The organism is Enterovibrio makurazakiensis (genome assembly GCF_050336585.1).
Classification (GTDB): domain Bacteria; phylum Pseudomonadota; class Gammaproteobacteria; order Enterobacterales; family Vibrionaceae; genus Enterovibrio; species Enterovibrio gelatinilyticus.
This window is the reverse complement of the sequence record NZ_JAKJSE010000024.1, coordinates 1-57671: the sequence shown is the minus strand read 5'-3', so window position 1 is coordinate 57671 and position 57671 is coordinate 1. Positions and strand designations below refer to the sequence as shown.

The 57671-nt window shown below is 47.1% G+C and carries 50 protein-coding genes, 2 tRNA genes, 1 pseudogene and 1 other annotated feature (1 of these 54 running past the window's edge); of the genes and pseudogenes, 26 read left to right on the top strand and 27 right to left on the bottom strand.

Going from position 1 to position 57671, the window contains the following annotated elements:
* A protein-coding gene (locus tag L4D06_RS18330) for a bile acid:sodium symporter family protein (RefSeq protein ID WP_429740651.1) crosses the window boundary here: on the top strand, positions 1-2 show a 2-nt sliver of it. The gene continues 862 nt to the left of window position 1, outside the view; only 2 of the gene's 864 nt are visible here; the start codon falls outside the window, past its left edge; the stop codon is cut by the window's left edge — 2 of its three bases fall inside, at positions 1-2.
* A gap of 44 nt (positions 3-46) precedes the next feature.
* On the opposite strand, the gene L4D06_RS18325 is transcribed toward L4D06_RS18330, so the two are convergent.
* Entirely contained in the window at positions 47-1513 is a 1467-nt protein-coding gene (locus L4D06_RS18325) for a sensor histidine kinase (RefSeq protein ID WP_429740650.1), read from the bottom strand.
* On the bottom strand, positions 1491-2171 hold the full coding sequence (locus L4D06_RS18320; RefSeq protein WP_429740649.1) for a response regulator: 681 nt from the start codon (positions 2169-2171) through the stop codon (positions 1491-1493). The genes L4D06_RS18325 and L4D06_RS18320 overlap by 23 nt, the downstream gene beginning before the upstream one ends.
* Before the next feature lie 154 nt (positions 2172-2325).
* Here L4D06_RS18320 and L4D06_RS18315 point away from each other — a divergent pair, with 154 nt between their 5' ends.
* Positions 2326-2823: a GlcG/HbpS family heme-binding protein gene (locus L4D06_RS18315; RefSeq protein WP_429740648.1), complete on the top strand. Its 498-nt coding sequence runs from the start codon at positions 2326-2328 to the stop codon at positions 2821-2823.
* A gap of 99 nt (positions 2824-2922) precedes the next feature.
* Here the strand turns inward: L4D06_RS18315 and dbpA are convergent, their stop codons facing one another.
* Both dbpA and L4D06_RS18305 read right to left on the bottom strand, forming a co-directional pair.
* Complete coding sequence (dbpA, locus tag L4D06_RS18310; RefSeq protein WP_274166143.1) at positions 2923-4308, bottom strand: ATP-dependent RNA helicase DbpA; 1386 nt, start codon at positions 4306-4308, stop codon at positions 2923-2925.
* A gap of 338 nt (positions 4309-4646) precedes the next feature.
* Positions 4647-5222, bottom strand: a complete 576-nt coding sequence (locus L4D06_RS18305) for a UPF0149 family protein (RefSeq protein ID WP_429740647.1) — start codon at positions 5220-5222, stop codon at positions 4647-4649.
* A gap of 200 nt (positions 5223-5422) precedes the next feature.
* On the opposite strand from L4D06_RS18305, the gene L4D06_RS18300 reads away from it, so the two are divergent.
* The 8 genes from L4D06_RS18300 (at position 5423) to L4D06_RS18265 (ending at position 15802) form a co-directional block, all read left to right on the top strand.
* Positions 5423-5510: transfer RNA gene (locus L4D06_RS18300), tRNA-Ser, on the top strand.
* A gap of 85 nt (positions 5511-5595) precedes the next feature.
* Positions 5596-5724, top strand: a complete 129-nt coding sequence (locus tag L4D06_RS18295) for a hypothetical protein (RefSeq protein ID WP_429740646.1) — start codon at positions 5596-5598, stop codon at positions 5722-5724.
* Between the two features lie 204 nt (positions 5725-5928).
* Positions 5929-6543: a DUF1449 family protein gene (locus tag L4D06_RS18290; RefSeq protein ID WP_017008236.1), complete on the top strand. Its 615-nt coding sequence runs from the start codon at positions 5929-5931 to the stop codon at positions 6541-6543.
* 24 nt (positions 6544-6567) lie between these two features.
* Positions 6568-8652, top strand: a complete 2085-nt coding sequence (locus L4D06_RS18285; protein ID WP_429740645.1) for a peptidase — start codon at positions 6568-6570, stop codon at positions 8650-8652.
* Between the two features lie 59 nt (positions 8653-8711).
* Complete coding sequence (locus L4D06_RS18280) at positions 8712-13577, top strand: DNA repair ATPase (protein ID WP_429740644.1); 4866 nt, start codon at positions 8712-8714, stop codon at positions 13575-13577.
* Positions 13578-14282 (top strand): phospholipase D-like domain-containing protein, encoded by a 705-nt coding sequence (locus L4D06_RS18275; RefSeq protein WP_429740643.1) that lies wholly within the window; start codon positions 13578-13580, stop codon positions 14280-14282.
* Between the two features lie 15 nt (positions 14283-14297).
* Positions 14298-15359: a toxic anion resistance protein gene (locus L4D06_RS18270; protein ID WP_017016515.1), complete on the top strand. Its 1062-nt coding sequence runs from the start codon at positions 14298-14300 to the stop codon at positions 15357-15359.
* Positions 15360-15714: 355 nt separating this feature from the next.
* A tRNA-Ser gene (locus L4D06_RS18265) sits at positions 15715-15802 on the top strand.
* A gap of 561 nt (positions 15803-16363) precedes the next feature.
* On the opposite strand, the gene L4D06_RS18260 is transcribed toward L4D06_RS18265, so the two are convergent.
* The 7 genes from L4D06_RS18260 to cls all read right to left on the bottom strand — a co-directional run bounded on the left by L4D06_RS18260 (position 16364) and on the right by cls (position 22528).
* Complete coding sequence (locus L4D06_RS18260) at positions 16364-17284, bottom strand: manganese-dependent inorganic pyrophosphatase (RefSeq protein ID WP_274166136.1); 921 nt, start codon at positions 17282-17284, stop codon at positions 16364-16366.
* 167 nt (positions 17285-17451) lie between these two features.
* Positions 17452-17943, bottom strand: a complete 492-nt coding sequence (locus L4D06_RS18255) for a hypothetical protein (protein ID WP_274166135.1) — start codon at positions 17941-17943, stop codon at positions 17452-17454.
* Positions 17944-17967: 24 nt separating this feature from the next.
* Positions 17968-18528, bottom strand: coding sequence for a porin family protein (locus tag L4D06_RS18250; protein WP_429740642.1), 561 nt, complete (start codon positions 18526-18528; stop codon positions 17968-17970).
* Positions 18529-18658: 130 nt separating this feature from the next.
* Positions 18659-19585, bottom strand: a complete 927-nt coding sequence (locus L4D06_RS18245; RefSeq protein WP_274166851.1) for a LysR family transcriptional regulator — start codon at positions 19583-19585, stop codon at positions 18659-18661.
* 125 nt (positions 19586-19710) lie between these two features.
* On the bottom strand, positions 19711-20013 hold the full coding sequence (locus L4D06_RS18240; protein WP_274166852.1) for a hypothetical protein: 303 nt from the start codon (positions 20011-20013) through the stop codon (positions 19711-19713).
* A gap of 245 nt (positions 20014-20258) precedes the next feature.
* Positions 20259-20687, bottom strand: coding sequence for a MarR family winged helix-turn-helix transcriptional regulator (locus L4D06_RS18235; protein WP_274166853.1), 429 nt, complete (start codon positions 20685-20687; stop codon positions 20259-20261).
* Between the two features lie 380 nt (positions 20688-21067).
* Positions 21068-22528, bottom strand: a complete 1461-nt coding sequence (gene cls / locus L4D06_RS18230; protein WP_274166854.1) for a cardiolipin synthase — start codon at positions 22526-22528, stop codon at positions 21068-21070.
* Between the two features lie 388 nt (positions 22529-22916).
* Between cls and L4D06_RS18225 the strand changes: the two genes are divergently transcribed.
* The 5 genes from L4D06_RS18225 to L4D06_RS18205 all read left to right on the top strand — a co-directional run bounded on the left by L4D06_RS18225 (position 22917) and on the right by L4D06_RS18205 (position 26592).
* Positions 22917-24263, top strand: coding sequence for a sodium-dependent transporter (locus L4D06_RS18225; RefSeq protein ID WP_429740641.1), 1347 nt, complete (start codon positions 22917-22919; stop codon positions 24261-24263).
* A 190-nt stretch (positions 24264-24453) separates the two neighbouring features.
* On the top strand, positions 24454-25125 hold the full coding sequence (locus L4D06_RS18220) for a TIGR01621 family pseudouridine synthase (RefSeq protein ID WP_429740640.1): 672 nt from the start codon (positions 24454-24456) through the stop codon (positions 25123-25125).
* A 62-nt stretch (positions 25126-25187) separates the two neighbouring features.
* Positions 25188-25397: a hypothetical protein gene (locus L4D06_RS18215; protein ID WP_274166857.1), complete on the top strand. Its 210-nt coding sequence runs from the start codon at positions 25188-25190 to the stop codon at positions 25395-25397.
* Entirely contained in the window at positions 25387-26331 is a 945-nt protein-coding gene (locus L4D06_RS18210) for a class I SAM-dependent methyltransferase (RefSeq protein ID WP_429740689.1), read from the top strand. Before L4D06_RS18215 ends, L4D06_RS18210 begins: the two co-directional genes overlap by 11 nt.
* 15 nt (positions 26332-26346) lie before the next feature.
* Entirely contained in the window at positions 26347-26592 is a 246-nt protein-coding gene (locus tag L4D06_RS18205) for a hypothetical protein (RefSeq protein ID WP_429740639.1), read from the top strand.
* Between the two features lie 108 nt (positions 26593-26700).
* Here L4D06_RS18205 and gspS2 read toward each other — a convergent pair whose 3' ends face one another.
* The 11 genes from gspS2 to aroF all read right to left on the bottom strand — a co-directional run bounded on the left by gspS2 (position 26701) and on the right by aroF (position 36339).
* Entirely contained in the window at positions 26701-27099 is a 399-nt protein-coding gene (gene gspS2, locus L4D06_RS18200) for a type II secretion system pilot lipoprotein GspS-beta (RefSeq protein ID WP_429740638.1), read from the bottom strand.
* Positions 27100-27130: 31 nt separating this feature from the next.
* Positions 27131-27433, bottom strand: a complete 303-nt coding sequence (locus L4D06_RS18195) for a YciI family protein (RefSeq protein ID WP_274166861.1) — start codon at positions 27431-27433, stop codon at positions 27131-27133.
* A gap of 87 nt (positions 27434-27520) precedes the next feature.
* Positions 27521-27919, bottom strand: coding sequence for an acyl-CoA thioester hydrolase YciA (gene yciA / locus L4D06_RS18190; protein WP_274166862.1), 399 nt, complete (start codon positions 27917-27919; stop codon positions 27521-27523).
* A 64-nt stretch (positions 27920-27983) separates the two neighbouring features.
* A complete protein-coding gene (locus L4D06_RS18185; RefSeq protein ID WP_429740637.1) occupies positions 27984-28523 on the bottom strand; it encodes a septation protein A in 540 nt (179 codons plus the stop codon).
* 210 nt (positions 28524-28733) lie between these two features.
* Positions 28734-29555, bottom strand: coding sequence for a tryptophan synthase subunit alpha (trpA, locus tag L4D06_RS18180; protein WP_429740636.1), 822 nt, complete (start codon positions 29553-29555; stop codon positions 28734-28736).
* Positions 29555-30745, bottom strand: coding sequence for a tryptophan synthase subunit beta (trpB, locus tag L4D06_RS18175; RefSeq protein WP_274166865.1), 1191 nt, complete (start codon positions 30743-30745; stop codon positions 29555-29557). Before trpB ends, trpA begins: the two co-directional genes overlap by 1 nt.
* Before the next feature lie 9 nt (positions 30746-30754).
* Positions 30755-32122 (bottom strand): bifunctional indole-3-glycerol-phosphate synthase TrpC/phosphoribosylanthranilate isomerase TrpF, encoded by a 1368-nt coding sequence (gene trpCF / locus L4D06_RS18170; RefSeq protein WP_429740635.1) that lies wholly within the window; start codon positions 32120-32122, stop codon positions 30755-30757.
* Positions 32122-33123: an anthranilate phosphoribosyltransferase gene (gene trpD, locus L4D06_RS18165; protein WP_429740634.1), complete on the bottom strand. Its 1002-nt coding sequence runs from the start codon at positions 33121-33123 to the stop codon at positions 32122-32124. Before trpD ends, trpCF begins: the two co-directional genes overlap by 1 nt.
* Positions 33124-33149: 26 nt before the next feature.
* On the bottom strand, positions 33150-33749 hold the full coding sequence (locus tag L4D06_RS18160) for an aminodeoxychorismate/anthranilate synthase component II (RefSeq protein ID WP_274166868.1): 600 nt from the start codon (positions 33747-33749) through the stop codon (positions 33150-33152).
* A complete protein-coding gene (locus L4D06_RS18155) occupies positions 33746-35329 on the bottom strand; it encodes an anthranilate synthase component 1 (protein WP_429740633.1) in 1584 nt (527 codons plus the stop codon). Before L4D06_RS18155 ends, L4D06_RS18160 begins: the two co-directional genes overlap by 4 nt.
* Positions 35326-36339: a 3-deoxy-7-phosphoheptulonate synthase gene (aroF, locus tag L4D06_RS18150; protein ID WP_429740632.1), complete on the bottom strand. Its 1014-nt coding sequence runs from the start codon at positions 36337-36339 to the stop codon at positions 35326-35328. The genes L4D06_RS18155 and aroF overlap by 4 nt, the downstream gene beginning before the upstream one ends.
* A gap of 72 nt (positions 36340-36411) precedes the next feature.
* Positions 36412-36503: a sequence feature (Trp leader region), on the bottom strand.
* A gap of 125 nt (positions 36504-36628) precedes the next feature.
* On the opposite strand from aroF, the gene rnm reads away from it, so the two are divergent.
* The 3 genes from rnm to rluB all read left to right on the top strand — a co-directional run bounded on the left by rnm (position 36629) and on the right by rluB (position 39404).
* Complete coding sequence (rnm, locus tag L4D06_RS18145) at positions 36629-37498, top strand: RNase RNM (protein WP_274166871.1); 870 nt, start codon at positions 36629-36631, stop codon at positions 37496-37498.
* Positions 37495-38118 carry an L-threonylcarbamoyladenylate synthase gene (locus tag L4D06_RS18140; protein ID WP_028025208.1) on the top strand — a complete coding sequence of 208 codons (624 nt, stop codon included), beginning with the start codon at positions 37495-37497 and terminating at the stop codon, positions 38116-38118. Before rnm ends, L4D06_RS18140 begins: the two co-directional genes overlap by 4 nt.
* A 197-nt stretch (positions 38119-38315) precedes the next feature.
* A complete protein-coding gene (gene rluB, locus L4D06_RS18135; protein ID WP_429740631.1) occupies positions 38316-39404 on the top strand; it encodes a 23S rRNA pseudouridine(2605) synthase RluB in 1089 nt (362 codons plus the stop codon).
* A gap of 152 nt (positions 39405-39556) precedes the next feature.
* On the opposite strand, the gene L4D06_RS18130 is transcribed toward rluB, so the two are convergent.
* Positions 39557-40297 (bottom strand): YciK family oxidoreductase, encoded by a 741-nt coding sequence (locus L4D06_RS18130; protein ID WP_274166873.1) that lies wholly within the window; start codon positions 40295-40297, stop codon positions 39557-39559.
* 217 nt (positions 40298-40514) lie between these two features.
* On the opposite strand from L4D06_RS18130, the gene sohB reads away from it, so the two are divergent.
* Complete coding sequence (gene sohB, locus L4D06_RS18125; RefSeq protein WP_429740630.1) at positions 40515-41573, top strand: protease SohB; 1059 nt, start codon at positions 40515-40517, stop codon at positions 41571-41573.
* 8 nt (positions 41574-41581) lie between these two features.
* Entirely contained in the window at positions 41582-41998 is a 417-nt protein-coding gene (locus L4D06_RS18120) for a DUF805 domain-containing protein (RefSeq protein ID WP_429740629.1), read from the top strand.
* 86 nt (positions 41999-42084) lie between these two features.
* Here L4D06_RS18120 and L4D06_RS18115 read toward each other — a convergent pair whose 3' ends face one another.
* Positions 42085-42330, bottom strand: a complete 246-nt coding sequence (locus tag L4D06_RS18115; protein ID WP_429740628.1) for a YciN family protein — start codon at positions 42328-42330, stop codon at positions 42085-42087.
* A 403-nt stretch (positions 42331-42733) separates the two neighbouring features.
* On the opposite strand from L4D06_RS18115, the gene topA reads away from it, so the two are divergent.
* Positions 42734-45355: a type I DNA topoisomerase gene (gene topA / locus L4D06_RS18110; RefSeq protein ID WP_274166877.1), complete on the top strand. Its 2622-nt coding sequence runs from the start codon at positions 42734-42736 to the stop codon at positions 45353-45355.
* Between the two features lie 113 nt (positions 45356-45468).
* Here topA and L4D06_RS18105 read toward each other — a convergent pair whose 3' ends face one another.
* A complete protein-coding gene (locus L4D06_RS18105) occupies positions 45469-48189 on the bottom strand; it encodes a nitrate reductase (RefSeq protein ID WP_429740627.1) in 2721 nt (906 codons plus the stop codon).
* A gap of 470 nt (positions 48190-48659) precedes the next feature.
* Here L4D06_RS18105 and cobA point away from each other — a divergent pair, with 470 nt between their 5' ends.
* The 5 genes from cobA (at position 48660) to L4D06_RS18080 (ending at position 56148) form a co-directional block, all read left to right on the top strand.
* Positions 48660-49601 carry a uroporphyrinogen-III C-methyltransferase gene (gene cobA, locus L4D06_RS18100; protein WP_429740626.1) on the top strand — a complete coding sequence of 314 codons (942 nt, stop codon included), beginning with the start codon at positions 48660-48662 and terminating at the stop codon, positions 49599-49601.
* A 10-nt stretch (positions 49602-49611) separates the two neighbouring features.
* Entirely contained in the window at positions 49612-52203 is a 2592-nt protein-coding gene (gene nirB / locus L4D06_RS18095; RefSeq protein ID WP_429740625.1) for a nitrite reductase large subunit NirB, read from the top strand.
* Between the two features lie 10 nt (positions 52204-52213).
* Positions 52214-52552, top strand: a complete 339-nt coding sequence (gene nirD / locus L4D06_RS18090; RefSeq protein WP_429740624.1) for a nitrite reductase small subunit NirD — start codon at positions 52214-52216, stop codon at positions 52550-52552.
* A gap of 303 nt (positions 52553-52855) precedes the next feature.
* Positions 52856-54331, top strand: a complete 1476-nt coding sequence (locus L4D06_RS18085) for a NarK family nitrate/nitrite MFS transporter (RefSeq protein WP_429740688.1) — start codon at positions 52856-52858, stop codon at positions 54329-54331.
* Between the two features lie 2 nt (positions 54332-54333).
* Positions 54334-56148, top strand: a complete 1815-nt coding sequence (locus L4D06_RS18080) for a bifunctional protein-serine/threonine kinase/phosphatase (protein ID WP_429740623.1) — start codon at positions 54334-54336, stop codon at positions 56146-56148.
* A 32-nt stretch (positions 56149-56180) separates the two neighbouring features.
* Here the strand turns inward: L4D06_RS18080 and L4D06_RS18075 are convergent, their stop codons facing one another.
* Both L4D06_RS18075 and L4D06_RS18070 read right to left on the bottom strand, forming a co-directional pair.
* Complete coding sequence (locus tag L4D06_RS18075) at positions 56181-56801, bottom strand: LysE family translocator (protein ID WP_274166883.1); 621 nt, start codon at positions 56799-56801, stop codon at positions 56181-56183.
* Between the two features lie 429 nt (positions 56802-57230).
* Positions 57231-57671: pseudogene (locus L4D06_RS18070) on the bottom strand (alpha-amylase family glycosyl hydrolase); the annotation flags it as partial.

Genomic DNA, 57671 nt, shown 5'->3' with positions numbered 1-57671 from the left:
GATTTAGAGAATTACATGGGCGATGTGCTGGTACTCGCCCATGTATTTATTGCGACGTATTTCGTGTTAAACGAATCGTGAAGGTACTGCCTTTGCCGACTGTTGAATCAACAGTCAATTGCCCACCTAAACTTTCTGCAATAGCCATCGCATGGGCGAGCCCTAGACCGTAGCCCTCAGTTGTTCTGCTTTCATCGGCACGATAGAGTTTCTTGAAAATTAAAGCGTGTTTGTCTTCTTGAATGCCAATGCCAGAGTCCGTTACTGCAATACTGCCAATGCCATTTCTCTCGTAATAAGCCAATTGAATCTTGCCACCTTTCGGTGTGAACTTTAGGGCGTTATCAATAAGGTTAACCAATATCTGGATGAGCTTTTCCTCATCGGTTAGTAAAGTTGAAGACGCGTTTTTTATAACATCTAATTGAATGCATTGGTCCTCCGCTGTTTCCTCGTACCAACCAGCAACTTTCGTCAACGTTGCATTGATATCCACTTGAGAAAGCTTGGGAGTAAGGCGTCCTGCGACTTCATCATTGATTTTCAGTAAGGTAGTAAGCATTTGATCGGTTTGATTGGATGATTCTAAACAGTCGGCTAAGGCGTCTTTCATCACTACAGCGCTATTCTCACTCTCTGTGTCTGTGAGTAATCCTTTCTCAGCAGACAGCCTCAGACGGGACAGTGGCGTTCTCAGGTCGTGTGCAATGGCATTTACTGTGTCATCCATGCTTTTGATTACTTTGTGCAGCCGAATTAGCAATAAATTCACGCTACGGTTGATACTGGAAAGATCGTTTTTTTTGGCCTGTTTCGCCAAGTTCAAGGTATCGCTCATACTCTCCAGAGGGCTTTGACTAGCGTCATCAAGTTGCCGTGCCAAGATAAACAACGGAGATAGCGTAGAATGGATAAGTCGCCAAACAAATAAAAGACTGATGGTGGCCAACACGAGTAGTGCAAGCCCTATTCGATACCATTCATTGATAACCGTATCCAAATTGGAAAAAGTGGGCTGCACCATAATGTAACCTTGGTCTTTGGCGACCAAAGGCACCGTTAGAAAGGACTCGGTTATCAGTTGCTGATACCAATTTTCAGTATCTGATAATTCATTGTTGGGTACAGAAGACTTAGCGTTGGAGATCTTAGTGGAAAAAGCAGTCAACGCTGATACGGTTGGGGTTAATTCCGCACCTGACACCGAGTGAAAAGTCGTGGTGTTTGGTACATCTTGTTTCAACACCGTTATGTTGTTTTCTTGAAGCCGTTCAGGGTTTGCTACTACCACATGGGTTAATTTTTCGGCGCCATTAAAGGTCAAAATACGTTGGTATTCTGCACCCATAGAAGAAAGAATTTTGATGTCATTACTATGCATCCTATAGAGCAACAAGACTGCAATAACCATTTGTACGATGAGCAAGCAGGTCAGCAATACTGCGACAAAACGAAAAAATAGCGCCTTTTGTGTGTGTGTCAGAGCGTTCCTAACACTCTTTTCTGAGGACATAGCCAACCCCTCTAATGGTGTGAATAAGAGGAAGCTTAAAATCTTTATCAACCTTAGATCGCAATCTACACACCAATACATCTACAACATTGGTTTGAGGGTCGAACTGATACCCCCAAATTTGTTCCAAGATAACGGTTTTCGACAGTACTCTTTCGGGGTTGCGTAGAAAGAGTTCTGTGAGAGCATATTCCCGTTTGTTGAGGGGGATAGCGAGGTTGGCCCTGATGAGTTCTCTCTTGATGATGTCTAATTGCAGGTCGTCGTAATGTAATTGGGTCGAAATGGCATTGTCAGGTTGCGCTCGTCGAGTCACTGTGTGGCAGCGCGCGAGCAATTCGGTAAACGCAAAGGGCTTCACTAGATAGTCATCAGCACCACATTGGAGCCCGCTCACTCTTTCTTCCACTGAATGTTTGGCACTGAGAATAATGACAGGAACGATAAACCCTTGTCCTCTCAATTGGCGAAGCATTTCTAAGCCATCCATTTCTGGCAGCATGATGTCTAAAATGACCACATCAAATTGATCATGAGTGGCGTAATACAGCCCTTCATAGCCTGAACTTGTCAACGTCACCGTGCATCCTTCCTGCTCGAAACCTTGGGTTAAGAAGCGCTGAATGTGAACATCATCTTCCACGATCAGTAGATTCAATGGTTGTCTCCTTTGCTGTGTTCTCCGTAACTTACCAAAGTGAACATGGGATTTGGCGTTCATTACTAAGGTGTAATGTTTATGAAAGTATGGGGCAATTTGGGGGAGTTAGATTGTGTTGCGAGCAATATGATGAACTCATGGAGATTTAGGTATGAAATCAGCAACCCAAATGTGTACGTTCGTTCTTGGTACGGCGCTTTTTACCACTTTTTCTGTACAAGCAAAAATCGACACTGTTAGTGTCCCTTCTTTATCAACAGATTCAGCATTAGCGCTTGCTGTGGAAGCTGTTGAACAGTGTCAAAAAGAGGGTTACGCAGTGACAGCGACCGTTGTAGACCCGGCTGGGCGTGTGCTAGCGCAGTTACGTGACGATAAAGCAGGTTCACATACGCTTGAGAGCTCTCGTCAGAAAGCATTCACTGCGGCGAGTATGAAACAGCCAACAGGAAAACTGATGAAGCTCATTGACGAAAAGCCCATCTTACAACCTTTGCAGAACATGGATGACAACCTATTGCTACTTGCAGGTGGTTTGCCATTGACAGTGAAAGGTGCGGTTGTTGGTGCTATTGGTGTGGGAGGTGCCCCAGGCGGTCATTTAGACGTAGCATGTGCAGAAGCAGCAATTAAGAAAGTCAGCAAATAAGAAAGTCAGCTTGGACAAAAAAACGAAAATGCCCTCATGCCATTTCTGGATGAGGGCATTTTTTACAGTGCGATATGGCGCATTATATAGCTTGTTCGATTAGCGTAATTGCCAAACGCGGTAAGTACGGCCTTTGATTTTGCCTGAAGACAGCTTATTCAAAGCGTGTTTTGCAACATTTCGTTTTACTGCAACATACGAACGATAATCGGTGACTTTAATCTTACCCACTTCGCTGCCCTGGATTCCATCATCACCGGTCAATGCACCGAGAATATCGCCTGGGCGAACTTTGTTTTTCTTACCTGCTTCGATGTGCAATGTTGTCATCAAAGGAGTGCGAGGCATGTTGTTCATGGCTGAATCGTCTGGAAGCGCTTCGCCTTTAATGTCATGGTTTAGGTAGTCTTGCAGTAATGCAATCTTATAACCATCTTCTTTGCCAAAGAAGGTATGTGCTGCGCCTTCGCTTCCAGCTCGACCTGTACGACCGATACGGTGAATGTGTACTTCGGTATCAAATGCCATGTCGTAGTTGATTACCGCATCTAGCGCTTCAATATCTAGACCGCGTGCCGCGACGTCGGTAGCAACCATAACGGTGACACTTTTGTTAGCAAACTTGAGTAACATTTGGTCACGGTCGCGTTGCTCAAGATCACCATGCAGTGCAACTACAGAGAAACCTTCGTTATCGAGCACTGCAGCTACATCTTTAACGTCACGTTTGGTATTACAAAATACCACGGCGCTTTCTGGTTGGTGTTTGAGCAGCAATAGCTGTAGGGCACGCATTTTATCTTTGTTACTGTTGCATTCATAAAAGTGCTGAGAAATGCTGCTGCTATCGTGGTTTGACTCAACTTTAACCATCACTGGAGCGGTCATGATTTGACGGCTGATGCTTTGGATCTGCGTTGGGAAGGTCGCACTGAATAGCAGTGTTTGGCGGTTTGCTGGCATGTCTTGGAAAATAGCATCCAAAGCAGGTTGGAAACCCATCTCAAGCATTCTGTCAGCTTCATCAAGAACCAGTGTGTTCACTTCTTCTAGTGACAGACGGCCTTTATCAAGGTGATCAAGAATACGGCCTGGTGTGCCAACAATAATGTGAGCACCATGCTCAAGCGAGCCAATCTGTGGTCCCATTGGAACACCGCCACACAGCGTCAGTATTTTGATGTTGTGGATACCACGAGCTAATTTACGAAGCTCAATAGCAACTTGATCTGCCAGCTCGCGTGTTGGGCACAAAACCAGTGATTGAACGCGGAAGCGTTTTACATTTAGGCGATTGAGCAAGCCAAGGCCAAATGCCGCAGTTTTACCTGAGCCTGTTTTACCCTGACCAATGACATCTTTCCCATCGATAATGGCTGGAAGGCTTTGTGCTTGGATAGGCGTCATTTCCGTGTAGCCAATATCAGTAAGTGTAGAAAGCAATTCGGCTTTCAACGGCAGGGTAGAGAATGCTTGTGTGGTCACAGGAAAATTCCAGAATGTAATGCCAGGGTAATGGCGGATAAAAACAGGGGCAGGACTATATCAGGATTGTTGGCAAACTGCGCGAAAAGTTTGCGCAAAACAATACCAATCAGAACAAGTATTCAGTCACTTTTGCTGGGTAGAATCGGCAATAGCTGCGTCAGAGATTTGAAAACAGAATAGCTCGCTACTCCAATCTCTTCTTTAGCTCTTGATGATTCTTCCTGCGTAAATGTATGACTGCAGGAAGAATCTGAATGGCATAAGCCGTTTAGGCCGCTTTATTATTGGTATTGCTCGTCAATGTCAGTCATTGCAGTGAGCGAGTTAGTTTAAGATTATTGCTGCTCTACCATTTGGTATCCGCGCATTGTTAAACCACATAGCATGACGGGCATACCGTTAAATATTTCCTCAAACTGCGCGAGTTCTGCCGCACCGAGTTCGTCCATCGTCGCGAGTGCGGACTCTGGGTCAAACAGCAAGCTAATAGAAAGGAGTACGCCGCCAAGCAATGCATTCTCTGGCGACTCCTCAGGCATAATGGTTTCCCAATCATCACGAGCTAGGGTCCAGCCTTGAAGCATACCTTCGCAGTATTCACGGGTTGCTTGGTTCACAATCTCGGCTTCGCTTAATGCGCAGGCTTCTGGCCATGTCCATTCATTAGCGAGCAGAGCTTGGCGTTGTGCGTTCCACATGTCGACGATGATACCTGCGTACGCTTCGAGTTGTTCTGTGTTATTGAACGGTGCTTCGTCTTCACCGCCCCACATAAATGCAAGCCACTCGCTTGGGTCGATAAGGTTAGGAGCCGCAGCCATGGCGGTGACAAACCCTTCCGTTTGTTCAGCGGACAGTACAAAAGGCTCTAATCCGTTTTCAGTAATAAATTGTGCTAGCGAGTTGGTCATGATTCGTTCTCTGTTCCAGTGTTGGGTAATATTCTATCAGCCAGAATGAGAATGCGAGAGCAAAATGCGTAACGCAGTGTAAAAACAACTCAAGCCGATGGAAACTTAAACACTTGCGCTCAAATTTGCGATTTATCGTTGACCTGACTAAAGCGCTTCCCTATAGTTACGCCCCGTTGAGACGATAAGTCCAACAAAACGGTGAGTTGTCCGAGTGGCTGAAGGAGCACGCCTGGAAAGTGTGTATACGGCAACGTATCGAGAGTTCGAATCTCTCACTCACCGCCACATTCAAAACCCAAGCAGAAATGCTTGGGTTTTCTCGTTTCTGGCTTATGAAAAACATAAGAAGCAGAAAGGTGAGAGTACCAGAATGACGAGTCATGTCTCCCTCACCGCGATATTCGAAGCCCTAGCAGCAATGCTGGGGCTTTTTCGTTTCTGCGATGTGGCTCATTTCAACGAAAAATTCATCGTCATCGCAATGAATAGCACTCAGTAATTGTCTCATTTCTTAATCATTGGCTGTAAGGCCGAGTTTGTGTCTTGTATAAGAATTTGGCGGCCTATTTTTTTGAACCGAATCATATAAGCCTGTTATATAGGTTTAAAACTGACCATTCTCAGTTAGTCTTGGACAGCTTTGTAAAAAGCTTAGACATCAAAACAACGATAAAACATAAAACTTTGTTTAGAGTGACGTTATATGGCAGTTGGTGAGTTTCTGGGCATGCTGATGGCATTTCCTACAAGCGTATTTTTCATTCCGTTTGTAGTGTTTTTCCTCATTATGCTCGTAGATCTGGTTTTTAATGTGGTGGAAGGCTTCACGGCTGATCTTGACATTTTTGACCTTGATAATATTCCTGGCGCAGGGTTGTTATTGCCTCAGGTGTTATCCAAAGTCCCTCTTATGGTTGCGTTGTGCGTATCGTGCTTTATCGCAACCGTCATATCGTTCTACTCCGCGCAAGTGAATAACAACCTGTTTTCAGGTGTTACAAACCTTTTGATTGATCTCGTATCAATCCCAATCGTTGCTTACCTCTCCCTTGCAATATCTGCGTTGTTGTTAAAGCCACTCGCGCCCTTGTTCGACCGTAAAAAGGCGTTTGCTCAGGTTGACTATATTGGCCTGAAAGCGCGGGTTCACAGCAACGTCGTTAACAAAGAAAGAGGGGAAGTCGTGGTATTGCATCAAGGTAATGAGTTTTTACTTGATGTCATGCTGCAAGACGAAAGCACTATTCAATACGGAGAAGAAGTGGTCATCGTCTTCAAAGATGACACTTCAAATCGCTACGTGGTAGCGAAAGCATAACGGACTATAAATCAGGAGTTGGAAATGGAAATTTCCCCTAGCATCATTTTTATCGGCATTGGCATCGGCGTTTTCCTTCTCGTCATGGTATTTCTCACCTCTCGTTATAAAAAAGTACGTGGTGAGGGTGATGCACTTATTGTGAACGGACTTCACCGTACACGCGCTTCGTTAACCGGCACATTCGTATGGCCGATTGTTAACCGATTCGAATATATGGACATCACACGTAAGAAAATCTCTGTTGTACGCAGTGGTCGTAAAGATCAGGAAGGCGAAGAATATGAAGGTCTTCACTGCCGAGACAACATCCGAGCGGACTTAAGAGTTGATTTTTATATCGGTGTAAACCATGAAGAAGAAGACATCGTTCGTGTAGCCAAACTCTTCACAGCACATGAAGCCTCGAATCTTGAACGTTTAAAAGAACACTTCCAACCTAAATTTTCAGAAGCATTGAAAACGGCGGTAAAGCAATTTGAGTTTGAAGAATTGCTGACCAATCGCCGTGCGTTCCGTGATGCGGTTGTTGAAGTTATCGGCAGCGAAATGGATGGTTTCAAAATCTACGATGTGGTTATCGATAAAGTTGACCAAACCGCGCTGGATGCTCATAGCCCGGACAACATTCTTGATGTTGAAGGTATTCGTAAAATCTCAGCAATTACTGCTCAAAAGAACACAGAAACGAATGCTATCCGTCAGGATGAACGCACAACGATGAAGAAGAAAAACGTTGAAGCGGAAGCAAACCGTCTGCAGTTAGATAAGCAAGAAAAAGAGAGTATTGCGCGTACTCAACGTGAAGTTGACATTATTACCGCGCAAGAAGAAGCGCTAGCGGCTGAGAAACGACAGGAGTATTTGCGTGTCACTGAGTTGGCGAAATTAGAAACGGAAGAAGAAGTGTCCAAGAAGCGTGAAAGCGTGGAAATGGAAGTTGAAATGACCCGTATCGCCAATCAGCGCCAAGTGGCTATTCAGCAAGAAGAGCTGACCCGTTCTGTTGAAACAGAAAAAGTACGTACAGCGACGGAAGTGGCTGAGCGTGAAATGCAGAAAGAGACAACGGTTGAAGAAGCGCTTAAATCTGTTTCCGAAACACGCTCTCAGCGTGTTGAGATTGAACGTAAAATTGCGCGTGAAGAGGAAGAGACTGAAAACCTTCGTGTTAATGAGCGTGTAGGCCGTGAAAAACGCGTGAAGATGATTGAAGCAGAAGCGGCTGCAGAAGCCGCGCAGCTTGAATTATTGGTTGGTGCTCGCGCTGAGAAAGATGCAGCAAAAGAACGTGCAGAGCGTTTGCTGATTGAAAATGAAGCCGAACTTAAAGTGAAAACCCGTGATGCGGAAAATGACCTAGCCGTGAAGACACGCGAAGCGGAAGCGGAGCATATTGTCACGACTAAACGCGCTGAAGCGGGCTATGTGGCGAAAGAACGTGAAGCTGCAGCCAAAGAGCGTATGGCACATGCTGAGAAAGAAATGATCAGTGCAACGGGTCTTGCTGAAGTCGAAGTGGATCGTGAGCGTGCTCAGGCCATTAAAGAAACTGGCGAGGCAGAAGCGTTTGCCATGCAAAGTGCAGGTGAAGCAGAAGCGCAGGCACTTCGTGCTAAGGGTTTGGCAGAAGCAGAAGCACAGACTGCACGCTTTGAAGCGGCGCAACAATACGATGAGCATACGCGCGACCACGATAAGTGGGTGATGCAACTGCAACAAGATAAAGATCTGGAAATCGCGCGCATTGATGCACAGAAAACCGTGGTCAGTGAAAACGCGAAAGCATTGGCAGAGGCACTGTCAAAAGCAGATATTCGTCTGTTTGGTGGTGAAGGTATGGAACAGATTCGCCGTACCATCATRGATGCCTCTGCAATTGATGCCAAATTTGAGCAATCGAAAGTGCTGAACCCATTGGTTTCCGAGTATGTGGATGGAAACCGAAGCCTACCAGAAGATTTGAAAGCTATTTTGGAGAACACTGAACTGAAAAGCAGTGACTTGAGCAATGTTGCGTTAGCAAGTTTGTTGAACTCGCAAGGTGGGGCAACTGAGCTGTTAAAGAAAATTCAAAGCTCAATGGAACCGTCATCAGACGATAAATAACCCTTCATTTCTTCTCGCAGAATCCCGCTTCTTATGAGGCGGGATTGATAGGTATTATTATGTCAGAGACGACTCAACAAGCTGTGAGTGAAGGCGGTGCGTACGAGGTTCTCAAATCCCGCCTGTCCCAACAGGGCAACCAGCTAAAAACCCTTTCTCAGTCTTTCAATCATCAACGTCAGGACGTATTTGGCGGCCAAGAGCTCTCGCTGATTGGTAAAGCCAATGTACAAACTGATGCCAAATGTATTCCCATCGATATGGCGCAGGTAAACCAACAATTGTTGTTTGGTTACCACGTGCAGGTAGGTATGAAGGCAGCGCCATCATTGGATGATGTGTTTGGCCTTTATCAACTTCATGAAAATGAAGGTACGTTTCGTGTCGAGTCTTTAACGTTAGAAAACAGCTTCTTGAATGATGCGCGCTTCGTGCATGAGTTTACCGAGCTGTTTACCTATTACCGGGACGCACGCTTATCTCAAATCTCGCGTCAGGAGAGTATTCTTTATATCGCGTTTCAAATTGGCAGCCGACCCGAAGACCGTAAGGTGTTTCGCTTCCAGTTGAATGCCAATTCCGCCGAGTACATGGATTCTTACGGTCATGCACCGCTCGAAAGCGCGACACAGCATGATTTTGATTGGATAGCTACGACGCGTGAAGATCATGTGTTGGGTGAACATCCGCATGTGTCTATTCGAGATAAGCTATTCGTTGAGTGTGTGGGTGGGGATTTGACCATCAAGGTTGAAGACAACACCTCAGAAGGAAAAGGCATTTATCGCGAAGATGTGGAAGATGCGCATCAGAGTATTGCCGATGCGCAAATCGACTATGCCTTTATTGGCGAGCTGATTGCATTGCGGGTGAAGCCAAACCGCGAAAAACATAGCCGCTACTTTCTTTACAACCCACTTAATCAATCCGTGACACGGGCAGATGCGCTGCGTGAAAGCGCAAAATCCTTGCCTGAAGATCATGGTGTGCTTTACGCAAACGGTTATGTGCTCGCCAATGGTGAAAGCAAGCAGTTCGATTTTCCTGCCAATAATCTCAAATTCTTCCAAAAAGTCATTTCACCCAACGGTGAAGACATTCTGTATTTCTTCTTCAATGCGGTGGACGGTTACTACATTGCCTTCACTTATAACCTGATTGAGAAAAAGTTCGAAGCACCCATGGAAAGCCATGGTTATAGCCTTTATCCCGATGGACGCTTCCTTGTTTTTCAATTGTCTGAAAATGCGGAAGCCTCCACTATCCACCCTTTGCGTATTTGGGATACGCCGTTTTCAACGCCAGAACACTATGCCCTCGAAAATGCCAAAGGTGATGGCAGCAGCCCGCTATTTAATCTTGGCAATACTGAACTGGTTCGCGCCTTATCGTCTGTTTTGTCAATTTGCCAATTAGCACAGACAGAGGAGGTGACGCAGGCGGCGTTTGAAATGCTTCTCAAGCAATGTCAATCAACGCTTGATCATTACACCTGGCTCGGCCACGAATACGCGTTAGGCATGGGAGATGCCATTAGCGAACTGATGGGCACGGCGGACAAAATCATCGATGAATTCGCCAAGGTTCAGCAGCTTCAAAGTCATGCTGCACAAAGTATTGAAGATCAGAACAGGATCGTTTCTGACCTGATCGGAAAGATCAAACTTGCACCGAAAGAACAAGCCAACACTTTGCTTACCTTACTTTCAGAAGTGAAAGGGCAGGTGGGTGCAGTGATGGCGCTGCGTCAGCAGCATTACATTGATGAAGAGCGGATTGATACCTTACTGGAAACACTTCAGGAGCAGCGCGAAAGTCTGAATCTGCAGTTGCTAAACCTTCTGCAGGATGAAAAGGCTTACCTGCCTTTTAAAAAGCAAATCCAGACCATTGAAACGCAGCTTGAAGAGGTGGATAAAACCGCTGAAATTCAGATCCTGCAAGATCAGGTTGAAACGCTAAGAAGCGAACTTCAATTGGTGACGGAAGAAGTCACGGACATTGAAACGGATGACCCGACACAAGCGACACGGATTTTAGATTTGACGACGGAAGTGTCGTCAATGCTCAATACTGTCTCCGCGAAACTTCGTGGTAAGTCTAAAGGCCTTCAAAGTGAAGAAGCGCAAGCTGAATTCAGTGCGCAGTTTAAGTTGCTTAGTCAATCTGTTAGTAGTGCGATGGAGCAGGCAACAAGTCCTGACGACTGTGACAATCAGCTAGCGAAACTGGTTGGTCAATTGGACAAGCTTGAATCTCGTTTTGCTGACTTTGACCAGTTTCTCGCTGAAATTTATGCCAAACGAGATGAAATTCAATCAACGCTCGATAACCACAAACAGCAATTGATTGCGGCTCAACAGCGTCGTATTCAGAACCTTCTGCAAGCTGCTAACGTCACCATGTCGAGCATCGAAAAGCGCGTGGAACGCTTTGATGATGTGGCGGGGCTTAACAGCTACTTCGCAACAGATGCAATGGTGCTGAAGCTGCATCAACTGTCGACAACGATTCGAGAGTTGGGTGACAGCGTGAAGGCTGACAGTGTCGATTCGAAGATCAAGTCACTGCAGGATCAGTCTTTGCGTTCGCTGCGTGACAATCAGGATATCTTCGAGCAGGGAGGTAAAGTCCTTCGTCTTGGTAAGCACCGTTTTAGTGTGAATCAACAGCCGCTCGATCTCAGTCTTGTTGATCATGACGGTCAATTGTCTACGCACATTTCGGGTACGGATTTTTACCAATCTGTTGAAGATGAAACCTTCCTAACGCTCCAATCTATGTCCCGTTTGGATGTGGCATCAGAAAGCGAAGACGTGTATCGCGCAGAATATTTGGCGTACTTGATTCTGCACGGTGCTGAACTCAATACCGATGGGTTGAGTCTCGATAAGCTCTACGCCGATCAAAAAGAAGGCTTGTTGAGTGAGTGCATACAAAAATTCGCTGCACCTCGCTACAAAGAAGGTTATGTGAAAGGTATTCACGACAACGATGCCATTCGTATTTTGGACAAAGTGTTACCTATCTACCAGCAAGCGGGATTGCTACGATTCAGCCAATCAGCCCGTTCCTCTGCGTTGCTGTGGTTGCTCGCTCAAGATAGCCAAATAGTGGAACATTATCGTCAACAAGCCATCAATGCGCAGCTATTGCGTGAACATTTGAATTCGTCAGAGGCTTATCAACTGTTGCAAACTCAGCTGGTGGCGTTACTCGAGGCTGAACAAGCGAATGAGGCTGCAGAGTATCTGGTGAACTTACTGGGTCAGAGTGAACTCAACATTGAAGTCAGTCAGGATGCCCTAACGCTTTGTGAAGACTACCTTCAGTTTCGTCGCAGCCTGGGTTGGCAGCAAGCTGATGAAGCCATTGAAACAGCGTTTGCTGATCACAAACAATGGTTGACTGCTTATACGTCTCGTAAGCAGTATGGCGAAGCGTTTGTTCTGGAAGCCGCGACCATCACTGTGTTGAAATCATGTTCTAATTTCTCCATCGGCAGTGTCGACTTCTCGCTGCTTTGCAGCATTGACGGCTTATTGGGTGAGCATGATCGCATTGAAAAAGGTCAGTTAACACTGGTGTTAGATGATTTTATTCAGCGTAACGAGCATCACCGAACTGCGGTGGTTCCGCAGTTTGATGCTTACCTCAATCAACGCACAGAGCTCCTCAATACCGCGAAAGATGATTTCCGACTCGGGGAATTCAAACCTCGTCCTCTTACATCTTTTGTTCGAAACAAACTCATCAGCGAAAGCTATCTGCCATTGATTGGCGATAACTTTGCCAAACAGATGGGCACCATGGGTGATAAGAAACGCACCGATTTGATGGGGATGCTGCTACTGATTTCGCCGCCGGGTTACGGTAAAACCACCTTGATCGAATACGTAGCACACAAGCTTGGCTTGGTGTTTATGAAGATCAATGGCCCGTCTATTGGGCACCAAGCCACCTCACTTGATCCTGCTGATGCGCCTGATCAAAACGCCGCGCGCGAAATCGAAAAAATTAACCTCGCCTTTGAAATGGGTAACAACGTGCTCTTGTATCTTGATGATATTCAGCACACCCACCCTGAATTTCTTCAGAAATTCATTTCACTGTGTGATGGAACACGTCGCATTGAAGGTACGTGGAAAGGCAAAACCAAAACCTATGACATGCGTGGCAAGAAGTTCGCGGTTGTGATGGCGGGTAACCCGTATACCGAAACTGGTGAAGCGTTCCGTATTCCGGATATGTTGTCGAACCGTGCAGATATCTACAACCTTGGTGACATGCTGTCTGATCAGAAGCAAGCGTTCGAACTCAGCTTCATTGAGAACTCTCTGACGTCGAATTCTGTACTTGCACCGCTAGCGACCAGAGACTTGAATGACCTTTACCGCTTTGTTCGCATGGCAGAAGGGGAGAGCATTGCACTGAGTGACATGAGCCATTCGTATTCGGCGACCGAATCCAATGAGATTGTCTCTACGCTGCAAAAAATGATGATGGCACAGCAAACCGTGCTCAAGGTGAATCAGCAGTACATCAAATCCGCCGCTACGGCGGATCAGTATCGTGTTGAGCCACCGTTTAAGCTGCAGGGTTCTTATCGAAACATGAACAAACTTGCCGAGAAAATCTCGTCAGTCATGACCGATGAAGAACTCAACACCATGCTGCAAGATCACTATCAAGGTGAAGCCCAGACATTGGCGGCGGGTACGGAAGAAAACCTGCTGAAACTTGCTGAACTGCGTGGTGATATGACACCGGAACAACAAGGACGTTGGCAGGAAATCACTGACGGATATCAACGCCAACAAATGATGGGTGATTCCGAAGACCGTGCAGGACAAGTAGTACAACAGCTCGCCATGCTGAACCAACATGTTGCCCGCTTTGGTGGTAACAGCCAAGGAGGCAATTAAATGAATCGACAAAAATGGTCGGCGTGGCTGGAAGCCTCGATTGAAGATTACCGCTTAGACGACAATGAACGCCGAGAGCTTCAAGCTGAGCTTGCTGAATCGGTGTTAAGCGATGAAGACCGTTCTTATCTGCGTAATTTGAGTTTCAAATTGGTGCAGAAAGAAATCGCAAACCAAGGCGATGCTGCAGCTCTGGTACGTTGGCTGGAACGCGTTGTGAAAGTGCTAGATAACATCATGAGCGCGAGTTCAGCGGAAACCGCAACGAGTTGGTTCTCGCCTGGGAGAACGTGTGCTGCGGGTATTATTGAACAGCTAAAACTCGCTCGTCATTCCATTGATATCTGCGTGTTTACCATTGCAGACAACGATTTGACCAAGCATATTCTTGATGCTCACAAGCGCGGGATTAAGGTGCGTATCGTGACGGACAACGACAAGATGTACGACAGGGGGAGTGACGTAGAGTACCTCGCCGAACAAGGCGTTGCCGTCAAAATTGATACGACTCAGTACCATATGCACCATAAGTTTGCGATATTTGACGAACAAAGACTGATTAACGGCAGTTTTAACTGGACGCGCAGTGCCTCCAAATATAATCAGGAAGATATTACGCTTACCGATGATCGCAGGTTTGTTACTGCGTTCTCAAGGCAGTTTGAAACGCTATGGCAGAAGTTTCCCTGCCATAAGCCGTCATAGAGACAGGGAGATCCAATGACTGAATTGACGAATCCTCAGAGTCAGGTGCTGGATGTTGAGGTGACACCTCAAATCGTGGCTTTGGCTGAACAGTTTGATGCGTTTGATACCGTTGCCACGATTACCTTTGGTAAAGGTGCGTTGGAAAAGATCACCGCATTCTCTGATGAAGTCTTAGAGCAAGTCCGTGTTCGTGACAGCGGTGAGGCAGGAGATATTCTGCACGCCATGGTGTCATCCATGGACAGTGCTGAGTTCGACAACCTTGGTAAGAAGAGCCTGTTATCGAGGCTTCCGTTGGTGGGCGAACTTTTTGATTCTTTCAAAAAATTCTCGGCGAGTTTTGATTCGGTGAAAGGTCAATTAGAGCAGTTATCAGGCAGCTTAGAAGCGCAGGAAGTAAAACTTGCGCATGATATTACGCAGCTAGATACGCTTTATGATCATAACTTAGAGTTGCTTGCGGGGTTAGATCAGTACATCGCGGCGGGTAAATACAAACTGAACGATCTCACACAGAACGTCCTGCCTGATTTGCTTGCGCAATCTGAGCAAAGTGGTGATGCCCTTGATGCGCAAAAGTACCGTGATGCTTCTCAAGCCATCGCGCGTCTTGAAAAACGTGTTCACAACCTTGAGTTAACGCGTTTGGCTGCTATTCAAACTGCGCCTCAAATTCGCCTCTCGCAGGAAGGCAATAAAATGTTGATGGAGGATATTCAAGATATCGTCCATAACACCTTCCCGCTATGGAAACGCCAGTTCTTGATTGCGATTTCCAATTATGAAAAGGAGAAAGCGTTGAAGGTGACGCGTGCGGTGAAAGACTACACCAACAAGCAGTATGTTCAGAATGCCGAGAAGCTCAAGGCGCTGGAAGAGCAAATTGCCGAGAACTATCAGCGTGGCATTCTTGATCTGGATTCATTGGAAACCGTGAATCAGCTGACGATTGAAACCTTGAATAACACCTTGTCTCGCGTCAAAGAGGGCAGAGCCCAGCGCGAGCATGCGCAGCAGGTGATAGAAAAGGCAGAGCTGGAGTTGAAGAAAGCGTTAGAGCAGACCTTGTCTTGATATAACGTTCTGTTGCGATACACATAGAGCCTCGGCAGCAATGCTGGGGTTTTTTATTGGGGTTGTGAATTTGAGGGTCGCGTTGAATCTGTGACGTGATATTACGAAGGTTTGTGAGCATTGATTTGAGTTTCAATCCGCTGGTATCCGTGATTTTATCTACACCTGAGGTTCCTTCTTCAAACTGAAGGTAAGGTTCAGCTCTGAGTTCTACTAATTGAGATTGTTTAGTGATGCATGGGGCTGGCTAAATGCCGAGCAATTGAACGTTACGTGTTGTTCAAAGCATTGACGCTGAAAGGGTAAATACTTATAGTAGCGCCCGTTGAGACGACAAGTCTAACGACAAAAGCACGGTGAGTTGTCCGAGTGGCTGAAGGAGCACGCCTGGAAAGTGTGTATACGGCAACGTATCGAGAGTTCGAATCTCTCACTCACCGCCATATTTAAGAAAAAAGACGCTAAGGCGTCTTTTTTCGTTTCTGAATCTCTTTAATCCGCTGGCTGAAGTTTTTCGCCTTGCAAAGCTTAACTCCTTCACCGTCCGATAAATCGTTCTAATTTGTCCATCTGCGATAACTTTCTATCCCAAATAAACAAAAACCCAAGCGATTGGCTTGGGTTTATTCATTCGGTTTACGTGCCGAGGGAAGTGCTCATTCACTTGAGCAAGAGCAGTGTCAATGATGGCACCGCACCGTATCCTTATTAGAGTACTCCACCCCAGTACATTGCATTGATCATGGTAAATGCAATAGTGACACCCATCATTACGAAAAGTGGGGCGTACTTGGATAATTTGGCAGTAATCTTTTGTGACACAGTGTCTTCCTCTTGGCTAAATTTTGCACAGATTATGCATTTTTTTGTGACACCCATCAATAGTGGTTCATCGAATATTTCACTAAAAAGTGGAAAGAGAAATGCACAATAAAAAACATCGTTCAAAATTAGGACGTTAAAAAAGGGCGAAGCCGCCCTTTATTATTTTTCAAAGGAAAAACTTAGTTGAAGCTGTCTTGAAGTGGCGGAACCACTTGCTTCTTACGGCTCAATACACCGTCAAGCCAAACTCGGCCATTTTCAGTTTCTAGGCCGTATGCACGTTCAACAATGGTCACGTCATCAGAAACAACAAGTAACTCAGAGCCTTCTTTCATGATGTCCGTTAGAAGAAGCATGACTGAGTGGCGTTGGCCTTCTTCTTTCAGTGCTGCGATATCAGCTTCCAATTCTGCTTTGATTTCGTCAAAAACAGACAGGTCAACAACTTCTAGTTGGCCGATACCTACCAAGTTACCGTTCATGTTGAAGTCTTTGAAATCACGCATAACAAGGTCACGTGCAGGTGTACCAGCAACCGCAGATTTCACGTTGAACATATCCATGCCAAGTGCTTGTACGTCTTCAATGCCTGCGATCTTCGCAAGATCTTCAACGCAACGAATATCTGCAGTGGTGCAGGTTGGTGATTTGAAGATCACGGTATCGCTTAGGATCGCGCAAAGCATGATGCCAGCGATATCTTTAGGAATAGCGACGCCGTAGAAGTCGTACATCATTTTGATAACTGTGTTAGAACAGCCAACAGGACGAATCCAACACTCTAGAGGCGTAGACGTCGTCAGGTCACCCAGTTTGTGGTGATCAACGATACCGACAATGGTTGCTTCCGCAATATCATCCGGTGCTTGAGTCAGTTCAGAGTGGTCAACGATGTAAACCTCTTCTCCCGCGTAGCTGAGTTTCAGCTCTGGTGCTTCGAAGCCAAAGCGCTCTAGGATAAACGCGGTTTCAGGTGATAGTTCACCCAAACGTGCAGCGATAGCTGGCTCTTCGATTTGGTTTTTCAGGTACGCTAGTGCAATTGCACCGCAGATTGAATCTGAATCAGGGATTTTATGTCCCACAACATACATTGGCATAGTTGGCTCTCGTCATGCTCACATTTGAATTTTTGCGCATTTTACCAGAGTGTCTCTAAATGTACATTGGCCCTTTGGTATAGAAACATGGCAAAGGTGCGCTGTCCCTAAAAGGTTGAAGTTGGCGCACATTTATTATGTATATCCATTTATGGGTATAACACTCCCTAAAGGGGAAGGATAACGCCGACATTGATCTGAGGAGACAAACCACTTGGTAAGTAGGTCTCTTGGTGTCGGAAGTAATTCAACTCAAGCCCGTAACGTATTTTGATCGGTAAGTTGTAATCAAACACTAGTGCGGCGGCTACACTCGGCCCGTAGGCTTTGAGATCCTCGCGGTCTCTACCGTAGTAATTTCGGCTCCCTTTATACTCAGCGAGTCCTGCCTCCATTTGTACCGAGTATGCTTGATACTTTTTCTCTTCGTACTGCACACCGACTCGGTAGTGTTTGATAGACTCTTTGTCAGAAAACCAGTGAGAGTCGGATATACCAAAGCTGCCATAAACAGCCTCGAAACCCATCACATCTTGAACCCCCAGCTGCGCGCCAATACCCCACTGTAACCCCATTTTTAGGTCAGGAGAAAAGTGAACATCCGCAGCGGCAAAGGAGCTAGTGAAAAGTGTCGCCGCACAGAGTAATTTTTTTATCATGAGATCTTTCCTAATAGCGGAGGGTTAGAATTTATAGCCAACAGTTAAAGAAAACTGATCGGTATATGCATCATCCATCAGGTAATCGAGTCGTAAATCGGCATAGAGACCTTGAGTTAAAGCCCCTCTAACACCGATACCAAAGTAAGGCGCTGACTCTTTATAGGATCGAGACGAGGAGTTGGAATCGCCAAAGTGGATATCCAGTGTGTCTTTGTAATTCGCAAAACCGACTGCGCCATAAGGCTTAATGGAAAAATTGTTCTGTTGGAAGGTGTATCCGATGTCAGCGTCAAATTTGAACGTATTGGTACTGAGGTCTGCACCGAAACGTTGTGAGTTGAAATAGTACTGAACACTGTCACTGGTGTTGCTATAGGAAAGGTTTACACCGAAGATTCTGTTGATGTCGTAACCATACTCGAGTTTGAAGCCAGACCCCCAATCAACACGCTCACCTTGTGTGTTTTCAATATCAGTAGTGGTAAAACCAATACCCACCCGATGACCAGAAAAATCATTAGCGGCAACAGAGAATGGGAGGATGCAAAGAGATAGGGATGCTGCGATTAGTTTACGTTTCATGATTGCTCTCTATGATGTGTAAAGAGCGTCCCTGCTGTTTTTAACGCCTTTTCCAGTTGGCAAAAGCAATATTAGGGACGTTTGACCATGATTCGTAATAAGGGCTGTTTATCACCGTAATAAGTGATGATTATTGGATGACTTGTTTAAGTTCTTCTTTAATTAGGCCGTTTATCCACTGGGTTAGTGAGTCGTTAGTATTGCGCTGATGAAAAAAGCAATTAACGGCATAGTCGAGTTCGAAGTCTCGTGTGGCGATGTCTATTCGCCTAATAGACGGGTAGTTGCCAAAGGGGAATAAGTTGCTTGTGGCAAAGAACATGTCGGTTTTTTGAATAACATCAACAATGGCCATTGGATAGGCTGATCGAAATCCAATGTTGTATGGAAGCGATAACGCCTGCATCTTTTTGGCGGCAAGAGGCATATCTTCGCTCCAGCCTGGAATGAGTAATGAAGCTAAATCGTAAGCGGAAAACTCTTCCGGTGTTGCGGATTCTCCTTGAAGAGGATGGTCGTGCCTAACAGCGCAGCAAGCGGTTACTCGTGCGATTTCAATGGCCCTGATATGTTTTGGTATACGGTCGTCCGCATAAGATATTCCAGCAAGCAGAAGTCCACTTTCGATATCTTCGAATGTTGTTGATGACCAATTGACGATTTCTACGTCAAGGTTGGGCGCTTTTTGTTTTAGATCCAAAATAAACGTGCCAGCTAGGCTAATCATGACAAGAGGTGCGAGGGCAATGCGGATTTTTTTGGTTTCTGTTAGCGGATCAAAATTACCTAATTCATTAAGGGCGGACTGCATGCTGTTTAAAGAAGGGATGACTTTTTTGGCAATTTCTTCGGCTACTGGGGTTGGTTGTAACCCTGTGGGCACTTTGACGAAAAGATCATCATTGAAAAAATGGCGTAGCTTCTTGAGATTCTGACTAATTGCTGGTTGAGTGACATAAAGTCTTTCCGCTGCTTTTCTGGTATTTCGCTCCTGAAACAATACGAGGAACACACGCAGTAGATTTAAGTCAATGGTGTTGAAAATATCTCGAGACATGCGGGCTCTTAGTGCTGAGTTAACTCATTCCATTATGTAGAACTATTGAGTTATGCTCCAGAGCTACAAGAAAAAAATGCGCTGCCGAGGCAGCGCTAGAAGAGGCATGGCTTTTGCTACTTTAGTTATAAATCTCTCATTAATATTTCTAGTTCTTCTGTTGCTTGTTCTATTAGGCTTTCCAGCTCTTTTGCATCATCGTTAGCAAGCGGTAGTTGCCATTGAACGGGTTTGCCATTTGACGTGTGTTTGCCAACCAATTTAGTCACTCTTCCACTGCGTTCAAATCTAAGATGTTCAAATTCTGCAGCGTGACATTGGTGTTTTTCTACGATTTCCACTTCTATTGTTCCTGTTGGGATTACATGAACATTTGCGTGGAGTTGTTTGGTGTCTTTCAATAGGTAGTTTCTACGTCTTGCCAACATGTGTTGTCCCTCTGTGCGTCATCCCGTACTACTCATTGAGTGTAGACAACAAGATGCATAAAGATCGAAGGGCTTTTGCCAAAAAACACGATAAATGCGGCAAAACTATGATGCATAAATGAAACTTTTTTCTCGTATTGAATGCGGTAATTTGGGACGAGGAAATAGGTAGAAGTGGGGTGCTTTTTGACGAATTTCTATCGTAGATAGTTAAAAAGCCTGACGCCAGGTCAGGCTTTTTGGCGTCACATCGCGCTGGCGATTCTTTGCAGTGATGTTTGGATCGTGTACATTTCTTCTTGCGAAAATAGGTTGTTAACTAATTCTCTGTTAAAGAGCTCTGTCTGCTCTAATTGCTCTGCCATTGAGAGGCCTTTGTCTGTCAATGTTAAGATTTTTGAGCGTCGGTCATTCAAGTCATCGCGTCGCAGAACATAACCTTCCATAACGAGACTTTGAACGATACGGCTGACTTTCGATTTCTCACTGGCTAGATACGGCATGCCCATCAAATCACCTTGGCGAAGCTCATTCTCTTTTGAGACAGCCATAATGGTGATTGCTTGCTCAGAGCTGATACAAATTCCCTTGCTCTCAAGCCAGTCTTGCGCTCGTTTTTCAGATTTAAGGGCAATCAGCCGACACAAAGAGCTGAGCTCCGATTGAATATACACGATAGTCACTATCTAAAAATGTGTGGAAAGAGGCGCGCATATTACCGCTGACTTCAAGAAGAAGTCTAACCTGCTAGACACTCTCTAAGTGAGAGTATGGAGTGGTGAGGATTTACAAATATTTAAGTCTAATTAACTGAATTAAAAGGGCTTATGTTTAGCTTAGAAATTCATCTGTCTTATGGATGAGATGGCTTGTGTATATCGTCGCCTGATTTGTCACCGTTGGCGGTGAAATATCAATCTTATGTCAACCGAATCGAATGTTTATATTGTACTTAAATATTTGTAAATAAACATAAATCGTGATGTGCGTAACACTTTTTTAAGCCAAATATCACAATGCTCACGGCAAAAAATGGAAGCGACATCAATATTTTTTAAAGTAGTGGGCTGAACATGTAGAAAAATTGCTCGATTGGGCGGTTGAGTATTGAGCGTTTTGACCATTGCTCTAGGCTCACAATCGAGGAGTCAGAGATATAAGACTGCTGTATAGCGATCATTTCTTCACAAAAGTCTGGGTCGTCAACACATAGAGTGAGTTCGAAATTCAGCCACAAGCTGCGCATGTCGAGATTTACTGTACCCATCAAGCAAAAATTGTCATCAACCATGACTGACTTTGTATGCAGTAAACCGCCGTTAAATCGATAGATATTAATACCAGCGCGCAGCAGGTCATTAAAAAATGATCGGCTCGCCCAATCCACCATGAGGCTATCGTTTTTCGCAGGAATAATAATGTTGACGGTAACACCACGTTGAGCGGTGGTTTGGAGTGCGCTTAACAGACTCTCACTTGGCACCAGATATGGGGTGGTTATCGTGAGGCTTTTTTTCGCTTGGTGGATGGCTAGCATAAGTACTTGTTGGATGATGCCATCTGGCATACCAGGGCCAGAGGGAGCAACTTGTACTGAATGATTCGCATGTTGGTGCTGTTCGATGAGGCTGCATTGAGGAAGATCAGGCAGATAGCGAAGGCCCGTTTCAAACTCCCAATCCCACGCAAAAATACTGTTTAGGATCGGTACTGACGGACCGTCTACCTTAACCATGATATCAACCCATTGCCCAACCCCCGCATCTTGTTTGAAGAAACGTGGATCGACCATGTTCATGGAGCCAGTGTATGCGATTTTATTGTCGATAATGACAACTTTTCGATGTTGACGAATGTCCAAGCGGCGCAAAAACATACGGGCTGGGCTGACGGCCAGTGCTTCGATTAACTCGACGCCTGCTTTACGCATCGAATCCGGCCAGTGGCTCCTAAAGAACGCTTTGCTACCTGCAGAATCAAGCAGTACTCGAACAGTGACACCTCGCTTTGCCGCGGAACAAATTGCGTGGGCGACATCATCAGCGTGCCCACCGGGATGCCAAATGTAGAACACCATATTGATAGAGGACTTTGCCTGTTTAACCTCTTGAGCAATGTTGCGCAAAATGTCGTTGGTTTCACTAAGCAAAGAGAGTTGGTTGCCAGCAAGTGCAGGAATGCCTGCTCGGCGTAAACATAAGTCGTGGACGGGCCTTGCTAGAAAACTGTGATGGTGGGGGCGATGAGCCTCACATTCGTTGAGTGTTTCAAGCCAACGAAGGTAGGGTGTAAACATGGATTTGGCTCGCTCAGCGCGTTTACGACCTAAGTTCAGCTCGCCGAAGAGCAAGTAAAGAATGACCCCCACGATAGGAATAATGTAGATGATCATCAGCCACGCAATTGATACACCCAAAGCTCGCCGTTTGAGCACAACTCGGATGGTTACACCTGCGATGAGCAACCAATAAAAGAAAACACTAGCCCATACGAGGATCTGATAAATCTGTTCCATATCAATCTATTTAGTTCAAGACGTTATCCAATATAGAGGGAACACTCTCACTATGCACTGAATTTAGTGTCTCGAAGTAGCAAACATGAATAATTACGTGTGAGGTGTGACAACGAAATGCCTGTTGTTAATTTTTTGTGTGATTATTTGATTTATAAAGTAACGATGATGGGGTGTTAATTGGAGGTATATATCGCCTGAAAGAAAAATATAGCGCGAACGCTTCAAATTTTAATTCAGAACTGGTTTACTTGCCATGCTCGTTTCGAAAACGGGTCACCTGTCCAGTGTAAGAATAAGTTTACATCACTGGGCAGGGGAGTGCCATGGACTGGCAGTAGACGCTGGGTATGGATATCAACATCATCGTTTGTATTAGAGAGTGTGTATGGCAAGCAGTAACAGAGCCCAGTTTTCCTCCCGATTAGGATTCATTTTGGCGGCGGCAGGGTCTGCCGTTGGTTTAGGTAATATTTGGGGCTTTCCCACTCAGGCGGCCAGTAATGGCGGCGCCGTATTTTTAATCACCTACTTGGCCATGGTCTTCATTTTGGCATATCCATTGTTAGTGGCAGAGCTAACAATCGGCCGATTTGGTGCATCTAACCCTATTCGTTCTTTAATTTCTGTTGCACCGAAGAACAAGGCGCTTGGGTCAACGGTCGGTATTGCTGGCATGTTGGGTGTGAGTGGTATTTTGAGCTTTTACGCGATTGTCGCAGGCTGGTTCTTTGGCTTCCTGATTGGCCCTCTACTGAGCGTTGCCGGGTTCGAAAATGCAGCGGCTTGGCTTGAAGGTTTTAGCACTGAACGAAACCTAGTGCTGATGGCGGTGTTCATGGTGCTGACTATCTTGGTTGTACGCAATGGCGTTGCTGACGGTATCGAAAAGTGGTCGACCCGTTTGATGCCGGTATTGTTTGTGCTGTTCATTGCGATGGTTGGTTATACCTTGTTTCAGCCTGGCGCGATTGATGGCCTGAAAATGTACCTTGTCCCTGATACATCTCACTTCTCGCCCGATCTTATGGTGAGCGCGATGGGGCAAGCCTTTTTCTCGCTCTCCATCGGTGTATGTACCATGATGGTGTACGGTTCTTACTTGCGTAAAGATGCGGATATTCCAAAGACGGCTGCTCAAGTCGCACTGCTTGATACCGGTGTTGCGTTTGTCGCGGGTCTGTTGATTTTGCCAGCCATGTTTGTGGCGCAAAAGAATGGCGTACAGATCTACAGCGAAAGCGGCGCATTGTTAGATGGTGATACCTTGGTATTTAACGTACTTCCTGCCATGTTCGATACCATGGGGAGTGCGGGTTTGGTTGTTGGTGTTGCTTTCTTTGCCTTGATGGTCATTGCGGCGCTGACGTCATCGATTTCAATGCTTGAAGTCCCCGTTGCGTGTTTATCAGAGGAACTCAACAAAGACCGTAAGACCGTGTCTTGGTGGGTAGGCGGTGCAATCGCGTTATTTTCAGCGGTCATCATTTTCAACTTTGGCAGCATGTTTGGTACGGTGATCAGTGTAACGACGGAATATATGCAGCCGATTTTAGGTGTGATAATGGCATTGATTGCTGGCTGGATCTGGAAACGTAACCAAGTGTTGGAAGAGCTAAGTCAAGGAAGCCCAGAATTAGCAAACAGCGTGTTTTGGAAAGTGTGGCCGACCTATGTACGTATAGTTTGCCCAATCTTGATGGCACTTGTGTTTTTCTGGCCATTGCTGAAATAAATTCTTTGGTAAATATGCCCAATCAATCTGAATCCTGCATATTCAGATTGTTTGGGTATAAAATCCCCAGCATGCTGGGGATTTYGTCTTTCTACTACCAGCGACTTCTCCCAGAGCGCCATTCCGTTTACACTCGGCGCTGATTCAATTACTCATCACACATCTATGACTTACAACAATGGGATTAGGCATGTTTAGTCTGGTCTTTCAAAATAAAGACTTTCTTGTCATCGACAAGCATCCGGGGATCAGTGTTCATAAAGACGACAATGAGCAACCTTTACTCGCCGAAATCGCAAAGCACACCGGTGATAAGCAGCTCTATCTGATCCATCGACTTGATAAAATGACATCTGGGCTTTTGCTGCTTGGGCGTCATCAAGCTGCTGCATCTTCGCTTTCTCAAATGTTTGCTGAAAAGACAGTGCAGAAATTTTATGTGGCGGTGTCCGCGAAAAAGCCAACCAAAAAGCAGGGCATCATCATTGGTGATATGACGAAAAGCCGTCGTTCAATGTGGAAATTGCTGCCTAGCAAAACTAATCCAGCGGTTACTCAGTTTTTTTCAACGGCGGGCGGAGAAGGTCGTCGTTTGTTTTTATGCAAACCGCATACGGGGAAAACGCATCAAATTCGTGTAGCACTGAAAAGTGTAGGCGCAACGATTTTGGGGGACGAGATTTACGGTGGTGCAACGGCTGATCGAGGTTACTTACATGCCTATGGATTACAGTTTGAGCATGCCGGAGAGCGCTTTGAATTTCTCTTGCCTCCCTCAGTTGGCGAAATGTGGTCGATGCTTCCCGAAGAGTGGTCAACACCGTCTGCGTTGTCGTGGCCAAAATTACCTAATAAAAAATAATCGTGGTGGTCTGTGTTTTACAGGCCACGGATCTCCTTAGATGGAGAGCGTTGGAGATAAGCATGCAACATGCTCGCAGTAAGAACCGTAGCTTGAAACAATCTCGCCTGTGGGCGTTGGCGAATATTAGACGACAGCATAAAAAGAAAGTCGCCCGCACACGTACACGCCGTAACTGTGAATTCTATAACCTCCAGATGAGCGGCGCACCTGTTGAACTGTCTAGCCTTGTTAACGATGAGCCAAAGGAAACTAATCATGATGAATCCTGATGCATTAGATACGTTTTTTGATGTTGTTTCTGAGCGAATCAAAGCGTGTGGGAATGAAGTTAGACGCGTTTTCCACGGTCGTGGTCGTTGCTATGAAGGCCTTGAGCAGATCACAGCTGATTGGCTGGGACAAGGTGTTCTACAAATTGCGATCTTTAAAGAGGCTGACCCTTCGTTCTATCGAGCTCTTCGGGATGGAATAGAAAAATTTTGCCAGAGCGACATATGGAAGAACGCTGGTGGCACAACGGTAGTTTTACAACACCGTGACCGTGAAGGCGCTGAAACAGAGACCTTAGTGGGTGAGCAACCACAGCAAATCAATGTGATTGAGAATGGGCTTACTTATAAGTTGGATTTGGGTAAACGCCAAAACAATGGGCTGTTTCTTGATATGCGTTTAGGGCGAGAGTGGGTGCAAAACAACGCCAAGCATAAACGTGTGCTGAACTTATTTGCTTATACCTGTGGTTTCTCTGTTGCCGCGGTTGAAGGAAAGGCTGACCAAGTCGTTAACTTAGATATGGCAAAGTCATCATTGTCTCGTGGTCGTGAAAACCACCAACTCAACCAACATAACCTCAATCAAGTGGCGTTCTTGGGGCATGAGTTATTTAAATCATGGGGCAAAGTTAAAAAGTATGGCCCATATGATCTGGTCATTATCGATCCGCCTTCATTCCAGAAAGGCAGCTTCGTGTTGACTAAGGACTACGCAAAGATATTGCGTCGCTTACCTGATCTTGTTGAAAAAGGTGGGGACGTGCTGGCATGTGTTAATGCACCAGATATTCAGCCAAGTTTCTTGATGGAACAAATGGCTGAGTGCGCACCTGAGTTTGAATTTGTTTCTCGTTTAGATAATCCGCCAGAATTTGAAGATATTGATACAGACAGCGCGCTGAAAGTGATGCACTTTAAACGTCAGGGTTAATGGCGGAGACACAACATGGACGCTTTTCAACGGATCAGTGAATTGGAGTCAGGTCATCATGAGGTGATCTACCAAAATGGTCGTTGGGGATTGACGATAAAACGTTATGGTCATGCGGTAAAAGTGTTTGCAGAGTCGTTATCAGGCAAGGATTTCATCAGCGGAAACTTGTATTTGATCGATGATGTCTGGTCACTCAAACCCTGTGAAATGCCCCGTGAAAAAGTGATGTCATTTATTCTTGGCTTTCAGGCGCCGTGAGCGTGATATTTCTTCGACACTGATGGCACGATATCGATTGAGACGTTTGTAATAGCGTTAAAAATCCCGCATTAGCGGGATTTTTTATATCGAGAATACGCTGAAAACTTATGACGCAGTGCAGTCGTTTGCCGATATTACACGATCAAATACTGGGCGTCCGCGAGCATCTCTCACCAACAGTTTGTAACTCACGCCTTTCTCTAGCAGAGACAGAATTTCGTTGTCCGTGCAGTAGGTTTTTTTCAATTTTTCGACCAGAGCAGCTGGCGCAACGTCACCGCTTTCTGCGTAAAGTAAGGTGAGTTCAATCTCAGAGCCGTTGGCTTTAGCGCGGACCAAGTTATAACCGTTCATGTTCACTGGAACAATTTTGCTGAGTATGTCGGCACGTTGCTCTGCGAACGATTCAGCGATTTCTTGATCTGAGGTAGTCGAACAAGCAGATAGCATCAGTGCAACGGCACCAGCTAAAGCGATTCGACCTGTTGTAGAAAATTTTCGCATTACAGGGTCCTATGCGTTTGCTGTCAGCCAGTTAGGCTGGAAGCACTTTCTTGAAAGGTTTAACGATAACGTCTTTGTAGACGCCAGCGTCGATATAAGGGTCAGCATCAGCCCATGCTTTTGCATCGTCGAGGCTATCAAATTTTGCGATAACGGTTGAACCTGTGAATCCCGCTTCGCCTGGGTCTTCACTGTCGATGGCAGGGTTAGGGCCAGCAACTAATAAGCGTCCCTGTGAATCCAATTCGCGCAATCGTGCTAAATGTTGCTCTCTTACCTGTAGGCGTAATGGCAAACTGTTTTCAACATCTTGTGAAAAAATGACGTACCACATCCGTGTTCTCTCCGCGTTAATTCGTTTCTTGTTTCATTGGCCTATTGTAAGCAAGGCTAAAGATTCATGCTGACGCTATTGTCTGATTTATGACTTATTTATCGCTCTTGGGCGGCCGTCACCATCAATCGCCACATAATTGAACGTTGCTTCGCAGACTTTCTTCCGCTGACCCACGCCATCGGTCGCGACGGGCTTGATCCATACCTCAAGGCTAACACTCATGGACGTGCGCCCAATACGGGTGCATTCACCGTAACAGCATACGACATCACCGACCGATACTGGGGTTTTGAATACAATCTCTTCGACAGAGACGGTGACAACTCGACCGTGGGAGACTTCTTTCGCCAAAATGGCACCAGCCAAATCCAATTGAGACATGATCCAGCCGCCAAAAATATCGCCATTGGCATTGGTATCAGCGGGCATCGCCAATGTACGCAGCAATAGTTGACCACGTGGGCAATTGTTTGTTTCCGACATCTTACTACTTCCGAGATGAGGTGTTTAAGTCGCGAAATTGGGCAGATGATGCTGCCCATATTCATTATTCTGAATCGGTGTCTTTGGGTAAATGCTTGTAAATATATACCCCTGTAGCCAGCGTGTACGCCAATGTGATCGCCATTAAGCCAAATACTTTGAAGTTGACCCACACGTCCAACGGCAGGGTATAAGCGATATAGACATTAAGCACCCCCAGCACAGCAAAGAAGGCAACCCAAGCATTGTTGATGTTACGCCACACAGGCTCAGGCAGAGTGATTTCTTTGCCAAGCATACCTTTGATCAATGGTTTCCCCATGATTTGGGAAACAATCAGGCCGACAGAAAACAAGGCGTAGACAATGGTCACTTTCCATTTAATGAAATTGTCATCGTGGAAAAAGAGTGTCATACCGCCAAACACTGCGACCAATGTTGCGGTGACGATCTGCATTTTCTCTACTTTTTTGTACAGAACCCACGTCAAGATCACTTGAAGAATCGTTGCAACGATTAGCGCACCTGTTGCGGTGTAGATGTCGTACATCTTGTAGAGTGCAAAGAATATAATTAATGGGATGAAGTCGAGGAGCTGTTTCATGCAAGTACTTGTCCTTGTTTGCTTCCCATTAAAATGAAATTGTCATTGTGTGGGGGCTTTAAGCGTTATAACGAAGTTTACAGAAATCTTGCTTTAGATAAAACGTGAATGGTCGCTTGGTATAGAAAAGGCCAGCATTGCTGCTGACCTTTTAGGCAATATGACCGTCAAGTACCACCAATTGATGGTGACACTAGAAATATCGGTTTGCTATTTGACGGTCGCGGCTTTCAGGTTAACCACAAACTCACCGAGCTCTTTCAGCATGGTGGCTTCGTCATCAACATTTCGCTCAATGATTTTGACAACGGCAGAACCTGAAATGGCACCCGCAGCGCCTGCCGCGATAGCTTCTTTCACCTGTGACGGCTCGGAAATACCGAAACCAAGAAGTGGGCGAGGCGCACCGTAATCGCTAAGTTTCTTCAGCAAGTGATCAATCGGTTGACCCGCTTTGGTTTCTGCACCTGTTACGCCAGCGCGAGATAACAGATAGGTGTAACCGCCGCCAAGTTCTGAAATGGTTTTCAATGTGTCTTCGTTTGCATTCGGTGGCGCAATGAAAATGGCATGAACACCATGCTTTGCCGCTGAATCACGAAACTCTTTCGATTCGCCTGCTGGCACATCGGCTATCAATACCGAATCCACACCGGCATCGGCGCATTTTGCGTAGAAGTTGTCGATACCGTTCGCAAACACTAAGTTTGCGTACATCAACAGACCCATAGGGATTTCAGGGTGGTTTTCACGCACTTGGCGCAGAATGTCAAAGCAGTTGTCTGGTGTGGTACCTGAATCCAATGCACGAATTGCTGCACCTTGAATCGTCGGCCCATCAGCCAATGGGTCAGAAAAAGGAATACCCAGCTCCAGTGCGTCTGCACCATTTGCCACAAGGGTTTCAATAATCTTTAGTGATTGCGCTGGGTTTGGATCGCCAATGGTCACGAAAGGAACGAAGGCACCTTCACCTTTGGCATCGAGGTTTTCAAACATCGCTTCATAGCGGTGAGACAAGGTCGCAGCCATTACATCACTCCTTTTTCTTTCAAAATGTCGTGCACGGTGAAGATGTCCTTGTCTCCACGACCTGACAAGTTAACCACTAACAATTGTTCTTTCTCTGGGTTCTCGCGTGCCATTTTCAGCGCATATGCCAAGGCGTGTGCTGATTCTAATGCAGGAATAATTCCTTCATGTCGCGCCAACTCTTGGAAAGCATCAAGCGCTTCATCATCGGTAATCGCGACATATTCGGCACGGCCTATGGAATTCAAATGCGCGTGCTGAGGGCCAACAGATGGGAAGTCGAGACCCGCTGAGATGGAGTACGATTCTTCCACCTGACCATTCGGGTCTTGCATCAGTGGTGATTTCATACCAAAGAAGATCCCCAGCTTACCGTGTTTGAGTGGTGCGCCGTGTTGGTCTGTGTCCAAGCCTAAACCTGCTGGCTCAACACCAATCAGGCCAACATCAGATTCTTCGATGAAATCAGCAAACATACCGATCGCATTTGAACCACCGCCTACACAGGCAATGACGCTGTCAGGCAAACGACCTTCGCGTTCCAAAATCTGTTGCTTGGTTTCTTCACCAATCATTTTTTGGAATTCACGTACTATGGTCGGGAAAGGGTGAGGACCTGCTGCCGTACCCAATAGGTAGTGCGCATCTTCATAGCTTGCAGACCAGTCGCGTAGGGCTTCGTTACAGGCATCTTTTAGGGTTGAAGAGCCTGAATGAACTGGAATCACTTCAGCGCCCATTAGCTTCATGCGGAATACATTCGGGCTTTGACGTTCTACGTCTTTTGCACCCATGTAAACGCGACATTTCAAATCTAGCAGAGCACAAGCCAGTGCTGTTGCGACACCGTGTTGCCCCGCACCTGTTTCAGCGATGATCTCTTTCTTGCCCATACGCTTTGCTAACAGAGCTTGACCCAAAACCTGATTGGTTTTGTGGGCACCACCGTGAAGTAAGTCTTCACGCTTTAGGTAAAGCTTGGTCTTGGTGCCTTTGGTCAGGTTGCGCGTCAGCGTCAGTGCGGTAGGGCGACCTGCGTATTCTTCCAAAAGGCCAATAAATTCCTTCTGAAATTCTGGGTCACTTTGCGCATCAATAAACGCTTGTTCTAGCTGGTCCAGTGCTGGGACCAAGATTTGTGGTACGTACTGACCACCAAATTCGCCGAAGTAGGCATTCAACTTAGTCATAACTGTCCTTTAGTAATCTCTAAGCGCTGAGAATGCAGCGTCCAATTTTTGTTTATCTTTGATACCCGGCGTGCTTTCGACGCCAGAGTTGAAATCGAGTCCTGCGCAGCCCAGTTGTGCTGCGTCTTTTGCGTTTTCTTCTGAAAGGCCACCTGCAATCATGACGGTGTCTTTGCGATCCTCGGGAATGAGGGACCAATCAAACGCTTTGCCTGTTCCGCCGCTTTGTGTTCCCACGCGGCTATCGAAAAGGTTTCTGTCGGCATTGGCTTCCAAAGTGGGAGCAGTATCGCTCACGCCATGGGCTTTCCAAATTTGAGTGTCGTTTGGTAATGCTTCACGCAGCGCCTTCACGTAGTCGCCATCTTCATTGCCGTGTAGCTGAACTGCCGACAGTGATAGTGCGTTTGCTGTCTCAGCAACCTCTGAAAGTTCATGGTTTTGGAACACGCCAACGTAAGCAAGCGGTGCGCCTTCCATGACTTTTCGAGCCGCTTCCACGTCTACGAAGCGAGGGGATTTTTCTACAAAAATCAGGCCGCCGTAATTGGCGTAGGCGTCATAAGCCGCTTTTGCATCTTCTGCGCGTGTAAGGCCACAAACCTTGTTGTCACCGTAAAGCACTCGACGTACCGCACGTTCAACATCGTCTTCTGACATTAACGAGCTGCCGATCAAGAAGCCGTTGGCGAAAGGTGCAAGCTCACGCACTTGTTGATGGGTATAGATACCTGACTCTGAAATCACGATGGTGTCTTCAGACAAACGCGGTGCGAGTTGCTTCGTACGGTTTAGGTCGATGCTTAGATCGCGAAGGTTACGGTTATTTATGCCAACCACTTTTGCGTTAAGTGCAATGGCGCGTTCCAGTTCTTCTTCGTTACTGACTTCTGTCAGCACACCGAGGTTAAGTTCATGCGCGAGTGCAGACAGCTCACGGTATTCGTCGTCGTTGAGCACAGACAGCATCAACAAAATGGCATCAGCTTGATGAAAACGCGCGAGGTAGACTTGGTAGGTGTCTACCATGAAATCTTTGCACAGTACTGGGCAAGGCACTTGACCGCGGACTTGTGGCAGAAAATCGAAGTTACCTTGGAAGTACTTTTCGTCTGTCAGGACAGAAATCGCCGCGGCGTGGTTGCCGTATACGCTGGCGATGTAATCCAAGTCGAAGTCATCACGGATCAGGCCTTTTGATGGCGAGGCCTTTTTGCATTCCAAGATAAACTTGGCTGGCTTGCCTGAAAGCGCATCGTAAAAACTGCGATCACTTGGGACGACTTCGTTGATGAAGGTGTCTAGCGGTTGTGCCGCTTTGCGTGCTTCAATCCAAATGCGCTTATCCGCAACAATTTTTGCTAGTACCGTTTCCATTAGTTGCTCCGTGACGCAAGTTGCTGAACAAGTTCGAAAGGTTTACCGCTGTTCATCACATCTAACGCTTTTTGCGTGTTTGCTTTCAGATCTTCATGCCCGAACAGGCGAAGTAGAAGTGCAACGTTAACGGCAACCGCGCTTTGCTGTGCTTCTGTCCCTTTGCCTTGTAAGATCTGTGTGATGATTTCCCGGTTCTCTTCTGGCGTGCCCCCTTCAATGGATTTGAGAGGGTGGGTGTTAACGCCGAAATCTTCCGGTGTCAGCGTGTATTCGGTGATCACGCCATATTTAATCTCAGCCACCGTGGTTTCACCGTGAATCGCGACTTCATCAAGCCCACTGCCGTGAACAACCGCTGCGCGTTTCAGGCCAAGGGTTTTGATGGTTTCTGCAATCGGTCTTACCAAGGCTTTGTCATAGACACCCATCAATTCCAGCGTTGGTTTTGCAGGGTTAATTAATGGGCCTAACAAATTAAAGATGGTGCGTGTTTTCATGGTTTGACGAACAGGCATCGCGTGGCGAACACCGCTGTGATATTGCGGAGCGAACAAGAAGCATACGCCCAAATCATCCAATGCGCCGCGTGCCGTTTCTGGGCTCATAGCTAAATCAATACCAAAAGCGGCAAGTAAGTCGGAAGAGCCGGATTTGCTCGATACGCCTCGGTTACCGTGCTTGGCAACTTTTACACCACAGGCTGCGGCAACAAAGGCGGCTGTCGTGGAAATGTTGATGGAGTTAGAGCCGTCACCGCCAGTGCCAACAATGTCAGCGAAATCATAGTCTGGTGACGGGAACGGGTTTGCATTTTCCGTTAATGCAGATGCCGCGCCCGCGATTTCTTCTGGCGTTTCGCCTTTAATTTTTAGCGATGTTAACGTTGCCGCCAACAGGATAGGGTCCATTTCACCTTTGATAATGGTGTCGAACAGCTGATGGCTTTCTTCACGAGACAGAGATTCTTGTTCGTAAAGCTTATTAATAATTGCGTCCATGTTTACTCTCCTTGTCTTGTCGTCCATCAGCGCGGCTGTGTCGCCCAGTTGATTGTATTTGTTAGAAGGTCTGCGCCTTTCGTTGTTAAAATTGACTCTGGATGGAATTGGAAACCGACCACACGATCGGCGTCGTTCACGACTGCCATGACTAAGCCTTCCACATCTGCAATCACATCCAGTGAGTCAGGTACCTTGGTGGCAACCAACGAGTGGTAGCGTGCAATGGTGAGCGGGCTTTCAATGTCGCCAAATACGGCATGAGCGTTATGTGTCATCTGGGATGCCTTCCCGTGGACAATTTCACCCGCGCCAGCAACCACGCCGCCATAGGCTTCTGTGATGGCTTGTTGGCCAAGACAAATACCAATCATTGGCACTTTGCCTTTCAGTTTTTGGATCAGTGCAGGCATGCAGCCTGCTTCTGATGGCGCACCTGGGCCAGGGGACAGCACCACAACAGGGTTAGTGAGCTCACTAACGGCTTGCTCAATTTGCTCTGCGGACAAACTGTTGCGGTAAATCTTCACTGGATAACCCAATGAACGAAACTGATCGACCAAGTTATATGTGAAAGAGTCGAAGTTATCGATCAGCACGATGTGTGCATTAATGACTTGGCTCATTGTGCACCTCCTGAGTGTGCTGCTCGAATTGCTGTCAATACAGCTTGCGCTTTTCCGCGTGTTTCATCAGCTTCGGCTTGAGGAACGGAGTCGAAAACCACGCCAGCACCTGCTTGAATTTGAGCAATACCATTTTCAACGTACGCAGAACGAATCACGATACAAGTGTCCATGTCACCGTGACCGGTTAGGTAACCCACTGCGCCACCGTAGCTACCTCGACGGCTTTTCTCGAACTGTCGAATCAGCTGCATAGCACGAATCTTTGGTGCGCCCGTTAATGTGCCCATGTTCATACACGCTTGATAAGCGTGAAGGGCATCCAGATCATTACGTAATTGACCTACAACGCGGGACACGAGGTGCATAACGTGGCTGTAGCGGTCTACTTTCAATAGGTCTGCAACATAACGAGTTCCCGGTTCACTGATGCGTGCTACGTCGTTACGTGCCAAATCAACCAGCATCATGTGCTCGGCTTTCTCTTTGGTGTCATTGCGCAGTTCTAGCTCGATCCGACCGTCTAAATCTAAGTTGATTGACCCATTTGGATTTTTACCTCTAGGGCGCGTGCCTGCAATCGGGTAAATCTCTACTTGGTTGGTATCTTTGCTGTATTTAAGTGCGCTTTCAGGAGAGGCGCCAAATAAGGTGAAGTCTGTGTCATGCATGTAGAACATGTATGGACTTGGGTTGCCTTGTTTGAGCTTCAAATACGCATTCAGTGGAGAAGGGCAAGGCAGTGTGAATCGACGACTCGGCACGACCTGAAACACATCACCTTTGACCACGTACTGTTTGAGTTCGTCCACTGCCGCGCAGAAATCTTCATCGCTGACAGAGATGTCGAGGTGAGAAGTATCTACTACCTCTGCATTTGGCATTGGAGTAGGGTTCAGGCAGCTTTCTTTGATGGCTTGTAGTCGACGGCTAAGATCGAAATACGTTTCGGTGTTTTCTGCACCGCCAAACTGCGTACCTTGAAGGGTGGCATGGCGCCGCTGGTGGTCAATCACCAACAATGTTTCGGCGACATAGAACAGGTAGTCTGGACATTGATTACCTGAATCTACCTCAGGTAAAGGCTCAAATTGTGCAACGAGATCGTAGGCAAACAAGCCACCGATCATGAGTGCTTGTTCAGGCAATCCATCCAGATTAAAAGCATGTTGAACTAAACGTAGCGCATCAAAGGGTGAAGGCTGACGTAAACGTGCGTCTTCATCCAGAGTGCGGTTTTCCTCAGGAAAATGAAGTGTTAGTAAATCATCAGTACGTTGCGACTCAACCGCCAAACCTTGCTTAGAAAGCTCAGCATCCACTGCGCTAAGAACATTTCTACCATTCTTTGTTTTGGCTTCGAGCTCTACGGTTCTGTCGCGGCATACGATACGCACGGCGGCATCGATGAGCATCAAACTTTTTAAGTCCTGCTTGGAATCCACTTCTGCGGATTCGAGCAGTAAGCTATAAGGACGGTCTTGGCAGACCGCCGAATACAATTCTGTCGGAGCGGCGACGTACGGCACATCCAGGCTAAGTACGTCGAGTTCGCCTTGTTCTAAAGCGTGGTTTTTCACAGCGTTCTCCCTGCTGCTTCTACAAAGGGTTTTAGTTCCTGCATCAACTGCGCGAACATGTCTCCGGTGAGCGCTTGATGTCCGTCAGACAGCGCYTCTGCTGGATTGAGGTGGCTTTCAACGATGATACCGTCGGCGCCTACCGCTGCGGCCGCACGAGAAAGTGGGATCACAAGCTCGCGAACACCCGTGCCATGGCTCGGGTCAACGACCACTGGAAGGTGGCTGCGCTGCTTGATATAAGCGACTGCATTCAAATCCAACGTGTTGCGGGTTGCCGTTTCAAACGTGCGAATGCCGCGCTCACACAAAATAATGTTCGGGTTGCCAGCATCATAAATGTATTCTGCTGCTAGCAACAGCTCCTCGATAGTGGCGGAAAGTCCTCTTTTTAACAAGACCGGTTTGCCACTTTCGCCAACCGCTTTTAACAATCCGTAATTTTGCATATTTCGCGCACCGATTTGAAGGCAATCAATGTATTCACAGAGTGAATCAACCTGACTCACTTCCATGACTTCAGATACGGTGGGCATACCTGTTGCCTCGCTGGCTTTTTTCAGCAATTTGAGACCTTCAACGCCCATACCTTGGAAATCATAAGGGCTGGTTCGTGGTTTGTAGGCGCCGCCTCGCAACGCGCCAGCGCCATGACTTTTTACGACATCTGCCACAGACAGCAATTGATGTTCGGATTCGACTGAGCATGGGCCGGCGATTACCGCGAATTTGTTGCCACCAACTGGCATATTGCCAATACGCACAACACTGTTGTGTGCCTGCACTTCACGAGACACCATTTTGTATTTGGACAGGATTGGCTTGACCTCTTCCACCAAAGGGTCGCTGTCTAAGTGCAGTTTTTGTAATACGCGTTCATCGCCCAATGCGCCAAGGACAATACGTTCGACCCCAGGCATATAAAGGGGCTTGAGGCCCGCTTGTTCGATTTTGCCCAGAATAGCTTTTGCTTGTTGCTCAGTCGCTTGGGGTTTTAATACGATGATCATCTTAAAAATCCTTTTTTGGTGCCGCCACCTTCAATAAGGTGCTCAATGCATTCCGGGCGGTAAAATTTAGATATAAAAAAACCCGCGTTATGCGGGCTTGGTGACGTCTTTCTTTTGGCTATCACTCATCACACCGCCCGCTATTGGGAGTGCCACCACCAGTTAATCAGTGCTGTTTGTTGGATGAGGTTATGCTGTACCATGAAGACGTAATCCATTTGAGTTAGTAATCGTGTACTAGTTAACTAGTGTATGGCGGCAAAGTCAAGCAACGAATTGAAGAAAATTAATGCTATTTGATTTACACAGCCACACCACAGCGTCTGATGGACGTTTTAGCCCTGAAGATTTGGTGAAACGCGCCGTTGATTTCCGTGTCAATGTGCTAGCTATCACCGATCATGACACCATTGCAGGTATCGCGCCGGCGAAACAGGCCGTGGTCGATTTTGAGCTTCCGTTACATATCGTTAATGGAATCGAAATCTCGACGGTTTGGCAAAATAAAGATATTCACATTGTCGGCTTAAACATTGACCTTGAATCGCCCGAACTTTTAGCGCTTATTGATGCTCAATCTATTCGTAGAGAAGCACGTGCAGAACTGATTGCAGAACGCTTAGATAAACAAGGTATGCCCGGCGCGCTAGAAGGCGCGAAAGCATTAGCGGGAGATGTGCCGCTGACTCGCGCGCATTTCGCCCGTTGGATGGTTGAACAAGGTTATGTAAAAACCATGCAGGCAGTGTTCAAAAAATACCTAACGCGCGGCAACCCTGGCTACGTGCCGCCAAATTGGTGCACGATTGAAGAAGCAGTTGATGTTATTCACAAAGCGGGCGGTCAAGCGGTGATTGCGCACCCCGGTCGGTATAAACTCACGGCCAAATGGTTGAAACGTCTGCTCCAAACGTTTGCTGATGCTGGCGGGGATGGAATGGAAGTGGCTCAACCTCAACAAGCACCGAATGAACGTCGTCTATTGGGCGACTATGCCATTCAATTTGGTCTTGCAGGCTCCCAAGGTTCTGATTTTCATTACCCTTCTCCCTGGCTAGAGCTGGGGCGTAACTTATACTTACCGAAAGGGTGCTCGGAAATATGGGAATCTTGGACGTTGCCGACATTGGAAGTAGTGCCTTTACAGGAGGAAGTATGAGCCAATTTTTTTATGTACATCCTGAGAATCCCCAAACACGTCTAATTACGCAGGCCGTTGCTATTGTGCGTAATGGTGGTGTCATTATTTACCCAACGGACTCGGGTTATGCCCTCGGTTGCCAACTTGAAAATAAGTCAGCGCTAGAGAAAATCTGTCGTATTCGTCGATTAGATGATAAACACAATTTCACGCTACTGTGCCGAGACTTATCAGAGATATCGGTTTATGCGCGTGTTGATAATACGGCTTATCGTTTAATCAAAAACAACACGCCAGGGCCGTACACCTTCATTCTGAAAGCGACGAAAGAAGTGCCGCGTCGTTTGATGAACCCGAAACGAAAAACCATTGGTATTCGCGTACCTGACAACCGAATCGCACTCGATCTATTGGAAGCTCTAGGCGAGCCGATGATGTCGACGTCGCTGATCTTACCCGGTAATGACTACACCGAATCGGATCCTGAATCGATTCGTGACCAACTGGAACACACGGTTGATGTGATTCTTAATGGCGGTTACTTGGGGGAACAACCAACAACAGTGGTTGACTTCAGTGATGACGGTGAACCCGTGATTCTCCGTCATGGTACAGGTGATACCAGTCCCTTCGAATAAACTTAACGTTGCGCGATGAGAATGGAGGCGGAAACTTTCCGCCTCTGCAACGCTAAATTTCCATTGCTGTCGGTCAGTGTTTTCTAAATGAAATGGTGTATTCGAGCCTCTTTTGGCATAATACGCCGTTGCCTCTTTTTTGGGGCGTTTTCTTTCCGACATCGACGCCTGTGAAGGCGACAGTAAGGTAAACGTAAATGAGCGAAAAATTACAGAAGGTGTTAGCCCGTGCAGGTCTTGGTTCTCGTCGTGAGATCGAATCCCTGATACAAGAGGGTCGCGTCAGTATCAATGGTATTGTTGCCAAACTGGGTGATCGCCTTGATGATGTCAATGCTAACATTCGTGTTGACGGGCACAGTGTACAAGTTGCTGCACCTTCTGAAGTTGTGTGCCGTGTAATGGCATACAACAAACCAGAAGGTGAGTTGTGCACACGCAGCGACCCTGAAGGTCGTCGTACCGTTTTTGATCGCCTCCCTCGTCTCAATGGCGCCCGCTGGGTAGCTGTAGGTCGTTTGGATGCGAATACGTCAGGTTTGATGCTGTTCACCACAGATGGTGAGTTGGCTAACCGCTTGATGCACCCAAGCCGTCAAGTAGAACGTGAATACATGGTTCGCGTGTTTGGCGAAGTGAATGAGCAGATGGTGAAAAACCTCGTTCGTGGCGTAACACTTGAAGACGGCGAAGCCCGTTTTGAAGATGTTGTTTACGCTGGCGGCGAAGGCATGAACCACACTTTCTATGTTGTGATCACTGAAGGTCGTAACCGCGAAGTCCGTCGTATGTGGGAATCACAGGGTGTCACGGTAAGCCGTCTTAAGCGCGTGCGTTACGGCAATCTGTATCTAAACAAAGAGCTACCTCGTGGTGGCTGGATGGAACTGGAACTGGAAGATGTTAACTACCTGCGTGAGTTGGTAGAGTTACGACCAGAGAAAGAAACCATGATTACGGTTGAAGCGCAGAAACGTAAAGCACGTGGCCAGAAAATCCGTCGTGCAGTGCGTCGTCACGAAGAACGTGTTGAATCAAGTGATACTCGCAAACCACGTCGTGGCGGTCAGCAAAGTAAGCCTGCTGCTCAGGGTAAACCTGCACAAGGCAAACCAGCGCAAGGTAAGCCTGCTCAAGGTGGTAAGCCAGCGCACGGTAAGCCAAGCGGCAGACCTGCTCAAGGTAAACGCGGTAACGGTACTGGACGTCCGGGTTCTTCGGGCCCAAATCGTGGCGGTCAATCGTCTTCTCGCCAAAAGCAAGGTGATAAGCGCCAAGGGCGTTAAGAGTCAAACGGAAATTAAAAAGCCAGCAGAAATGCTGGCTTTTTGTTTTTCTGGGAAGCGAAAGAAAACGAGGAGAACATGCTCAAATTGAATCTAGTATGAAAGGCAGAATTCTCTAAGTGTATGTCTTAACCGCTTCCATTCAATGAGGCTTACTTTGGTTGTGCATCGATACACTGACCACTCACGCTAATCCCTTCTGGCGCCATCAGGTAGAGATACAATGGCATAATATCCAGTGGGGTTTTGAGTTTGTTTGCTTCCTCAGCAGGGAAAGCAGATGCTCGCATTTTCGTACGAGTACCACCTGGGTTGATCGCATTCACTTTGACGCTGGTGTTACTTAGTTCGTCAGATAGCACTTGCATCATGCCTTCTGTTGCAAACTTCGACATCGCATAGGTACCCCAGAAGGCACGGCCAGCATGACCAACTGTCGAAGACGTGAAGACTAATCGAGCGTCATCTGATTTTTGTAAGAGCGGTAACAAAGCTTGTGTCATCAAGAACGTGGCTTTTACGTTCACTTGCATGACTTCATCAAAGGCTTTCTCTTCGATTTGATCGAAGGGGCTCAATACACCTAGCATACCCGCATTGTGCAATACGCCGTCAAGGCGGCCAAATTGTTGCTCAATGGTATCAGCCATGTCTAAGTAGTGCTGACGAGTGGCGCCTAACATATCAAGAGGCACAATGGCTGGTTGCGTGTAACCAGCGGCTTCTATCTCATCGTAAACGCGTTCTAATTTCTTAACTGTGCGTCCTAGCAGAATGACGGTTGCACCGTGTTGTGCGTAACTGAGGGCGGCTTGTCGTCCAATGCCATCTCCTGCACCCGTCACCAAAATGACCTTGCCGTCTAATGCGTTGGCTGCTACTTGATACTCCACGTTACAATATTCCTTTTTATCTTCGGCATTTCAGCCTGTTAATCTCAACGCCCACTTTTTGAAACGCATAGGCATTTCATCGCGGCTACAAGCCATTGTAAGGTGCTGAACCTCAATTAAACAACTGGCGAATACAAAGAAAACGACACGACACTTGCACTTTGCGGGTCGATGTTTAGTAGAATGGTCGTATATAACTATAAATGAGGAATACAGTTTGGAATTCTTGCTTGATTATGGCCTGTTCCTGGCAAAGATATTGACCTTTGCTGTGGCAGTCATCGCAGTACTGATTATCGCAAAAAGTGCGGGTGGCAAACAGGGCCAGAAAGGAGAACTAGAAGTAACGAACCTGACTGAGAAACATAAGGATTTGATTCATTCCATGGAATCTTATCTTTATGATGAAGTGGCGCTAAAGGCTCGCGACAAAGCAGAAAAGAAAGCGGAAAAAGCCAAGGCAAAAGAAGCAAAAGCGGATGCAAAGAAAATGACAGATACCGTGTCATTGGAATCTAGCCGTAAGCCTCATGTTTTCGTTTTGGATTTTAAAGGCAGCATTGATGCGCGAGAAGTGACCGCATTGCGTGAAGAAGTCACCGCTGTGCTTGCGGTGGCAAAAGAAGGCGATGAAGTGTTGATCCGCCTCGAAAGTGGTGGTGGCATGGTGCACGCGTATGGCCTTGCTTCGTCTCAGCTTGATCGCATCAAGCAAGCAGGCATTCCGTTAACGGTTTCCGTTGATAAAGTAGCGGCGAGCGGTGGCTATATGATGGCCTGTGTCGCGGACAAAATTATCGCCGCGCCGTTTGCAGTTGTGGGTTCAATTGGCGTCATTGCGCAATTGCCAAATTTCAATAAATTGCTTAAAAAACATGATATTGAATTTGAGCAAATCACCGCTGGTGAGTTCAAACGTACCCTTACGATGTTTGGCGAAAATACCGACAAAGCGCGTGAGAAATTCATGACTGAATTGGAAGAGACGCATACATTATTTAAAGATTTTATCGCAGATCATCGTCCTTCATTGGAACTAGAGAAAGTGGCGACAGGAGAGCATTGGTTTGGCAATCAAGCTCTACCGTTAGGCTTGATCGATTTCATTGGAACCAGTGATGACTACTTGGTGTCTGCAGTAAAAGAAAAAGACGTTCTGGGCGTTCGTTACGTGCAGCGCAAAAAGCTCGCTGAGAAATTGGCTGGTGCATCAGCAGAGGCGGCGGATCGCCTATTGCTGAAGTGGATCAGTCGCGGTCAGCGACCAATCGTTTAGGAGTTTACATGAACAACCAAAAGTGGGCGTTGTTTTCATTCCAAGGTCGAATGAGACGCCGTGATTATTGGCTATATAGTTTGCCTGTATTGGTCATGGTATTGCCAACTTTGTTTTATCAAGGCGGAAACATCGTGCTTGATGCGCTTTCAATCGCGATTTCCCTGTTTGCAATTTATGCATCAATTGCACTGAATATCAAACGCTTGAAAGATAGAAATAAAAGCCCTTGGTGGATAGCTGTGACTTTCTTGCCTTTGATTGGTCCTATTTTCGCTTTGGTGGAATTAGGCATTATGGATGGTACACCAGGTCCAAATCAGTTTGGCCCAGATCCGAAAGGGCGAGGTGGCGATAAATCTGATCAAGGCGGTAACTCTGTTCGTGAGGACAAAGAAAAAGATACCGCAGTGTTTGAGGGTTAAACCTAGATTTGGACGAAAAAATGCCACCTTTGAGGTGGCATTTTTCTGGTCGGTATTGGCGATATTGAGAGTGTCAATTCGTCCAATCACTGCAAGGTATATTGCTTGGAAAGCTGGTGTGCAAGATACTTGAACATATTGAAAACAGCGGTGGTTTTCGGCGTTGGCAATCCGTTGTCGTCCAAAAAATATTCGCCTTTAAAAACCATCACACCCGCTTTTTCATCAACCGAATTTGCAAGCATACCTTCTAGGTAAGCATCGTGTTCTTTGATCATTTGATTGGCAATGGTTAGCAACTCATTAGCGCTAATCGGTGTTTTCTCAGACATACTTTTCTCGGGTAAATTGAAAAAGAGCGCCTATTATAGCCTGAGCGTCTATAAAAGAGGACATGGTTACGATTGCTTCGAATTGATCGTTAGTCATGCTGCTAATTGTGAGCCAAGCCAGAAAAATTCGAAGTGAAATGGTAAATAGGTTGCGGTCAATGGTAATGATTACCGCGCTTGCAAAAGTGAGACGACGTTAACCCTCCGGAAAAACCTGTTTGTTGTTTACAACCGCTTAACAACTGCGGAAGCTGCGACCAATCGGGGGGATTTAGAAAGAAACTGGTTGATATTCAGATCGACTCGCTCAATATTGTAAATAGCGTCAGTCGGCATGGCATTACTGTTTTTTGCCATTGGGACTGACAGATTGAATTTTTAACGCGAGGGCGTATTGGTCACTATGGGTAAATCTCTCGTTATCGTGGAGTCCCCGGCAAAGGCAAAAACGATTAATAAATACCTGGGCAAAGACTTCATCGTTAAATCAAGCGTTGGTCATGTTCGGGATCTGCCTACCGGCGCTTCTCAAGGCGGCAAAAAAGCGACGCCTATCTCAACCAAAGGGTTGAGCCCGGAAGAAAAAGAGCGCATCAAAAAAGAGAAAGAAAAGAACTCACTCATCAACAAAATGGGTGTTGATCCTTACCAAAATTGGAAAGCGAAGTACCAAGTACTTCCGGGTAAGGAAAAAGTAGTTTCGGAACTTCAAGCGTTAGCAGAAAAAGCAGATTTTGTTTATCTCGCAACGGATTTGGACCGCGAAGGGGAGGCCATTGCTTGGCACCTGCGGGAACTGATCGGCGGTGATGAAAGCCGTTTTAAACGCGTTGTCTTTAACGAAATTACTCAAAATGCTATCCAGCAAGCGTTCCAAGCGCCTGGTGAGTTGAACATGGATGGCGTGAATGCACAGCAAGCACGCCGCTTCCTGGATCGCGTTGTGGGCTTTATGGTGTCACCGCTTCTTTGGAAGAAGGTTGCACGTGGCTTGTCTGCAGGTCGTGTTCAATCAGTAGCGGTGAAGCTGCTCGTAGAACGCGAACATGAGATCAAGGCGTTTATTCCGCAAGAGTATTGGGATATTCACGCCGATACCACGACGGCGAGCCAAAATGTGCTGCGTTTGGTGGTTGCTCAACAAAATAGCGAAGCATTCAAGCCATTGAACGAAGCGCAAGCGATGGCCGCGACGGATGCATTGCAAAAAGCGACTTACAAAGTGGTGGACCGTGAAGACCGTCCGACTACCAGTAAGCCGTCTGCACCGTTTATCACCTCGACGCTACAACAAGCGGCGAGTACTCGTATGGGCTTCGGTGTTAAGAAGACCATGATGTTGGCTCAACGTTTGTACGAAGGTGGTTACATCACCTACATGCGTACCGACTCGACCAACTTGAGTCAAGAAGCTGTAGAATCTGCTCGCGAGTTTATTAATGGCGAGTACGGCGACAAGTATTTGCCATCGGCACCGATCAAATATGGTTCGAAAGGCAATGCACAAGAAGCGCACGAAGCGATTCGTCCTTCAAGCGTTGACGTGAAAGCAGATGATCTGCAGGGCATGGACCCAGATGCGCATCGTCTCTATGACCTGATTTGGCGTCAGTTTGTATCGTGTCAAATGACACCTGCGAAATATGATTCAGGCACCATCAGCGTTAAAGCGGGTGAATTTACCCTAAAAGCCAAAGGTCGTACCTTACGCTTTGATGGTTGGACTCGCGTGCAGCGTCCAATGGGTAAAAACGAAGATACAACGCTTCCACATGTTGATGTGGGTGAGATCCTTACGCTTGATAAGGTTGACCCTAAACAACACTTCACCAAGCCGCCAGCACGCTTTACAGAAGCTGCATTGGTTAAAGAGCTTGAGAAGCGCGGTATTGGTCGTCCTTCTACCTATGCATCGATCATTTCAACGATTCAAGATCGTGGTTATGTGCGTACCGAACAACGTCGTTTCTACGCTGAGAAGATGGGTGAGATTGTCACCGATCGTCTCGATGACAGTTTTGCAGACTTGATGGACTACGACTTCACTGCGCGAATGGAGGGCAACCTCGATAAGATCGCAATGGGCAGTGAAGACTGGAAGCAAGTTCTGAACAACTTCTTTAAAGCGTTTACTGACGATTTGGGCAAAGCTGAACTTGAAGAAACTGAAGGCGGAATGAAGCCTAACAGTATCGTCATGACGGATATTGACTGTCCAACCTGTGGTCGCAAGATGGGTATTCGTACCGCATCGACAGGCGTATTCCTAGGTTGTTCTGGTTACCAGTTGCCACCCAAAGAGCGTTGCAAAACCACCATCAACTTGATGGATGAAGAAGGCATCGTTAACGTACTGGAAGAAGACGTTGAAACCGCCGCACTGCGTGCGAAAAAACGTTGTCCGAAGTGCGAAACGGCAATGGATGCGTATCTGATTGACCAAGATCGTAAACTGCATGTTTGTGGTAATAACCCAAGCTGTGACGGGTACTTGATCGAAAAAGGCGAGTTCAAACTTAAGGGCTACGAAGGCCCAATGGTTGAGTGTGACAAATGTGGTTCTGACATGGTGCTGAAAAACGGCCGTTTCGGTAAGTACATGGGGTGCACGAACGAAACCTGTAAGAATACGCGTAAGATTTTGAAGAACGGCGAAATCGCACCACCGAAAGAAGACCCGGTGCATTTCCCTGAGCTACCTTGTGAAAACTCAGACGCATACTTTGTGCTTCGCGATGGTGCTTCAGGCTTGTTCTTTGCGGCGAGTAACTTCCCGAAATCACGCGAAACTCGTGCGCCTTTGGTTGAAGAGCTTGCTCGCTTTAAAGATCGTATCCCAGAGAAATATCAGTATCTGGCAGATGCCCCAGCGCAAGACCCTGATGGTCGCAAAGCAGTGGTTCGCTTTAGCCGTAAGAGCAAAGAGAACTATGTGCGTACCGAAGAAGACGGTAAGCCATCTGGTTGGACTGGTCTGCTTATTGACGGTAAGTGGGAAATCACAGATAAGCGCAAGAAGAAGTAATTCTTCATTGTGAAGTTTGAAAAGGCAGCCTGTAGGCTGCCTTTTTGTTTTGGGGGGGTATCGCGCTAACACTACGGACGTTCACAGCGAGCGACTTTCACATATTTGGCTTCTTATCCCGCTTTACGCTGCGCCAACTTTCTAGCGCAGACCCGATCGACAATGTTGCCGATTTCCGCGGTGCAACTACCACAACCTGTGCCGGCGAGTGTTTGGTTGCTAACGTCTTGAACGCTTTCAGCGCTCCCATCAATCAACGAAACTTCAATCGTATCCAGTGTGACCTGTTTACACGCACAAACAATCGGTGAGCGTGCTGCCAGTGAACCCGATAGAAAGGCGTGAATGTCTTGGTTATCAAACTGACTGGTGAGAAGTTGCGATATGTCGGGCTGTTCGTTTTCTTGCTTTAAGGGGAAGGCAGAAAATGCAAACAGCGGTGTTTTGTCTTGGTACACCACTACACGACGGCCGTGCTCCGTATTGCCATGAATGAGCGTAGCGTGTTCAGAAGGGGCCAGTGTCATGAGCCTTGAAGGTACTGAAGCGCAGCTCTCTTTGAATTGGAAATGATAAAGATAACCACCTTCAATGGCTTGAAGTACCCAATAGACGGCACCAAAGGTTTGAAGTTGGGACTGGGTAAGACGCGTTTTCGTCACCAAGCTCGCCGCGCTTTGCATCATCAAGGGTTTGAGAGAAACAGGCGTTGCCTTAAATTCGGGTTGGCCAGAAATAGGATCGGTATGTGCGGGAATCACTGCCGTTACCTTTCCGCCTGAGCAATTCATTTTGTTCCAATGAATTGGCGCGAAGCTTTGCCCAGGTATCACGCGGTTAGTCACATGTGCTTTGAACACTTGCTCGCCCACACGGCTGATAACATTGACCAGTTGACCCTCTTTAATGCCCCTGTCGGTCGCATCAAAAGGATTGATTTCGATAATGGGTTCGATAGTGTGGGCATTTAATGCTGCAGAAAGCCCTGTACGCGTCATGGTGTGCCACTGGTCTCTAATCCGCCCTGAGTTAAGGATTATGCTGTATTGCGGCGTGATGGGGCTTACAGGCGCTTTGTGATCAACGGCAATAAACCGTGCTTTTCCATCCGGTGTGGAAAAATCCCCTTGGGTGAAAAGACGCCCCGACGCAATGTCATTGCTCACGATGGGCCAGCGCGTCGGCGGGAACGTGTTGTAATCGTCGATGGACAATCCCTTCAGCGCGGAAAGGTTTAGCTTCCGTTTTGTCGCATCACCGTCTTGGTTTCCGATCGTCGTCATCGCTACATATTCTTGGAAAATGTGCGCTTCCGTTGGGTAATCGAAGGCTTGGTGAAATCCCATGCGTTTGCCCACTTCACTCACAATCCACCAGTCAGGTTTCCCTTCTCCCGGCGTTGGCAGCAATCGACGCTGGCGCGAAATCATGCGTTCTGAATTCGTCACTGTGCCGGATTTTTCACTCCAACCTTGTGCGGGTAACTTCACATGGGCGTAATCCAAGGTTTCTGATGTCGACACACAATCAGACACAATCACCAGTGGACATTTCTCCAAGATCTTCGCGATACGGTCGCTGTCTGGCAGGCTGACAGCGGGGTTTGTTGCCATGACCCACAGCGCTTTAATCTTCCCACTCTCAATGGCATCGAACATGTCGATGGCCTTTAAACCTTGTTGTGTGGCTAATCTGTCGGTTTGCCAAAATTCACTGACCAATGCTGAGTGCGCATCGTTGCCAAATTCCAAGTGTGCTGCGAGGGTGTTTGCAAGCCCACCGACTTCACGCCCGCCCATCGCGTTGGGCTGACCTGTGATTGAAAAGGGTGTACTGCCGGGAAGACCAATGCGCCCTGTGGCGATGTGACAATTCAAAATGCTGTTGGCGTTGTCTGTGCCGCTGGTCGATTGGTTGACGCCTTGGGAGAACATGGTGACGGTTCTCGAATGTTGGCGAAACAGACGGTAAAAAGTTTCAATGTCCGCAAGTTTCAGCCCTGTCGCTGCCGCCACAGCAGTGACAGTATTGAATCGCTGTGCTTGTGTCAGTGCTTCGTCTAATCCTGTTGTGTGGTTGGCAATGTAGCTTTGGTTAAGCTGTTCATGCTTGGCGAGTTCGGCCAGCAAGCCATTAAACAACGCAATGTCACTGCCGGGCGTCAGTGCAAGGTGAAGATCTGCGATTTCGCAAGTACTGGTTTTACGCGGGTCAATGACTATGACTTTGGTGCCACGTTGTTCTTTAGCGGCTTTCAAGCGTTGATACAGCACGGGATGACACCAAGCGAGGTTTGACCCCACCAAAACGACGAGATCTGCGATGTCTAAATCTTCATAAGTGCCGGGCACGCAATCTTCCCCAAAGGCGCGTTTGTGACCAGCCACGGCTGAGGCCATGCAAAGACGGGAATTGGTGTCGATGTTGGCAGAGCCAATAAAGCCCTTCATCAACTTATTGACAACGTAATAATCTTCGGTCAGAAGTTGCCCTGACACATAAAATGCCACCGCATCAGGACCATGTTCTTGAATGATATCGTTGAGTGACGAAGCAACGTGGTTCAGCGCGGTATTCCATGTTGTTGCTTTCCCGTCGATTGAAGGGGCGAGTAGTCGGCCTTCACTCGTGACGGTGTCACCTAATGCTAATCCCTTGGAACAGAGTCGGCCTAAGTTGGCTGGATGGGATTCATCCCCTCTAATCTCGAGTTTGCCAGACGCATTCACTTTGGCTTCGATGCCGCAACCGACACCGCAATAGGCGCACGTAGACTTGATCCATTCGCTTTTGTTTTTCTCTGACGTAGTTTGGATATTTGTCACTTCGCTCACCCATCCTTGTTTTATTACTTATTTACTTTTAATCATACAGAGCAAATACCGCGCCAGTTTCTGTGTTGTTGAAAATAACAGTGGGATAATTGGTATTAACAAACATTTTTTTCGTTAAAAGAATGATGTGGGTGATTTTTACCTTTGCGCTAAGAGAGTGCGAAAAAATAAATCTATTAATAGATTCTGTTCATTCTGGTGCAATGCAATAAAAAGGTGCACGTAAAAAGTGCATTTCAATGCAAAGTCATAAGCAGTTTTAATTGAGGTGATGAAGGTGATTTAATGAATAAATCTTACAAAACATCATGTTGTGATTTAATGGTGTCATGTTTTGCGTTGCTGGCACTCAACTTGCTCTATTGATGAAAAATAGAAAGCGATGAATTCATAAAGACGCATTCATAAACATAGAAGCGTATTTATTTCTTTAGATTGAATTATCGCATGGATGTACTGGTGAGGTCAGGATGGCAAATAGCACATATTCAATTATGCCAAATAAACAGTTTCATATGCTCGACGGTCGTAAGGGGTTATCAAAAAAATCACATGTTGCAGCTATTTCATCGAGTGTTTTTGATGGTGTAAATAACAAGAAACCTAAACGCGAAGAAAGTCAGCACAAAGCGGGGACTGTTTTTCTCGTAGGAGCAGGTCCAGGCGACCCAGATTTACTGACCATTAAAGCGTTACGTTGCATTCAACAGGCAGATGTTGTCGTGTATGACAGACTCGTTAGCGCCGATATTCTCTCGCTTATTCCCTCAGACAAAGAAACCTACAACGTGGGTAAAGCGAAGGGCGCACACAGCGTTCCACAGAGTGATACCAACACGTTATTGGTTGAGCTAGCAAAGTGTGGGAAGGACGTATGTCGATTAAAAGGAGGAGACGCTTTTGTCTTTGGTCGAGGTGGCGAAGAAATGCAAACCCTGCATCAGGAAGACATTCAGGTAGAAGTTATTCCTGGGATCACTGCGGCGTCTGGCTGCACCAGCTATGCAGGCATTCCTCTTACCCACCGCGGCTTATCGCAAGGTTGCACCTTGGTGACAGCGCACGCCGAAAAAGAGTTGTCCGTGAACTGGAAAGCCCTCGCCGCGTTGGATCACACCTTGGTGTTTTATATGGGGCTGTCAAAACTGTCACTCATTAGCGAAGAGCTCTCTCAAGCCGGTTTGCCTTTAACAACACCTGTTGCGGTGATTGAAAAAGGGTGTACCGCTGACCAGCGCGTATTTATCAGCGACCTCGTCACGATCGAGGATGCCATCAAGCGTGAAGCAGTGGTATCGCCGTCTTTGATTGTCGTGGGTAGGGTTGTCTCGTTGGCAAAGGAATTGGATTGGTTTATCACGCAGACCACAGAACATCTCGACATAGAGCAACTTGAAAAGCTTTCTGCATAAGGATTTGAGCATGGAAAAGAAACGTATTGTCGTTGTCGGCAACGGCATGGTGGGGCATCGATTCATCGACGAATTGTCGCAGAAAAACAGCGACGGTCCGCTGAATGCAGCCCAGTATGAGATCATGACTTTTTCGGAAGAACCGCGTTTAGCCTATGATCGCGTTCAACTTAGCAGCTTTTTTAGCGGCAAAGACGCTGACGATCTTATGCTGACCAGCGAAAACGAATACAAAGAAAAAGGCATCACTTACTTTCTGAACGAGAAAGTGGTGTCTATTCAACGCGAGAACAAATGCGTCGTCACAGACCAAGGCCGAGAGATTGCTTACGACAGCTTGGTGCTCGCCACAGGCTCATACCCGTTTGTCCCACCGATTCCTGGTAACGAGCAGCCGCATTGCCATGTATACCGTACCATCGAGGATTTAGAAGCCATTCGCGCTTCCGGCGACAGCAGCAAAATTGGGGTGGTCATCGGGGGTGGGCTGTTGGGCTTAGAAGCGGCAAATGCCATTCAAAACATGGGGCTTGAAACCCATGTGGTGGAATTTGCTCCACGCCTGATGGCGGTGCAGTTAGACGAAGGCGGCGGTGAGCTACTTAAGCAAAAAATCTCGGCGTTAGGTGTGAAGGTACACACCGAAAAAGCCACGCAGAACATCACGAAAGGCGATACGTGTCGCTACAAACTCACCTTTGCCGATGGCACAGAACTCGAGACCGACATGGTGGTGTTCTCTGCCGGAATCCGCCCTCAAGATGAACTCGCTAAAGCCCATGATCTGACCTTGGGAGAGCGCGGCGGTATCGTCATTAACAATCAATGCCAAACCAACGATAGCGACATTTACGCCATTGGTGAATGTGCGCTTTGGGAAGGCAAGATCTTTGGCTTAGTCGCGCCGGGTTACCAAATGGCTAAGGTTGCAGTCGCATCAATTTGTGGCACCGAGGCCGAGTTTAAAGGCGCTGACATGAGCACCAAACTCAAGTTGTTGGGTGTTGATGTGGCGAGTATCGGCGATGCGCAAGGCTCAACGCCGGGTGCGCAGTCTTACACCTTCTCGGATGGTATTGAGCAAGTCTACAAACGCATTATCGTTTCTGAAGATGGAAAAACCTTGCTAGGCGCAGTGTTGGTGGGGGATGTTGAAAGCTACCCGAACTTATTGCAAACCATGCTTAATGGTTTACCTCTTCCAGAATTTCCTTCTGTGTTGCTCCTGTCTAGTGACGCAGCAGACAGCGATTCTGCATCGGCAGGGTTAGCGACATTGCCTGACGAAGCGCAGATTTGTTCGTGTTATGACGTGACCAAAGGCTGCATCAAAACGGCGGTGGCAGCAGGTTGCACCTCGATGGCGGATTTAAAAGCCGAAACCAAAGCCTCAACAGGCTGTGGCGGCTGTGCAGCCCTCACCAAACAAGTGATGGATGCAGAACTAGCAGCGCTCGGGCATGAAGTGAACAATAACCTGTGTGAGCACTTCGAATACACGCGCCAAGAATTGGCGGACATTGTTCGCATCAAGAAAATCAAAACCTTCGATGAATTGTTGGACAGCCACGGTAAGGGTCTGGGGTGTGACGTATGTAAGCCGACTGTCGGGTCGATCTTGGCGTCATTCTGGAACGACTATGTGCTGAAAGACGAGCACATGGGGCTGCAAGACACCAACGACATTTACCTCGGTAACATGCAAAAAGACGGCACCTACTCTGTTGTGCCGCGTGTTGCGGGCGGTGAAATTACGCCAGACAAACTGATTGTGTTGGGGCAGGTCGCGAAAGACTATAACCTCTACACCAAAGTAACGGGCGGTCAGCGCATTGACTTGTTTGGCGCACAATTACATGAGCTTCCAGAAATATGGAAAATTCTCGTCGATGCAGGGTTTGAAACTGGCCATGCCTACGGGAAATCGGTTCGAACCGTGAAATCGTGTGTTGGCTCTACATGGTGTCGCTACGGCGTGGATGACAGCGTGGGGTTCGCCATCAACATTGAAGACCGCTACAAAGGGCTTCGCTCTCCTCACAAATTGAAATTTGCCGTGTCAGGCTGTACGCGTGAATGTGCCGAAGCGCAATCAAAAGACATTGGCATTATCGCGACAGAAAATGGCTGGAACTTGTATGTCTGTGGCAACGGCGGCATGCGCCCGCGCCACGCAGATTTGTTCGCGTCCGACCTTGATCGTGAAACCCTGATCAAATACATCGACCGCATTTTGATGTTCTACATCCGCACCGCAGATCGTTTACAGCGCACCTCTGTGTGGCTGGAAAACCTTGAAGGTGGATTGGATTATCTCAAACAAGTGGTGATTGAAGACAAACTCGCCATTGGTGAAGAGTTGGAAGCGGAAATGGCAGCCAGCCTTGGTCAGTACCAATGTGAGTGGAAAACCACTATCGAATCACCAGAAAAACTCAAACGCTTCAAACACTTTATTAACAGTGACCAAGCTGACAGTGGTTTGAAATATATCACTGAAAGAGGGCAGCGCGTACCAGCGCCTTCTGTGCAAATTGTAGAGCCGACGAAGGTCGCGGCAGAACCAGAAAAACGCATTGATGTTGTAGAGATTGAAGGGTAGGAGAGGCGATATGTATCAGTGGCAAACCATTTGCGATAAGACAGATTTGGTAGAGAACACGGGTATTTGTGCCCTGTTTAACGACAAGCAGGTCGCCATCTTTCTCTGCGGAAAAACCGACACGCTCTTCGCCATAGATAACTTTGACCCGATTGGAAAAGCGAACGTGCTGTCGCGCGGGCTGCTTGGGTCGATTGGCGACAAAACCGTGATTGCTTCTCCGCTGTATAAACAGCATTTTTGCCTCACCAGCGGCGAGTGTATTGAAGATGAATCGTTGTCTGTTATCACTTACCCCGTGAGGCAGCACGAAGGTGCTGTTCAATTAGGGACGTTGAATATCGACTAAACCAACGCTCACCTTCCATTGAAGAAAGTCTCATTAATTTCCAAATGGAAAGCTAAATGGAAAGCTAAATGGAAAGCTGAGTGAGGAACTGAACAAAAAAGACAGTGCGAGCATTCGGCGCTTATTTGCCGCAACGGCACTGTCCCCATTCCCTTAATTGAACCCGTGCGTTGACGTTCACAACGTCAGTCATGGTGGGACAAACACGCCTAAAAAAGGGTGCAAGGGAAAGTAAGTGATAAACAAGCTGCAGAAATAAAGCGTTGCAGATCAAGGGATTATTAATTAACGAGGACAGGAATGATGTCAGGTAGCGAGAAATTCAATATTTTCTCATTTACAGGGAAAATGAAAATACTTCATTTAAGTTGGTTCGCCTTTTTTATTACGTTTGTGGTGTGGTTTAACTTTGCCCCCATGCTTCAATCGGTAAAAGAATCGCTCGGTTTAACCACAGCAGAAATCAAAACACTTCTTATTCTTAACGTCGCTTTCACCATACCCGCTCGTGTGATCGTCGGTATGTTAACGGACAAATACGGGCCACGTTTAGTGTACTCACTCTTGCTCGCCATTTGTTCCATTCCCTGTTTCGTGTTCGCCCTCTCCGACAATTTCGTACAAGCCGCCATTGCGCGTTTTGCGCTCGGGTTGATCGGTGCAGGTTTCGTTATCGGCATTCGCTTGGTGTCTGAGTGGTTCCCACATAACGAGTTGGGCACGGCAGAAGGCATATACGGCGGTTGGGGTAACTTTGGTTCCGCAGCGGCTGCATTCACCCTTCCAACGGTTGCAGTGATGTTTGGTGGTGAAGACGGCTGGCGTTATGCCATGGGCATTACCGGCCTAATGAGCTTACTGTTCTCTGTTGTGTTTTACCGCAGCGTGACAGATACGCCAAAAGGCGCAACCTACTACAAACCAAAAAATGCGGGCGCGATGGAAGTGACCTCGAAGGGTGATTTTGCATTGCTTCTGTTGATGAAAACGCCCATGTACGGCGCACTTGCGTTATTGGCATGGAAACTGTCGCCATCCGGTATTGGCATGTTTTCAGACTCGATTGTAACTGTTATCTACGTGGTTCTTGGCCTGATTTATGTGTTCGATGCTGCCCAAGTATGGAAAGTGAACAAGCACGTGTTCGTTGAACCAGTGCCTGAAATTCATCAGTACAAATTCAAGCAAGTTGCGGTGCTAAACGTCCTGTACTTCGCGACATTCGGTTCAGAATTGGCGGTGGTGTCTATGCTGCCGTTGTTCTTTGCAGACACCTTTGAACTGACCCCTGTTGTTGCAGGTATGGTGGCATCAGCCTATGCATTCATGAACTTGATGTCGCGCCCGGGTGGCGGGTGGCTGTCGGATAAATTTGGTCGTAAACCGACCCTGCTTATCCTAACGGCTGGCTTGGCAGTGGGTTACTTGGTGATGGGACAAGTCGATGGCGCATGGCCTGTATGGTTGGCGGTTGTCGCGGCAATGGGCTGTTCGTTCTTCGTGCAATCCGGTGAAGGGGCGGTATTTGCAGCCGTGCCACTGATTAAACGCCGTATGACAGGGCAAATTGCAGGTATGACAGGCGCATACGGTAACGTGGGTGCTGTGGTGTACCTCACTGTGTTGTCGCTGGTGGATTACAGTACCTTCTTCTTAATCATTGCCGGTACCGCGGTGCTTGGTTTTGTCACGCTACTCTTTATGGAAGAGCCTTCCGGCCAGATTGCTGAAGTGAATGACGATGGCACCATTACCATGATTGACGTAGCGAAAGCCTAATTATGAAACCCGAGGTTTTGTCGACGCCTTACATGGCGTCTCAAGCCACGAAAGAGTCCGAGAAGCTTGCTTCTCGGCTCGTCGTTCGTGCGGGTGGGTGCTCTGTTGCAGGGCGAAAGTCCCCAAATCAGGATGCCTTTGCGGTAAAAGTTCCCACCAATCTCAGTGAACTCAAACACAAAGGGGTGGTTGCGACGATTGCTGATGGCGTAAGTTCAAGCGAGGTCAGCCAAAAAGCCAGTGAAACCAGCGTCACTGAGTTTATTAATGACTACATGGACACCCCAAATACGTGGTCGGTTAAGTCCTCTGCGGGGGCGGTACTTAAATCGATTAACCATTGGCTTTTCCATCACGCAAAACAAGATGGCGAGAAATCCAATGCCATGGTCGCCGCGTTTACCAGCGTTATCATTAAATCAAACACTGCCCATCTTTTTCACGTGGGTGACTGTCGAGTTTATCTTCTTCGAGATAAAACGCTGACCCAGTTAACCCAAGACCATCGCCGCTATACCAGCAAAACACAGCATCATCTGACCCGTGCGCTCGGTATTGATAGTCACTTAGAGGTGGACTACAAACTATCAGCGGTACAGGCGGGTGATGTGTTGTTGATGACCACTGATGGCATTCATGATGCCTTGCCAGAAAACGATATCCTTGCGTTCTTAAATGACAGCTTAAGTCGCGAAAACGAAGATCTTGAAGCTGAAGATCTCGAAGCCCTAGCAAGCAAGCTGGTCGACGGAGCGCTCGCGGCAGGCAGCGATGATAATATTTCCTGCCTTTTTCTCGCCATTGATGAATTGCCTAAAGCGGCTTTTGATGAAGCGTTTAGATACCGCGCGGAACAGGTGATCCCTCCCGTGTTGTCTGAAGGACAACAGATCGACCATTTTCAGATAAAACGCGTGATCTACAGTGGAAGCCGAAGTCATTTGTATTTGGCGAGAAGCATGCAGGACGACAAACAATATGTATTGAAAATGCCGTCTCAGAACTTCGCGGACGACGAGGTTTACCTTTCTGGATTCATTAGAGAAGGGTGGATCGGCGAGCAAGTGCGAAAGCGGGGCGTGATGAAGATTCATCCGCAGACCTGGCACTCGCGTTTTCTCTATCATGTGTGCGATTTCGTGGATGGCATGACGCTAAGACAATGGATGCTGGATAACCCAACACCAACACTTTCACAAATCCGCACGCTTGCCAAAGGCGCGATTCGTTCGATGCGAGTGTTACAGCGCATGGCAGTGGTACATCGTGATATCAAGCCTGACAACTTGATGGTAGATAAAGACATGAACGTGGTCTTGATCGATTACGGAACAGCACAAGCGCAAGGTTTAGAGGAGTTGTCAGGGCATGTGGAAGAAAGTTACCCCGTTGGGGATTTGAATTATGCTGCGCCCGAGTATTTGAAGGGCAACAAAGCCACCTTGTCGTCAGACGTATTTTCACTCGGCGTCACTTTCTATGAAATGCTCACGGGGCATTTACCCTACAAACCTGTGAACGCGTCAAATCCACGAGTATCAAACCGACAAACTTACACCCCTGTGGTGGTGTTTCGGCCTGATGTGCCTGATTGGTTCGATGCGGCGCTGAAAAAGGCGTGCCATTCCATTCCCTCTGCGCGTTATGACGTGCTGTCTGAGTTTGAGCAAGATTTGCTGACGCCGAATCGGGAGTTGGAAAAGGCCAGCCAACAGCGCGCCATGATCGAAAAAGATCCTGTGCGCTTTTGGAAGGGGTTATCCGTTGTGTTGTTCACGTTGGTCGTGTTGCTCACGGCACTGCTTGTCACGACGTAACGAGCAGCGCCGTGATCCTAATGTTTAAGGCTTTAGCGCTGTGCCGTCAGAGCGAGTGCGACGCCCACACCCATAAACGTACCGCCAAAGGTGCGCGGTAACCACTTGGAATTCGCAAGACGTTTTGAACGTGTAAATGCCCTGACACCCCAGTAGCCATAACCACAAAGACAGATGAACGAACAACACATCAGCGTTATCACCAGCAAAGAAAACTGGGGCAACAATGCTTGATTGATATTGATAAATTGCGGGAATAACGCCGTAGTAAAGACGATGGCTTTAGGGTTGGTCAGCGCAACCAGCACACCTTGCAAGTAGTAGCTTTTGGTGTTCACCGTTTTAGGTGCATCATCCAGCGATATTGCCATGCCATTTCGCCACGTTTTTATACCGAGGTAAAAAAGGTAGCACGCCCCCAGCACTTTGATCACCAAGAATGCGGTCGCCGAGCTTAACACCAATGCGCTTAACCCCAAGACTGAAAACGAAGACATCAAAAACAGCCCCGTGACATTCCCCAAAATCGTATACACCGCTTTTTTCAGTCCCGAACGGAGTGAGTGCGTCATCACCAATAAGATTGCAGGCCCAGGAGAGAGTGCTGCTACAAACGCAATCGACAAAAAAGCGAGCCAAGTTTCAAATGTCATTGTTGCCATCCTTGGTGTGTGGTGCCAGCGTTTCTCTATCTCAACACGCCTGCCTATGAATGAAAATAGCGAAGGGAGAAGTTATTCGTTCATGACTGAGAAAAGGCGTGAAAAGTGGATGCGGATAGAACTGAACTCGCTAGAGTATCTGTCATTACAGATCGGCCTGACACGAGTTTGGACAGAAATCATTTAGACACGAGAATGCAGGGACGGAGAATGCAGGCAGAATGCAGGGACAGACGTTATTGAAACAACTGAATACCTCCATCCCCCTATATTTATCATAACGTTCAAAAGCGGGCTTTTTTCTATCAAGAAGACTGGTAAGAAGAAAGGTAGGCAGAATTTGCAACTAGTTAGCTTGTAGCAGGCACGTGCAAGCCACCGGAGAGGAGTCTATTTCATAAATCGGCGGGTTGGTGACACCTAACGCGTAGATGTAGGTATGCGAAGTCCGCAAAGTCGCTTTCGCCCGAGCAAAGGCAGGGCGGCTTTAATGGTTGTCTCAGAGCCAATCATTGTTCCATTCTCAATTTTCGAATAGATATCAAGCCATTCGTCAGACTCAAACCCTAGACGCTCGAGAATATCGGGTATTTGACTATCAATATGACCCCGTTTGTCTTCTCGGCATTGGCGTCCAGTCCAATCAACAAGTTCGAGATAGTCCATTAATCGAAAGGGAATACCATCAGGCATGTTTTCTTTTGGGTTGCCTGCAAAGGGAAATAAATAAGGTGCAGTGGTTTCGTCATTTTTGAGGGATTCTATGCGCGTTCTAACGGACGTGTACTCGGAAGTTTCTGGGGTTTCTGCAATTGCAGCACGGACTGGGTTCAAATCAACATAGGCCATTGCAGCGGCGAG

What these genes read in the sequence shown, in the direction of transcription:
- nirD (WP_429740624.1), top strand. Translation starts at nt 52,214, where the DNA reads ATGTATCAGTGGCAAACCATTTGCGATAAGACAGATTTGGTAGAGAAC.
- L4D06_RS18275 (WP_429740643.1), top strand. Translation starts at nt 13,578, where the DNA reads ATGAATCGACAAAAATGGTCGGCGTGGCTGGAAGCCTCGATTGAAGAT.
- L4D06_RS18270 (WP_017016515.1), top strand. Translation starts at nt 14,298, where the DNA reads ATGACTGAATTGACGAATCCTCAGAGTCAGGTGCTGGATGTTGAGGTG.
- L4D06_RS18225 (WP_429740641.1), top strand. Translation starts at nt 22,917, where the DNA reads ATGGCAAGCAGTAACAGAGCCCAGTTTTCCTCCCGATTAGGATTCATT.
- L4D06_RS18305 (WP_429740647.1), bottom strand. Translation starts at nt 5,222, where the DNA reads ATGACCAACTCGCTAGCACAATTTATTACTGAAAACGGATTAGAGCCT.
- L4D06_RS18240 (WP_274166852.1), bottom strand. Translation starts at nt 20,013, where the DNA reads ATGTTGGCAAGACGTAGAAACTACCTATTGAAAGACACCAAACAACTC.
- L4D06_RS18255 (WP_274166135.1), bottom strand. Translation starts at nt 17,943, where the DNA reads ATGATAAAAAAATTACTCTGTGCGGCGACACTTTTCACTAGCTCCTTT.
- L4D06_RS18085 (WP_429740688.1), top strand. Translation starts at nt 52,856, where the DNA reads ATGTCAGGTAGCGAGAAATTCAATATTTTCTCATTTACAGGGAAAATG.
- rnm (WP_274166871.1), top strand. Translation starts at nt 36,629, where the DNA reads ATGCTATTTGATTTACACAGCCACACCACAGCGTCTGATGGACGTTTT.
- L4D06_RS18080 (WP_429740623.1), top strand. Translation starts at nt 54,334, where the DNA reads ATGAAACCCGAGGTTTTGTCGACGCCTTACATGGCGTCTCAAGCCACG.
- L4D06_RS18280 (WP_429740644.1), top strand. Translation starts at nt 8,712, where the DNA reads ATGTCAGAGACGACTCAACAAGCTGTGAGTGAAGGCGGTGCGTACGAG.
- L4D06_RS18195 (WP_274166861.1), bottom strand. Translation starts at nt 27,433, where the DNA reads ATGTGGTACGTCATTTTTTCACAAGATGTTGAAAACAGTTTGCCATTA.
- L4D06_RS18325 (WP_429740650.1), bottom strand. Translation starts at nt 1,513, where the DNA reads ATGTCCTCAGAAAAGAGTGTTAGGAACGCTCTGACACACACACAAAAG.
- L4D06_RS18290 (WP_017008236.1), top strand. Translation starts at nt 5,929, where the DNA reads ATGGCAGTTGGTGAGTTTCTGGGCATGCTGATGGCATTTCCTACAAGC.
- cls (WP_274166854.1), bottom strand. Translation starts at nt 22,528, where the DNA reads ATGGAACAGATTTATCAGATCCTCGTATGGGCTAGTGTTTTCTTTTAT.
- L4D06_RS18115 (WP_429740628.1), bottom strand. Translation starts at nt 42,330, where the DNA reads ATGTCTGAGAAAACACCGATTAGCGCTAATGAGTTGCTAACCATTGCC.
- nirB (WP_429740625.1), top strand. Translation starts at nt 49,612, where the DNA reads ATGGAAAAGAAACGTATTGTCGTTGTCGGCAACGGCATGGTGGGGCAT.
- L4D06_RS18140 (WP_028025208.1), top strand. Translation starts at nt 37,495, where the DNA reads ATGAGCCAATTTTTTTATGTACATCCTGAGAATCCCCAAACACGTCTA.
- L4D06_RS18215 (WP_274166857.1), top strand. Translation starts at nt 25,188, where the DNA reads ATGCAACATGCTCGCAGTAAGAACCGTAGCTTGAAACAATCTCGCCTG.
- rluB (WP_429740631.1), top strand. Translation starts at nt 38,316, where the DNA reads ATGAGCGAAAAATTACAGAAGGTGTTAGCCCGTGCAGGTCTTGGTTCT.
- L4D06_RS18315 (WP_429740648.1), top strand. Translation starts at nt 2,326, where the DNA reads ATGAAATCAGCAACCCAAATGTGTACGTTCGTTCTTGGTACGGCGCTT.
- L4D06_RS18210 (WP_429740689.1), top strand. Translation starts at nt 25,387, where the DNA reads ATGAATCCTGATGCATTAGATACGTTTTTTGATGTTGTTTCTGAGCGA.
- L4D06_RS18295 (WP_429740646.1), top strand. Translation starts at nt 5,596, where the DNA reads ATGACGAGTCATGTCTCCCTCACCGCGATATTCGAAGCCCTAGCAGCA.
- L4D06_RS18075 (WP_274166883.1), bottom strand. Translation starts at nt 56,801, where the DNA reads ATGACATTTGAAACTTGGCTCGCTTTTTTGTCGATTGCGTTTGTAGCA.
- trpD (WP_429740634.1), bottom strand. Translation starts at nt 33,123, where the DNA reads ATGGACGCAATTATTAATAAGCTTTACGAACAAGAATCTCTGTCTCGT.
- trpA (WP_429740636.1), bottom strand. Translation starts at nt 29,555, where the DNA reads ATGGCTGCGACCTTGTCTCACCGCTATGAAGCGATGTTTGAAAACCTC.
- L4D06_RS18185 (WP_429740637.1), bottom strand. Translation starts at nt 28,523, where the DNA reads ATGAAACAGCTCCTCGACTTCATCCCATTAATTATATTCTTTGCACTC.
- yciA (WP_274166862.1), bottom strand. Translation starts at nt 27,919, where the DNA reads ATGTCGGAAACAAACAATTGCCCACGTGGTCAACTATTGCTGCGTACA.
- gspS2 (WP_429740638.1), bottom strand. Translation starts at nt 27,099, where the DNA reads ATGCGAAAATTTTCTACAACAGGTCGAATCGCTTTAGCTGGTGCCGTT.
- L4D06_RS18245 (WP_274166851.1), bottom strand. Translation starts at nt 19,585, where the DNA reads ATGTCTCGAGATATTTTCAACACCATTGACTTAAATCTACTGCGTGTG.
- L4D06_RS18205 (WP_429740639.1), top strand. Translation starts at nt 26,347, where the DNA reads ATGGACGCTTTTCAACGGATCAGTGAATTGGAGTCAGGTCATCATGAG.
- L4D06_RS18260 (WP_274166136.1), bottom strand. Translation starts at nt 17,284, where the DNA reads ATGCCAATGTATGTTGTGGGACATAAAATCCCTGATTCAGATTCAATC.
- trpCF (WP_429740635.1), bottom strand. Translation starts at nt 32,122, where the DNA reads ATGGAAACGGTACTAGCAAAAATTGTTGCGGATAAGCGCATTTGGATT.
- L4D06_RS18250 (WP_429740642.1), bottom strand. Translation starts at nt 18,528, where the DNA reads ATGAAACGTAAACTAATCGCAGCATCCCTATCTCTTTGCATCCTCCCA.
- L4D06_RS18120 (WP_429740629.1), top strand. Translation starts at nt 41,582, where the DNA reads ATGAACAACCAAAAGTGGGCGTTGTTTTCATTCCAAGGTCGAATGAGA.
- cobA (WP_429740626.1), top strand. Translation starts at nt 48,660, where the DNA reads ATGGCAAATAGCACATATTCAATTATGCCAAATAAACAGTTTCATATG.
- topA (WP_274166877.1), top strand. Translation starts at nt 42,734, where the DNA reads ATGGGTAAATCTCTCGTTATCGTGGAGTCCCCGGCAAAGGCAAAAACG.
- trpB (WP_274166865.1), bottom strand. Translation starts at nt 30,745, where the DNA reads ATGACTAAGTTGAATGCCTACTTCGGCGAATTTGGTGGTCAGTACGTA.
- L4D06_RS18220 (WP_429740640.1), top strand. Translation starts at nt 24,454, where the DNA reads ATGTTTAGTCTGGTCTTTCAAAATAAAGACTTTCTTGTCATCGACAAG.
- L4D06_RS18160 (WP_274166868.1), bottom strand. Translation starts at nt 33,749, where the DNA reads ATGAGCCAAGTCATTAATGCACACATCGTGCTGATCGATAACTTCGAC.